Consider the following 55,544-nt stretch of genomic DNA (forward strand, 5'->3'; position numbering starts at 1 on the left):
CCTGGACCGATCGCTCGAAGCCGGGATCAACTTCATCGACACCGCCGAGATGTACGCCGTGCCTGCCACCGCAGCCACTTGCGGCTTCACCGAAACCTACATTGGCAACTGGTTTGCCAAAAATCCAAGTGCCCGCCAGAAACTGGTCTTGGCCACCAAGGTCGCCGGCCCCTCGCGTGGCATGCCTTGGATCCGCGAAGGCTCGGGCATGACCGGTCAGGACATCCTGAACGCCTGCGACGCCAGCTTGCGCCGCCTGCAAACCGATGTGATTGACCTTTACCAAATCCACTGGCCCGAACGCCATGCCCCGGTGTTTGGCATGACCTATTTTGATCCGGCCAAGGACAAGTCGGTCACCTCGATCCACGAGCAGCTCGAAGCCTTGGCCAAATTGGTCCAAGCAGGCAAGGTGCGTTACATCGGCTTGTCCAACGAAACGCCCTACGGCGTGCACGAGTTCGTGCGCCAGGCCGAGCAGCATGGGCTGCCGCGAGTGGCCACGGTGCAAAACCCCTACTGCTTGGTCAGCCGCACCTACGACAACGGTTTGGACGAGACCTGCTACCGCCTGAATGTGTCGATGCTGGCGTATTCTCCGCTGGGTTTTGGCTTGCTGACGGGCAAATACGACAACGCTGACCTGACGGGGCCACTGGTGCCCGATGGTGGCCGCATCGCCCGTTATGACTCGATGCGCAAGCAACGCTGGGGACGCCCGGAGGCTTTGGTGGCGGCGCGCCGCTACAACCAGCTGGCCCGCGACAACGGCATGACCCCCACCCAGATGGCGCTGGCGTTCTGCTACCACCGCTGGAGCGTGGCCAGCACCATCATCGGCGTGACTTCGGTGGCGCAGCTCAACGATGACTTGGCGGCCTGGAGCACCCAGCTCACGCCTGAAGTGCTCAAGGCGATTGACGACATCCGTTGGGAACTGCGCGACCCCGCCTTGTGAACTGAGGCGATGGCCAAGAAAGACAAAGTCAGTGAAACCCCGGCCACGGCGCTCTTGCGCCAGCAGGGGGTGAGTTTCACCGAGCATCCCTATGAGTATCTGGAGCATGGCGGTGCCCAGCACAGTGCGCAGGTGCTGGGCATGGACCCTTTCAGCGTGGTCAAAACGCTGATCATGCAAGACCAAGACGCCAAGCCCTTGGTGGTGCTGATGCACGGCAACCGCAAAGTGTCGACCAAAAACCTGGCGCGCCAAATCGGTTTGAAGTCGGTCGAGCCCTGCGCCCCCGAGGTGGCCAACCGCCACAGCGGTTACCTGGTGGGGGGCACATCGCCCTTTGCCACGCGCAGGCAGATGCCGGTGTTCATCGAAGAAAGCATCCTGGCTTTGCCACGCATCTGCATCAATGGCGGCAGGCGCGGTTATCTGGTGGGCATGGACCCGCAGGTGTGTGTGCAACTGCTCGGTGCACAGCCCGTCAATTGCGCGCTGGCAGAATGACGCCTTACAAGAACAAGGGAGATGGGGATGGATGCGTTGATTCCGGTGGCCGTGGTGATGGCCAGTTATTTGTTGGGCTCGCTCAGTTTTGCGGTGATCGTGAGCCGCCTGATGGGCCTGAACGACCCACGCAGTTACGGCAGCAAAAACCCGGGGGCCACCAATGTGCTGCGCTCGGGCAGCAAAAAGGCGGCGATCCTGACGTTGCTGCTGGACGCCTTCAAAGGCTGGTTGCCGGTGGCGATGGTGCTGGCTTGGGGGCCTGAACTCGGTTTGGGCCCTGACATGGCGGCCTTGGCGGGCTTGGCCGCGTTTTTGGGTCACCTTTACCCGGTGTTTTTTGGGTTTGTGGGGGGCAAAGGTGTGGCCACAGCAGTGGGTGTGGTCATTGGCGTGCATGGCACGCTGGCACTGGCCACGGTGTTGAGCTTCGCCATCGTCTTGTATTTCAGCCGCTATGTGTCACTGGCCTCCATGGTGGCGGCGGTGTTTGCGCCCGTCTTTTACCTGTTTGGCGACGGTGTGGCCTGGCAGGCGACAGCGCCCGAAGTTTTGAGCTTGGCGGTCATGGCCTTGCTGTTGGTGTGGCGCCACCGTGAAAACATCCACCGCCTGTTGGCGGGCACCGAAACCAAACTCGGCCAGAAAAAAACATGAGCCCAAACCTTCAGAGGCTGCACGTGGCGGCCCGTTACAGCGAAGCGGCTGTTTTCAATGGCGTGGTGTACCTGGCGGGCATGGTGCCCGAGTGCGAGGCGACCGACATCCGCAGCCAAACTGCCGATGTGCTGCGCCAGATCGAGCTGCGCTTGGCCGAGGCGGGCAGCGACAAAACCCGCATTCTGCGAACCCAGATTTACCTCAAAGACATTGCCGACATCGCCGCCATGAACGAGGTGTGGGATGCCTGGGTCGTGGCAGGCAGTGCCCCGCCCCGCGCAACAGTGCAGGCCGCACTGGCCCATCCGGCCTATTTGATCGAGGTGGTGGTCACGGCGGCGGTCAAGTCCTGATGGATCTGGCTTTTTAAGGTCAAAAAATGGGCATCACTGGATGCCCATTTTTTTGTTCTGATCAGCCCAGAAACATCACATGCGCTCAAAAATCGCGGCGATGCCCTGACCGCCACCGATGCACATGGTCACCAGGGCATAGCGGCCCTTCACGCGTTGCAGTTCGTACAGGGCTTTGACGGTGATCAGTGCGCCGGTCGCGCCAATGGGGTGGCCCAGCGAAATGCCCGAGCCGTTGGGGTTGACCTTGGCCGGGTCCAGACCCAGCTCGCGCGTCACGGCGCAGGCTTGCGCCGCAAAGGCTTCGTTGGCCTCGATCACGTCCAGGTCGTTCACGGTGAGGCCGGTTTTCTTGAGCACGGCTTGTGTGGCCGAGATCGGGCCCACGCCCATGATCTTGGGGTCCAGACCGGTGTGGGCGTAACCCACCAGGCGGGCCATGGGCTTGGCACCTCGGGCCTTGGCGGCACCGGCTTCCATCAAGACCACGGCCGCAGCAGCGTCGTTGATGCCCGAGGCGTTGCCTGCGGTCACGGTGCCGTTTTCCTTGACGAACACGGGCTTGAGCTTGGCCATGTCTTCGAGCTTGCAGCCGGGGCGGAAATGCTCGTCGGTGGCGTAGGCCACGTCGCCTTTTTTGCTCTTGAGCATGACCGGCATGATCTGGTCTTTGAAGCGGCCCTCTGCCGTGGCGCGTTCAGCGCGGTTATGGCTTTCTAGAGCCAGGGCGTCCTGCATTTCGCGGGTGATGCCGTATTGGGCGGCCACGTTCTCGGCCGTCACGCCCATGTGGATGTTGTGGAAGGGGTCGTGCAGGGCGCCGATCATCATGTCGATCATTTTGGTGTCGCCCATGCGTGCGCCAAAGCGGGTGGCCAGGCTGGCGTAAGGCGCGCGGCTCATGTTTTCTGCACCACCGCCAATGGCGATGTCGCAGTCGCCCAGCAAGATGGACTGGCTGGCGTTCACGATGGCTTGCAGGCCTGAGCCGCACAGGCGGTTCACGTTGTAAGCGGGGGTTGCTTCGCCGCAGCCGCCGTTGATGGCGGCGACACGGGACAAATACATGTCTTTGGGCTCGGTGTTGACCACATGGCCAAACACCACGTGACCGACATCCTTGCCATCGGTGCCGGCGCGGGACAGGGCTTCGCGCACGACTTGCGCAGCCAGCTCGGTGGGGGCAATGTCCTTCAGGCTGCCGCCAAAGGTACCAATGGCGGTGCGCACACCGCTGACCACAACAACTTCACGGCTCATGGGAGGTCTCCAGATTGAAAAAATTGACACAGGGGGATGGGGTACAACGCCGATCAGTGTCCGGCGCAATGGCTACAGCGGCCTGACAAGGGTCGGGTGGGTGGGTGCAGGACTTTCAGCCCCGAACGTCGGCCACGGGTTCTCGTCCGAAGTCGGGTCGGGCCAAAAAGCGCAGCACCTGCTCGGCGGCTTGAGCGGGTGAGCTCAGCAGGCCTTGGGCTTTGAGATGTAAAAACTTCGACTGGTCAGGAAAGTCCTCGCCCGTCGCACCGCGCAGTTGCACCTGCATGTCGGTGTCGATCACGCCGGGCGCCAGCGAGCAGACCTTGGCACCGTTGGGGTGCAGGGCTTCGTCCAGCGCCAAGCAGCGGGTGAAGTGGTCCATGCCCGCTTTGGCCGCGCAGTAGCCCGCTTGCGAGGCCATGGGGTGGCGGCCCAGGCCCGATGAGATGTTGAGCACTTTGCGGGGCAGGGGCCAATTTTCTGTCGCCGCCAAAAATGTGGCACTCAAGGCCATGGGCGCTTCCAGGCCCACGCGCAGGGCCAGGGCCAGATCGGCAGGCTGTGACTGGCGCAGCGGGGCGATGGGCGGGATGACGCCCGCGTTGTTGATCAGGCTGGCGCTGGCGAAATCGGCCGCGTTCTGGCTTTGCAGCCATTGGCCAAGGCGAGCGCTGGCACCTGTGCCGTCGGCCAGGTCGAGCGTCCATTGGGTGAGCGGCACATCTGCCTTTTGGGCGGAAGAGGCCAAATCGGGGTTGGCGTGGCGCGAGATGCACAGCAGGGCGTTGCCTTTTTGCAGCAGTTGCTCGGCGATGGCCAGACCCATGCCGCGTGAGGCGCCGGTGAGGATGTAGAGGTGGTGTGGCATGCCCGAAATGCTAGCGGCATGCACCCGTCCTGTGGTTGCCGCACATGACAGGCTGGCTGGTTACCGAGCCATTCGTGCGCAGGGGTGGCCTCCCACAGGCAGAGAGATTGTTGTGTGACAGCGAGCCCCTGCTCGCGAATGCATGCAGGGGGGGCACCATGTGCCAATGGCTTGAACCGCTCAACCGCCTTGCGCGGCCCGGATCCGGTTGACCTGCAAGGGCGTGACTTCGCTGGCTTGATTGCCCCAGCGGGTGCGCAGGTGGGTCAGCACGGCCGCGATGTCTCGGTCTTGCAAGTCCAGCAACGCAGGCGGCATGCCAAAGGGGCGGGGGTGGCCTTGGGTGGCGGGACCGTAGCCGCCATACAGAACCAGTTGCACCAGGTTGGTGGGGTCGTTCAGCAGCACGGCGCGGTTGCCCGCCAGGGCGGGGTAGGCCACCTCGCCCGAGGCGGTTTTCATGCCCTCGCCTTGCTCGCCGTGGCACTGCAGGCATTGGCGCTCGTAAACGGTGCTCCCCAGAGTGGCCACTTGCAAGCTGATGCGGGCGGGTGGTGCCTTGGCAGGCGCTGGCTGGGGTGTGCTTTGGGCGCGTGACTGCAGGTACACGGCCATGGCCTGCAAGTCGGTTTCTTTCAGGTGCTGCAGGCTGTGCTGCACCACTTCGCCCATGGGGCCGCTGGTTTGGGCAGTCTCTGAGGCACCGTTGCGCAGCAGGCGCACGATTTCGGGCAGGGACGTGCTGGCCAGCCCGGTTTCGGCATCGCGGGTCAGATCGGGTGCGTACCAGTTGGCCACGGGCATCAAACCGCCCGACAAGTCGTTCACCGCACCGCTTGCCCCGAGCGCGTTGCGCGGGCTGTGGCAGGCGGCGCAGTGGCCCAGGCCTTGAACCAGGTAAGCACCCCGGTTCCATTCGGCGCTTTGGCTCTGATCGGCATGGAAAGGGCTGGGCTCAAAAAACAGGCTGCGCCACACGGCCAGCGCGGGCTGCGTGCCCAGAGGCCAGACCAGGCTGTGGGCCGGCTGGGCCTGCACCACCGGTGGCAGGGTCTTGAGCCAATACAAGATGGCATCGCTGTCCTGGCGCGTGATGACGCTGGTGTGGTTGTACGGGAAAGCCGGGGCCAGCAAGCGTCCGTTGGGAGAGCGGCCACGGTGCATGGCTTGCCAGAAGTCTTGCGCCGTCCATCGGCCCAGGCCCGTCTCGGGGTCGGGCGTGAGGTTGCTGCTGTACACGCCGCCAAAGGGGGTGTCGATGCGCCGACCACCCGCGAAAGGTGTGCCACCCCGTGTTGTGTGGCAGGCCATGCAATTGCCCGCCAGGGCCAGGTAGCGGCCTTGTTCGATCTGGGCTTCGGTGGCTGGGGCTGTGAGGGCGGTGTTGTCGGCTTGCGGCCTCAGCACATCGCCCCAGTTGTCCCACACCACGCCCACAGCCAGCACCAGCAGGCTGGCCAGTGTGACCCAGCCCAGACGTTTGACAGGGTGCATCTTGTGCAAAGCGTCTTTCATGGCCGGCCCCCTGCTTGGGCCGGAGCCGATGGGATGGCTGAAAGTTCGGGTGCACTGCCGCAGCGCAAGGCATCCGGCAAGGCTGGGCCCGTTGGGGGGCGATCAGCTGGCCGGGTGTCGGCAGGCAGCGGCTGGCGGGCCAGCCAGCTGGACACAGCGATCAGGTCCTGCGCGGGCATGCGCTTGACAATTTCGGCCATGCAATCGGGGGCGTGGGCGCGGCGCTGCGCGTTTTGCCAGGCGCCCAGCTGCGCGTTCAGGTAGTCCAGTGGCAAGCCCAGCAGCCCCGGCACGTTGGGCTGCACGCCCGTCAGGCGCACGCCATGGCACTGGGTGCAGGCGGGCAGGCCGCGTGCGGTGTCACCTTTGGTGACCAGCTGCTGGCCTTTTGCCAGGCGCTCGGGTGTGATGGCGTTGTTGGCCGTGGGGGCGGGGTAAGGCAATGTCAGGTTGGCAAAGTACTGCGCCATCTCCCCCAGGTAGACATCGGTCAAGGGGTCGACCAAGCGGGCCATGAGGTCGTAATGGCGGCGGCCTTGCGCAAAATTGCGCAGCTGGTTGTGCAGGTAACCTGCTGGTTTGCCTGCCAAGCGCGGGTAATAGCCGTCGGGACCGGCGCGGCCTTGCTCGCCATGGCAGGCGGTGCAGGCGCGGGTGCGTTCGGCCATGTCGTCGGCAAAACGTGTGGGGGCCGGGGTTTGGGCGCTCAAGGGGCCAGCACACAAGGCGGCTGCGAGCCAAAACAGGCCTTTGAACAGGCCTTCGACCCACCAGGCGCAAGGTTGGCGAAAACGCTCTGGTACGTTGTGATCCGGGGGCAAGAGTGGCCTGGATACGGCGATATTCTGACGGCTTGAAAACATCCTCATCCATTGAAGATAACCGATGCGGCGACAATGTCGGGTTTTGCGCCGAAAGCCCTGTGGCCCAAGTGCGTTGTTCATTTCCTCATCTGTTCAAGCCATGTCCGATATCCAAGTCCGATTTGCCACCCTCCAAGACGCCCCTGCCGTGGCTGCTTTGCATGTCAGCGCCTGCCGTGCTGCCTACGCAGGGCAGGTGCCCGATGCCCATTGGGACGCCACGCCCATGCCCAAACGCGTGTCTTTCTGGAAAGAGGCGATCGAATACGGTGAGCCGCAAGTCATGGTGGCGATGGCCGGCCGCGAGGTGGTGGGTTTTGTGGGCTTTGACCGCTCGCGTGACCCCAAAAGCAAAAACACCACGGGCGAAATCTGGGCCATTTATGCCGCACCCGACCGCATTGGCCAAGGCATTGGTCTGGCCTTGTGGGACGCTGCCCGAGAAGGCCTGCAAGACGAAGGCTGCACCGACGTCACGGTTTGGCTGCCCTTGCTGCACGAGCAAACCTTGCGCTTTCATGACCTGGCCGGCTTCAAGCGCGAGATGAATACTGCCCGCACCGTGCCTCTGGGCAGTGTCAAGGTCGAAGAAGTGCGCCTCAAGCGCAAGTTGGGCTGATGCCCCTCGCGCCTCTTGGGGCACGCATCCTGCTGGCCCCCATGGAGGGGCTGCTGGACCACACCCTGCGCGACATGCTCACGCGGGTCGGTGGGGTGGATTTGTGCGTGTCCGAATTCATCCGTGTGACCAACACGGTGCTGCCGCGCCGCGCTTTCATTCGGGTCGCCCCGGAGCTGCTCAACGGCAGTCGTACGGTGGCGGGTGTGCCCGTGCGGGTGCAGTTATTGGGGTCTGACCCCGATTATTTGGCGGCGAATGCAGCGGCTCTGGCCCAGTTGGCCCCCGCAGGCATTGATTTGAATTTTGGCTGCCCTGCCAAAACCGTGAACCAGCACCGAGGGGGTGCGGTCTTGCTGGACGAGCCTGAGCTGGTGGGGCAGATCGTGGCGGCGGTGCGCCGGGCGGTGCCCGCGCACATCCCGGTGTCGGCCAAGATGCGCTTGGGCTACAACGATGACAGCCGCGCCGAAGAGTGTGCCCTGGCCATCGAGGCTGCCGGGGCCAGTGATTTGGTCGTGCACGCCCGCACCAAGGCCCATGGTTACCGCCCGCCTGCCTATTGGGACCGCATCGCCGACCTGCGCCAACACGTGCGCATGCCTTTGGTGGCCAATGGCGAAATCTGGACTTTGGCGGATGCCTTGCGTTGCCGCGAGGTGACCGGGTGTGACCGGCTGATGATCGGGCGCGGCATGGTGGCCGATCCGGGGCTGGCTTTGGCGATTGCCCAGCATGACGCCATGGCCTCTGGCGCAGCCTCAAGCGCGGTGAACTGGGCACAGATTGTGGGTTTGATGCGGCTGTTCTGGCAGGGCATTGCACTGCGGGTGGCGCCGCGCCACCGCGCCGGTCGACTCAAGCAATGGCTCAATTATTTGCGGCGGGTGTACCCAGAGGCCCAAGAAGCCTTTGATCAGCTGCGTTTGCTGCACGACCCGGCCAAGATCGACCAGTGGCTGGCCGCTCAGACTGGCGGGTGAAGTCTCAGGTGAGTGGCCACTTCGGTACGCAGCTGTTCCAGCTGTGGGGCCAGTTGGCTGTAAGCCGCGCGGATGTCGGTCCAATCGCCATGCTTGCTCAGGCCTTCAACCCTCACCACCCACTCCACCAGGCTGTCCACGCAAAACACGGGGGTAAAGCCTTTGAGCTGGTGCAACAGGCGGTTGAAGCCGTGCATATCGTCTTTGTCCAGCATGGCCTGGATTTTGGGCAGGTCCTCGCCCAAGGTCTGGTGCAAGGTGTTCAAAAGCGACAAAACCCCATGGGCATCGCCAATGAACTCCATGGCCCGTTCGACAGACAAATAAACAGGGGCAGCAGCTTGGCTCATACAGACGAAAATGTATCCATTGTGGTTACAAATTGTAATGGCCCACGCATCAATTGATCAAACCGGCCAAGCCTGCTTCCGGCTCAAAGCGTTTGTTTTTGAACATCAGGCGGGTGGGGCCGGGAAAGGCCGATTGTTGTACCGAGTGCCGGGGGTCCCCGGGGTAGCAAATGGTGCGGATGCCGTCTTGTTCAAAAGGTTCGGGCTCGACCACGGGCGGCTGGCGGCTTTGGGCTTCGGCCAGCGCACTGTGGGTGTCCGGATGCCGGGACAACTGCACCAGACCCATGATTTGCGGCGGAGCCAGCTCGATCTGTCGGTCCCAATATTGGATCAATGCATCGCGTGGCTTGATCCACAGGGTTTCGGTGGTTTCGTGGTTGTCGTGTTCGGCGGTTTGGCCTTCGGGCACCCGGGCCATGAAAAATCGGGTGTCAAAGCGTTTGTGGGTCACCGAGGCCTGCCGGGGCGTGATCCAGCGGGTCCAGGGCACCAGCGCATCGGTGCACAGGCGCAGCGACAGGCTCTGAAACGCTTGCGACCACGTTTGACCATGGGCCAAAGCGCTTTGCAGCGCCTGCAGATCGGGCGTGTCCGAGTCGGTTTGGCCCAGCAAGATGCGGCATTCTTCAAACGCCTCTCGAATGGCCGCCACAAACAGGCCTGCGGCACGCACTGTGCTCAGCTCGGGCTCGGCCAGCCGCTGGTGCAAGGTGGCCGCATCCTGACTGAGTTTGGCCAGCAAAGCAGGGCTTTGATCGGCCAAGTCCAGTTTGCCCCCCGGGAACACATGGGCGCCGCCCAGCACGTTGGAGGCCTGATGCCGCTTGAGAAGCAGCACCTGCAGACCGTGTGCACTGTCGCGCAGCAAAACCACCGAAGCGGAGTCCAGCGGCGGGGTGGTGATGATGTCGTGGTTCAGTTCCATGGGCGAGGTGTCAATCGTGCAACACAGCCTCGAGGCTGCTTGTTTTAAAGTCGGTCAAAGTTTTTACAGAGCGGCCAGATTATCAGATGGTGCCGTCATCCCCTGTCACCCACTCAATCCCATTCAATCAAGGAAGAACTCATGAGCATCGATTTCAAAGGCCGCGTGGCCATCGTCACGGGCGCAGGTGGCGGTTTGGGCAAGCAACACGCGTTGGCGCTGGCCGCTCGGGGGGCCAAAGTGCTGGTCAATGACCTGGGCGGTGATGTGCACGGTGTGGGCGGCTCGGTGTCGGCTGCGCAGGCCGTGGTCGATGAAATCCGCGCCGCCGGTGGCCAAGCCATGGCCAACGGCGCATCGGTCACGGACTTCGAGTCCGTCAAAGCCATGGTCCAGCAGGCGGTGGACGCGTGGGGCCGTGTGGACATTCTGGTGAACAACGCGGGCATCCTGCGCGACAAGAGTTTTGCCAAGATGGAACTGGCCGATTTCAAGCTGGTGATGGACGTGCACGTCATGGGCGCGGTGCATTGCACCAAGGCCGTGTGGCCTCTCATGCAGGCCCAAAACTACGGACGCATCATCATGACCACCTCATCCAGCGGTCTTTATGGCAACTTCGGACAAGCCAATTACGGCGCGGCCAAGATGGCGCTGGCGGGCTTGATGCAAACCCTGTCGATCGAGGGCGAGAAAAACCACATCCGCGTGAACTGCTTGGCCCCCACGGCGGCCACCCGCATGACCGAAGGCCTGATGCCTGAGGCGGTGCTGCAAGCCCTGGACCCCAGCGCCGTGGTGCCCGCCATGCTGGTCATGGCCAGCGAGGGGGCCCCCAACCGCACCATCATTTGTGCAGGTGCGGGCAGTTTTGAGGTGTCTCACATCACCCTGACCCAGGGCGTGCATCTGGGCACTGGCCCGGACACCGCCGAGCGTTTGGCTGCAGCCATGGCACAAATCGCCGACCGCCAGGGCGAGACAGTGCCGCGCTCAGGCTCAGAACAGGGGGCTTTGGAAGTGGGCAAGGCGATGAAGGCGCATGGCGCTTGAGGCGGTCTTCGGGCCCAGATTTTTGTGGGCAAAAAGACCAAGAATCGCCAGGGCTGGTGGCCGCATTCAATGCCTGCCAGATCGGTGAATACCCTCTTCATGGATGCCATTTGAAGTGTTCCAATGCCTATTTTGTTTTTTTATTGACATGAATTGAGGAGTCCGAACCTATGACCACCCGTCGCCAATGGATGCAAGGCGCTGCCGCCAGTATGTTGGGCCTGACCCATCTGCCCAACTTTGCGCAAACCCGCCTGGAAAATCTGCGCATCATTGTGGGTTTCCCTCCCGGTGGTACGACCGATGCATTTGCCCGCCGAATTGCCGAGAAGATGCGTGGCACCTACGCCAACAACGTCATCGTGGACAACAAACCCGGCGCCGGTGGACAGATCGGTGTCACCACCCTCAAGTCTGCGGCGGCCGATGGTGCCCACATCCTGTACTCGCCAGCCTCGATGCTGACGATTTACCCACACTCCTACACCCGCTTGAGTTATGCGCAATCGGATGTGACCCCCATCGGCATTGGACATTCCACAGACCACGCTTTCGTGGTGGGTCCAGCGGTTCCCGAGTCGGTCAAGAACATCAAGGACTTTGTCGAGTGGGCCAAGGCCAACCCAGGCAAAGCCAGCATCGGCAACCCCGCAGCGGGCTCCATGCCCCATTTGCTGGCCGGTCGCTTGGCCATGTTGGGCGGTTTCCAAATCACCAACGTCCCCTTCGCGGGCTCTGGCCCCGCGATTCCACAAGTCATGGGCGGGCAACTCGCGGGCATGTCCTCGCCCCTGGGCGATTGGGTACAACACCAAAAGGGCGGCAAGATCCGGATTCTGGCCACCTCGGGCCCCGATCGGGCCGTGTTCACCCCCGATGTGCCCACTTACCGCGAGCAAGGCTTTGGCGAATTGTTGGTGCGTGAATGGTTTGGTTTCTTCGCTCCCGCAGGCGTGAGCGAGGCGGTCAAGCAGAACCTGAATGCGGCGCTGCGCCAGGCCATGAACCAGCAAGACATCCGAGACTTTGTGAACCCGTTGGCCGCCAACCTCGAGGCCAGCAACACGGCTGAACACACGCGCCGTCTTGCCGAAGACTCCGACATGGCGCGGCGTTTGGTCACAGCACTGGGCTTCAAGGCCGATTCTTGATGACACGCTGGGCATAGGCACTGCGCAGCTCGGTGCTGCGCTTGCGATTGGCCTCGCGCCAGTCGCGCCTTGGGGCCATCTGCAGCATCTTGCAGATGCGCTCGATCCGCCAGGTGTCACGGTACAGTTCTGCGAAGCGGTTCAAGGCTTCAACCGACTGTCCTGCATTGCTGGGGCATGCCACACGCTGGCCAGCTTGAGGGTTTCATCGACTGTGCGCATAGCCTTGAAAGGGTGAAACTTCCTCCACGCCAGGGGGCGTTCATTTGCTTAAATGAAGGTGCATCAAAAATGAAAATCAGCCATCTCATCGCGGCGTCGTTCTTGTTTTGTCATTCGTCCATGCATGCGCAAGATTTGACTTATCAACAACTGATCACGCGAGATGGCGTCAAGCAAGGCTTTGCTTTTCAACAAGCCGCAGACCCTGTCGCATCTGCCGTTCTTTTTCAGGGAGGTGATGGCCGAATTGGGGCTTTTGGATCGGAACGTAAGGGGTGGGTGAGGAACGATGCGGCCTTCCTTTCCGGGGGGGCAGGCCGTTTCGCAGACACTGGGATTTCCGCTGCAGCTTTCGATACACCCAGTGATCGGAGAAATCTGAACAGTGGCTTCCGTTCAACGGCTGAGCATGCCCAAGATGCCGCGGCGGTGATGGATTTTTTGAGAAAAAAGGCACCCGGAAAGCCCGTTTGTCTCATTGGAACCAGTAACGGTTCACTTTCAGCAACATCTGCCGCTGCTTTGATCAATGACCAAGGTCCCGACTGTATCGTTCTGACGTCATCGGTAACGGTCAAGCCCAAGTCCGCCGTGGTCGCAAGATTCGCCCATGTTTTCACGGATGCGGATCTGTCGAAAATCAAGGTGCCTGTCCTCATCGTTCATCACAAAAACGATTTGTGCGAACACACGCCATATGCCCCCATGCTGGCGCATACGAAGTCATTTCCCAACTCGCCCAAAGTGGACCTCATCACCATTGAAGGCGGCCAAGACCATTCAGACAACTGTAACCGTGGTCATCATCAATTTTGGGGTATTGAGCGAGAGGTCACAGTACAAATTGCGGATTGGATCAAGTCCTTGGGCAAGTGAGGCTGTGCTGCATCAAGCCGCCTGCTGGTGGCGTCAGCATTCCCGTTTCCATCCGTTCAATCGGATCGATGGGCAGCGTGGGATAGATCGCCCGGGATACACCACCTTGTGTTTTACGCCGAAGAATCTATTGACTTGGCGGTCCTGAGGCCCTAGTGTGATGTTTTGACACTTTTGCCAATTTGTATGGATATAAAACAAGCCAGCATCCAGGACACCCCCCCGCCATTGAGGCGTACAGACAAAGCGTTTATTTTTTTCTTGATTTGCATAACCTGCTTGGTGGCGCTTATGGGCTACACGACCTACCAAAGGGGAAGGATTGAGGAAGCGTCCAAGCGAAATGGCGAAGCTTGGCTCAAATGGCTCAGTGAATCCGCCAAGAACCGGCTCGAACCTGGGTTCCTGCCGGCCACTTGTGCCGCGCAGTCGCCACCTGCCAAGCAAAATTGGGCAGATTGTTTCGAAAGTCTTGCCACCCCCGAAGGCCCGTTGGGCAAGCTGATCAATCCATTTTCGGGCGGCCGTTTGCAGCGCGTTGTGCAATGCGATCCGCAAGACAGGACATTGGCTGGCTCACTGGTGTTTGAAAAATACACGCCCACCCCACCTGACTCGGCGGTCCCAACCTTGTTGTCCGCTTTGGCTGACAGCGACAACATCGGCGAAAAGATTCAAATCCGACTGTCTGTTTGCGCGAAGAGTACCCATGTGATTCGCATTGGTGAGTTGGAATTTTGAAAGCACTGTGTATGGAAATCAAAGAGCCGAGCACCACCAAAACGCCCATGACAACAAGTTCCATTCCAAGTGATTTGCCTTTGCGCAGGTGGTTGTATCTGTGGCTGTTGTCTCCGAATCAAAAGGGCAATTACCACAAGGTAATTGACCATTGGATCAGCGTCTTGATCGTGGTTAACTTGATTGCATTGGTGGCCGAACACATTCCGGCCATCCACACACAGTTCAGCACATGGTTTCATGCCTTTGATGTTTTCTCGGTGGGCATCTTCACCATCGAATACCTGATGCGCCTTTACTTGGCGCCTGAAGATGAGGAGTTCAAAGCTGCGCACCGGCCCAGAGTGCGCTATGCACTCAGCCCGTTTGCGTTGATTGACCTGATCGCCGTGCTGCCGTTTTATTTACAGGCCTTTATTCCGCTGGATCTGCGCGCCCTCAGGCTGCTTCGGCTGCTGCGAATCCTCAAGCTGTTCAGGGTTCTGGTGCCCGCATTTCATGAGTTTAAGAAAGCCAATCAGGGCCGGACCTTCCGACAAAAAGTGAACGCCCTGGTGTTCCCCAGTTCTTTTGGCGGTGAACTCCATCATATTTTTGACAATTTCATTGTTTTTTGGGTGGTCGTTTCCGTCATCGCTGTGATTTTTGAATCGGTACACAGCATCCAGTACCTGCTGAATCTGGAGTTCATCATTCTGGATGCCATCGCAGTCGGCATCTTCACATTGGAATATTGCTTGCGTCTCTACAGCTGCGTTGAAAATCCCGGCATGCAACATGCGCTGGGCGGCCGTATCAAGCAAGCCAAATCCACCAGTTCCATCATCGACTTCCTGGCCATCTTGCCGTTCTTTTTGGAATTTTTCCTGCACCATTTGCTGGACCTGAGGTTCTTGCGGGTTTTCCGTTTGCTGCGTTTGCTCAAGCTCACCCGTTACACCGGTGCGACCACCACCCTCACCCGCGTGATCTCCCGTGAATGGCCGGTGCTCGCCGCGTCAGCATTCATCATGCTGCTGCTGGTGATCATGACCGCCAGCCTGGGTTATTTGTTCGAACACGATGCCCAACCCGATAAGTTCGAAAACATTCCCCAATCGATTTATTGGGCAGTGATCACACTCGCCTCTGTCGGGTACGGTGATATTTCGCCCGTCACACCCATGGGCCGCTTGATGACCATCATCCTGGCCTTGCTCGGTATTGGCATCTTTGCCATTCCAGCGGCCTTGCTGTCATCGGCCTTTACCGACCAACTCCGGATCGAACGTGAGACGCTGAAAAATGAGCTCTATGAAATGCTTTCAGACGGAATATTGGACGAAGGCGAGACAGAGAAAATCATGACCGAGGCCAAGCGCTTGCACTTGAGCGAAGAAGAGGTGAACCGCTTGATCGTGAAAGCCCGACGAGAAAGGGAGCTGAAGGAAGATGTCTCTGTATTGCCTTTACACAAGATAGCGGCCACCTCCGAACACGCCATTGAGCATTTCAAAATGCTGATTTCCCAGATCAGGCAGCTTGGCGTCATGACCGATGCTGTCAGGTTTGAATCCGTGGCACAACAAAAGAAACGGCTGACGCCAGATGAATTGGCGTTGTGGCGACAGATCCAAGGGGATGAAGCCATCAAGCCTTGAGGGTGTTAGGCAAGAAAGCTGCTTGAGTCCCGGAAGACCATGAGGCACAGCGCCTCCAGCGGTCGGGACTGTCAGCCTTGCTGCCATGCGATCTCATCTTGCAAGTCGCGCCGACATCCAATTTCTGTAAATTTGGCGTTTGGATTGCCAATAACTCCAAATTCATTCAGACTCTTCCACCTAGGGTTTTCATAGGAAGCGGCGTTCCACGTCGCTTGATTTCTCGGGCCGAACTGGCCGACCTGATCGCGAGCATTTGAATGAGCAAACAACACAAAATTGTCATCGTGGGTGGTGGCGCTGGCGGTCTGGAACTTGCGACCCGATTGGGTCATGGCTATGGCCGACGAAAGCGCGCGCTCATCACGCTGGTCGACAAAAACCGCACCCATATCTGGAAACCCAAGTTGCATGAGATCGCTTCGGGCAGCATGGATCTGGGTGACCACGAAGTGGATTACATGGCTCAGGCCCATTGGAACCACTTCACCTTTCGAATTGGTGAGCTCAAGGGACTTGACCGCTCCAACAAAACCATAGAGCTCGCGCCCTATGTGGATGAGCAGGGCCGAGATGTGACGCCCACCCAACACATCCACTACGACACGCTCGTGATTTGCATTGGCAGTTTGAGCAATGACTTCGGCACCCAGGGCGTCAAAGAGCACGCGTTGAAGCTGGAAACGCAGCATGACGCCAAGTCGTTTCATTCCAGGATGGTCAATGCCTGTATCCGCGCGCACAACCAGGCCGGGGTCATCCACAAACGCCAATTGCATGTGGCCATCATCGGCGCGGGCGCAACGGGCGTGGAGTTGGCTGCGGAGTTGCATCGCACCACGCGCGAAGTGGTGGCTTTTGGCCTGGACCGCATTGATGTGGACAAAGACATCAAAGTCAGCTTGATTGAGGCCGCAGACCGTATTTTGCCGGCCTTGGTACCACGATTGTCGCAAGCCACCGAACAACTTCTCTCTCGCCTGGGCGTTCAGGTGCTCACCAGCTCCAAAGTGATGGAGGTCATGCCCACGGGCATTCGCTTGGCCGATGGCCGCGAGATCGAGTCCGAACTGGTGGTGTGGGCTGCAGGCGTGAAAGCACCTGATTTTTTGAAAGACTTTGGCGGGCTGGAAACCAACCGGATCAACCAGCTGGTGGTCCATGACACGCTTCAAACCACGCGCGACCCTGATATTTTTGCTCTGGGTGATTGTGCAGCTTGCCCCTGCTCGGATGCCGATGGCGGCCGGGCTGGCATTGTGCCGCCGCGTGCACAAGCAGCGCATCAGCAGGCCACCCATATGTGGCAGCAAATTCAACGCCGCCTGGCCAACCAGCCCCTCAAGCCTTACCGCTACAGAGACTTTGGCTCATTGGTGTCGCTGGGCAAGTTCAGCACGGTGGGCAACATGATGGGCGGCTTGATCGGCAAGAGTCTGATGATCGAGGGCTATTTTGCCAAGCTCATGTACCTGTCGTTGTACAAACTGCATGAGCTTGCCATTCACGGCATCCTCAAAACCACGCTCTATACCCTTTCGCGCATGATCACCAAACAAACCAATCCCACGGTGAAGTTGCATTGAGTTTCACCTCTTGCACCCACCCCATTCACCGCCATCGCATGCGCACACAGGTTGGATGCCAAGCGTTGCTGACGTGAAAACGACACGGTTACTGCTGTCGGTTGAGGGGCCGTCAAACCCAACCCTGCCGCCACACGCTGTCGTCTTGCAGTTCACGCCAAGTGATCACCTTGGTGGCTTTTGAAAAGACCGCCTCGATTTCCACCAACTCAATCGGATCGGTGGGTTGTTCTGGCTGGATCACCCGGCTGACCAAAAAGTGTTTTTGCTTGTCCACGGGCTTGACCGCAGTCCACTTGGTCAGCAGCAGTTTTTTGGGTTTCAGCGGGTTCCTGGTTTTTCAACCTTATGTTTTAGAACTCCATTTTTCTCGTCATCTCATGCCTGGGTAAACACTAATAAGAAAATGTGCTGAGCCCAATTTAATTTTCAACTTGTCAGCGTCAAATTTGAAACTGCACTTTGCGGTGAAGTGCGTTTCATTTACACAAGGAGTTGAAAGTGTCTCAAATCATTTCGCAAGCCGTTTTCAAACCCAACCCTAGCTCCAAACGCTGAAATACTGCACGGCCTTGGGCAAGATGGATCCCCATGTCGAATTGATCAAGGCTAGATGCATGTCCCGTTGGCACGTAATTGCTTCGTTCGGTCTAAAAGATTTAAAGCGGTTTTATACGACTTGATTTTTGCGTTGGCTAAAAATGGATTTCTCAAACCAGCTTGGTCAATTCGGGCTACAACCCTCAATGCTTGCTCGGCAACCAGTTTGCCATTGGCACAGATGGCTTTTTTGTTTTGCTCAGTCACTGGGCTAAGACATGGTTTGAGATAAATATCCAACTTGTTGTCTAGGTTCAATAGTTCAGTGTTTTGACTGATATGGTAGACAGGAATTGCTTGCAATGAGTCCGGCAATTGAGAGCAATTTTCGGTGGCCAAGGCAGGAAGGGTGATCGCCATGCCGGCTGCGAGTACAAGCATTGCGGCATTAATTTTCATATTTTGAACTCCAGTTTGTTATGCATGCTGATTTTGGCACGCATTGCTATCAAACCCAACCCTGCCGCCATATGCTGTCGTCCTGCAGATCGCGCCAGGTAATTACCTGCACAGCCTTGGAAAACACCGCTTCGATCTCCACCTGTTCAATCGGGTCGGTGGGCTGTTCTGGCTGGATCACCCGGCTGACCAAAAAGTGTTTTTGCTTGTCCACAGGTTTGACCGCCGTCCACTTGGTCAGCAGCAATTTTTTGGGGTTCAAGGGGTTCATGGGTGATGGCCCTTAAGGCTTGTTTTGCATTTCCCGCGTCACCGCATCGGCCAGCTCGATCACCGCCATGGCGTAGTAGCTGCTCCAGTTGTATCGGGTGATGGCGTAGAAATTTTCGGTGCCAGCCACATAGCTCGGGGCGTTGGGGCCGTTGCGCAGCTCGATCAGGGCCAGTGGTCCGGGGTGCGAAAGTGCCGCGCCTTCAAGTGCGGCACCTTTACCCACAAAGCTCGCCGCGCTGAAGGTGGGCAAGATGTCGGGGGCCATCAGGGTGTCCATATCGGTCTGGCCCGGTGTCAAGGTGACGGGGTAATGTGTGGGCATGCCGGGGCGCCACTGAAAGGCCTTGAAGTAATTGGCCACCGAGCCGATCGCGTCTGCCGCGCTGCCAAACAGGTCGATGCGGCCATCGCCATCAAAATCGACCGCCAATCTGGCCCAACTCGATGGCATGAATTGCGGCAGGCCCATGGCGCCTGCATAACTGCCCCGTATGGCCAGAGGGTCCGCGCCGCTGCGCGAGGTCAGCAGCAAAAACTGCTCGAACTCGGTCCGAAAAAAGACTTGGCGCTCTGCCGCTCTGGGGTGGGCTTTGGGGAAATGAAAGGCCAGCGTCCCCAGTGCGTCCACCACGCGGAAGTTGCCGGTGTTTTGGCCGTAGAGGGTCTCCACGCCGATGATGCCGACGATGATGGCGGCGGGCACGCCATAGTCACGCTCGGCCCGTTCCAGCGTGGCTTGGTGTTGACGCCAGAACCGCTGTCCGGCCTGAATGCGCACGGGTTCGATGAATCGGGCTCGGTAAGCGCCCCAGTCTTTGGCCGCTGGGCTGGCGGGTGGCAGCACCAGTTTTTCCACCAATGGCAGGCGCCGGACTTGGGCCAGGGTTTTGTCAAGCCATACCGGGTCGAGTTGCAGCCGCGTGGCCGCCTCCTGTGCCCAGAGTGTCAGCTCGGGGTTTTGATTCAGGGGGCTGCCCGAAGCCGCTGCAGCTTTGGGTGCACGCTGGTGTCGAGCGGACGCTGCTTTGTTTTTCTTTTTGTGTTTTTGGGCTTTGTGCTGGGCGTGCTGATCAGCAGGGGCCTTGGCCCCCTGCGCTTGGGCTGAGCCATGCCAGGCCATTGACAGCATGAGCCAAATCAGACCAGTCAAAACCGCCTGAAAGCGATGCTGCGGATGCGTGTACGAGGGGAGTGGGTGATCAATCATGCTGCGCCCAGTTTAATGGAGCCATCGCTGCCGATCCGATGAGGCGTCGGTTTGGCGTGATAAGCTGAATCACACAGATTTGCAGGCATCAATCAACCCAACAGCACCCCACAGTTGCTGGTATGTAGGAAGACAAGGCGTATGGGCGCGACAGGTTATTTCACACATCCCACCTGCTGGAAACACGAAATGGGCGCGGGGCACCCCGAGTGCCCGGAGCGGCTCGGGGCGATTGAAGACCGGTTGCTGATCAGTGGGGTCGATATGGCTTTGCAGCGCAGGCAGTCAACGCCTGCGTCCTTGTCTGACATCGAGCTGGCCCATGGGCGCATGCATGTGGCGGCTTTGCGTGGCCTGGGTGACGCTTTGCGTGAGGACATGGCCGCGGGTGGCCCGACCCACACCTCACTGGACCCTGACACCATGATCAATGCCCACACTTGGGATGCGGCATTGCTGTCGGCAGGTGCGGCCATCGACGCCACCGATGCGGTGCTGGCGGGCGAGCTGGAAAATGCCTTTTGTGCCGTGCGGCCCCCCGGTCATCACGCTTGCCGCGACAAGGCGATGGGCTTTTGTTTTTTCAACAACGTGGCCATTGCTGCCAAGTACGCGCTGGAGCGCCATGGTCTCAAAAGGGTGGCCATCGTGGACTTCGACGTCCATCACGGCAATGGCACCGAGGACATCGTGGCGGGTGACGAGCGCATCTTGATGGTGAGCTTTTTCCAGCACCCTTTTTACCCGGAAGGCGGCTCCACTTCCCATGCGGCCAACCTGGTCAACTTGCCGGTGCCGGCCTATACCAAAGGCATGGACATCCGGGAGTTGGTGGACATGATGTGGCTGCCGCGACTGGAAGCACACAAGCCCGAGCTGATTTTCATCAGTGCAGGTTTTGACGCCCACCGCGAAGATGACATGGGTCAGATGGGCCTGGTGGAGCAGGACTACGCTTGGATGACTCAGCGCATCAAAGAGGTGGCTTGGCGCCATGCCCAAGGCCGCATCGTCAGCTGTCTGGAGGGGGGCTACAACTTGAGTGCGCTGGGGCGCAGTGTGGAAGCGCATTTGCGCGTGCTGGCCGACGTGTGAAAACAGCTGGGGGTGAGGGTTTGGCACAATCGAAGCCATGACCGATTCCAACACCCCCGATACCCCCGATTTGCTGCTGCATGAGCGCGATGCGCGTGGTGTGCACCGCCTGACGCTGAACAGCCCCGCCAGCTTCAATGCCTTGAGCGAGGCGATGTTGACCGCGCTTCAGCAAGCGCTCAATGCCGTGGCGCAAGACGAGCAAGCCCGTGTGGTGGTGCTGGGCGCGGCGGGCAAGGCCTTTTGCGCCGGCCACAACCTCAAGGAAATGCGCGCCCAGCCGGAGCTGGCTTATTACCAGCAACTGTTTGCACAGTGCAGCCGCATGATGCTGACGATACAAAAGCTGCCAGTGCCTGTGATCGCCCGCGTGCAAGGCCTGGCGACGGCAGCGGGTTGCCAGCTGGTGGCGCAGTGTGACCTGGCCGTGGCCATAGACAGTGCCACTTTCGGGGTGAATGGCATCGATGTGGGCTTGTTTTGCGCCACGCCCAGTGTTCCGCTGGTGCGCAACATGCACGCCAAGCAGGCCATGGAGATGCTGTTGACGGGCGGGTTTATTTCGGCCGCAGAGGCCCAAAGCCGAGGGCTGGTGAACCGTGTGTGTGCGGCCGCCGAGTTGGACGCACAGGCCGATGCATTGGTGAACGCCATCTTGGCCAAGCCGCGTGAGGCCGTGCGGGTGGGCAAGGCCTTGTTTTACCAACAACGCGAGATGGGCATCGAGTCCGCTTACCAACTGGCCGGGCAGACCATGGCTTGCAACATGGTTCATGAGGTGGCGCAAGAGGGTGTGCAGGCTTTCATTGAGAAAAGGGCACCCTCATGGCGGGCATGAGCCACATGGCAGTGATCGATCCGATGGGCTTGTTGCTGGCTTTGGCGCGCCCCGAGTCTTTGATGGCCTTGGGTGCCTTTGCCGCTTGTTTGGTGTTGGCCTGGCTGATGACCTGGGGCGTTCGCCGCGTGTTTCATGGTCAAGACATGGCCATTTTGCTGGGTCGAAAACTGGTCGATGGGGTGCTGTTTCCGGTTTTGCTTTTGGGGCTGACTTTTGTGGCCCGCACCTTGCTGACCCAGGAGCAGCCCGTTCCATTGTTTGCTGTGTTGCTGCCGGTGTGCATTTCGTTGGCGGTGATCCGCTTGGGCGTGAAAGTGCTGCAGGTGGCGTTTTCCCATGCGCCCTTTGTGCGGGTGCTCGAGCGCACGATTTCTTGGCTGGCCTGGGGTGCGGTGGTGCTGTGGGTCACGGGCATTTTGCCCTTGGTGCTCAATGAGCTGGACCAGATCAACTGGAAAATCGGTGGCAGCGTGCTGTCGGTGCGCACCCTGATCGAGGGAGCGCTCACGGCCGGGGCTGTGCTGATTGTGGCGCTGTGGGTGTCAGCGGCCATCGAGGCACGTTTGCTCAAATCGGCCACGGGTGGCGACTTGTCGCTGCGCAAGGTCATCAGCAACACGGTGCGGGCCTTGCTCATGTTTGTGGGCTTGCTGCTGGCGCTGTCTTCGGTGGGCATTGACCTGACGGCCTTGTCGGTGCTGGGTGGCGCGGTGGGCGTTGGCATTGGTTTTGGCTTGCAAAAGCTGGCCTCCAACTATGTCAGCGGCTTTGTGATCCTGGCCGAGCGCAGCATGCGCATCGGGGACATGGTGCTGGTGGATGGTTTTGAAGGCCGGATCGTCGACATCAAGGCGCGGTACACCGTGATCCGGGCCTTGAATGGCCGCGAATCCATCGTACCCAACGAGTTTTTGATCATCAACCGGGTGGAAAACTTCACCCTGATGGACCCCAAGCTGTCCCAGACCACCCTTGTTTCGGTGGCTTATGACAGCGATGTCGACTTGGTGCGGCGGCTCTTGATTGAAGCCTGCGAGAGCCAAGAGCGGGTGCTCAAAGACCCCGCCCCCAATGCCTTTTTGAGCCAATTTGGCGCTGACGGCCTAGAGTTCACCGTGAGTTACTGGATCGGTGACCCGGAAAACGGACAGCTGGCCTTGCGCTCGACCATCAACATGCTGATTTTGGCCGCCCTGCGCGAGCACAAGATCGAGATCCCGTACCCGCAGCGGGTCATGCACATGGTCAGTCCATCATCGATGGCAGCCACAGACTGATGGCCGGAAAGGCCAGCAATATGCCCAGGGTGATGACCAGCACCAGCACCATGGGCCAGACGCCTCGGAAGATCGTGCCCAGACCCACATGGGGCAGCAAGGTGTTGAGCACAAACAGGTTCATGCCCACGGGTGGCGAGATCAGGCCGATCTGAATCACCATCACGATCAGCACGCCAAACCAGACGGGGTCAAAACCCAGTTGCACCACGATGGGAAAGAACAGTGGGATGGTCAGCAAGACCATGGTGAGTTCTTCCATCACAGTGCCCAGCAGCACATAAATGAGCATCATGGCGGCCACGATCATGATCGGTGACAGGCCGAGCCCCGTGATCCAGTCCTTCAGTTCAAACGGCAAACTGGTGTAGTTGACAAAATTGGCAAAAATCGTGGCGGCGATCAGCAAGGTGAACAGCATGGCCGTGGTGCGGGCCGACTCCACCAGTACCTGAGCCAGAACTTTCCAGGTCAATGCTTTGCGCGCCAAGGCAAAGAGAAATGCGCCCGTGGCCCCCATGCCCGCGCCTTCGGTGGCGGTGAAAAATCCACCATAGATACCGCCCAGCACCAGCACGACCAAGAGCAGCACGCCCCAGATGCCGCGCACGGCTTTGAGCCGCTCGTGCCAACTGAATTTTTCGCCCGCGGGCGCATGTTCCGGATCGTGCCAGGTCATCAGCACCACCGCCAGCATCATCAGGCAGGCGGTCAATATCCCGGGCAGCACACCGGCCGCAAACAGTTTGCCGATGTGCGTTTCCGTGATGATGCCGTAAATGACGAGGATGGTAGAGGGCGGGATCATGATGCCCAAGGTGCCGCCTGCGGCGATCACACCCGTAGACATGGCATCGCTGTAACCCAGTTTTTGCATCGAAGGGTATGCCACTTTGCTCATGGTGGCGGCAGTGGCAATCGATGAGCCACAAATCGCCCCAAAACCCGCGCATGCAGCAATGGTGGCATGCGCCAGCCCACCTTTGCGGTGACCGATGAAGGTGTAGGCAGCGTGGAACAATTCATGCGCCAGACCCGCCCGGGCCACAAAATTGCCCATCAAGATGAACAGGGGAATCACCGACAAGGTGTAGGCAAAGCCCGTCTCATGAACGACCTGAGCCGTACTGGCCATGGCGGGCAGCCAGCCGCGTGTCAGGCCAATGCCCACGATGCCGACCAGGCCCATGGAAAAAGCCAAGGGCATGCGCAAAAGGGCCATCACAAAGATGGCCAAAAATCCCAACAAGGCTTCGGTCACAGCGTGCCTCCTTCGGACGCGGTTTCGTCGCCGGACCAGAATGCTTTGACCAGATGCACCAAGGCCGTCAGGCCGCACAGCACCCCCATGCCTTGGATGAAGGGCGCTTTGGTGATCTTCAGTTGGGCGGTGGTTTCGCCAGTGACCGCGAATTCGCCCCCTGTTTGCCACATCAAATACGCCAGTCCGAAAAGCAAAGCGGCGCAAGCCAGGTGAACCAGACCTTGTTGAATTTTTCTGATCCAGTGCGGAAGCACCGCGTCCAGCGAGTCAAAGACCACATGCTCGCCTTTGAGGGACACCAAGGGCAGGGCCCCAAAAATGACCACCACCATCAGCAGCTCGGTCAACTCCAAAGAACCGGTGATGGAGTGCGAGAGCATTTTGCGCCCCGAGACATCCAGAAAAGTCAGCACCATGATGGCGAACAAGGCCAGGCCTGACAGCGTTCCGCAGAAGAGTTCGAGAATTTTTTTCAACTTGTCACCCATAAAAAAACGGTATTTGCTGTTGGGCAAATACCGCTGGTTCTCTCCACGCCCCAGGTGGTTCACCCGAGGCGTGTCAGATCACTTTTGCTTTTGCAGCTTGGCAATTTCAGCACGGAATTCTGACAAAGCACCCGAGGGGTCTTTCAGACCTTTGGCTTTCGCCGCTTGGGCCCAGTCCCGCTCCAGTTTGTTGACGCGAACGGTGACGCCGCTGACGAAGCTGTTGTCGGCCTTGATCACTTTCACGCCATTTTTTTGCATGTTGGTCAAAGCCTGATCGTCGACGCGGTCCCAGGCTTTGCCAAAGCGTCGTGCAACGGCTTCGCCAGACAATTCGTCCACCACCTTTTTGTCGTCGGCCGAGAGGCTGTTGTACTTGGCCGGGTTCATCATGAAGACGAAGCTGGTGTTGTAGAGGCCGCCCGGAAACTGGGTGGCGTGCTTGATGATCTTGTCGATCTTGAAGGAGTCTGTGGACTCGGCCGGGAACAAGGTGCCGTCCATCACGCCGCTGGACAACAGTTCAAAAGATTCAGGGGCGGGTTTGAGGGTGACGTTCATGTCCAGTGTTTTGGAGATCTCGTTGACCATGCCGCCGCCCACTCGGAACTTCAAACCTGAAAGGTCTTCCACACGGGTGATGGGTTTTTTGGTGTTGAACACGATGCCTGGGCCGTGGGTGAAGAAACCCAGGACCTTGACACCTTGGTGTTCGGCCGTGAATTCGGGGTATTTGCTGGCAATGCGGTGGAACGCCACGGACAGGGGTTCAGCACGGTCGCCCAAAAATGGGAACTCGGCCATTTGGGACAACACAAAACGTCCGGGTGTATAGCCGTGAACCGTGAAGGACACATCGACCAGACCGTTTCTGACCGCGTCAAAAGTGCCCGGTGCAGGGGTGACAGCGCGGGGCAAGATGTTGCAGCGCACGCGGTTGGATGTTTTGGCCGCCAGGTCGTCGCACCATTCTTTTTGCGACATCGACAAGCCGTGTGTGGGTGGAACCCAGCTGGAGACCGTCAAGACGGTTTGTGCTTGAGCCAAGCCGCTGAAGCTGGTCAAGGCTGCAGCCGCCAAGGAAATCAAAGTTTTTTTCATCCAATTGCCCCATTGATTTGGTTACAAAACATAATCGTAATATTGAACGATCTTCAAGAAAATCAATGTTAACCCTGATTGGCCTACCGATTGGTCGGTGAATTCCCGGGGGTAGGATAGGCAGGTGTTCCATATGGTTTTCAAAAAACCGGTCTAAAATTCGAACGATCGTGCTTTTTTCTACAGTGTGAGGCGCCTGTTTGGCGGTTTTGATGCACAATTGACGTTTACGTAACGTCAACGACATCATGGCGTTTCAAGGTGCTTGGGTTTAGATATCAATGGAGAAGCTTTCATGAAAATTCTCGTTCCCGTCAAGCGGGTGGTGGACTACAACGTCAAGGTCCGTGTGAAGTCCGATGGTTCGGGCGTGGACATTGCCAACGTCAAGATGAGCATGAACCCCTTTGACGAAATTGCCGTCGAAGAAGCGGTTCGCTTGAAAGAAAAAGGTTTCGCCACCGAAGTCATCGCCGTCTCTTGCGGTGTGGCCCAGTGCCAGGAAACCTTGCGCACCGCCATGGCCATCGGTGCCGACCGCGGCATTTTGGTCGAAACCCCCGCCGACTTGGACCTGCAGCCTTTGGCTGTGGCCAAGCTGCTCAAGGCTTTGGTGGACAAAGAACAACCCGGTCTGATCATCTTGGGCAAGCAAGCCATTGACGACGACTGCAACCAGACGGGTCAGATGCTGGCTGCTTTGGCCGATCTGCCCCAAGCCACCTTCGCCTCCAAGGTCGAGATCGTGGACGGCAAAGCCCATGTCACCCGCGAGATCGATGGCGGCTTGGAAGTGTTGAGCATCAGCCTGCCTGCGGTGGTGACCACCGACCTGCGCCTGAACGAGCCGCGCTACGTGACGCTGCCCAACATCATGAAGGCCAAGAAAAAGCAGCTCGACACCTTCAAGCCCGAAGACCTGGGTGTCGATGTGGCCCCCCGCATCAAGACCCTGAAAGTGGCCGAGCCCGCCAAGCGCAGTGCAGGCATCAAGGTGCCCGATGTGGCCACCTTGGTTGATAAATTGAAAAACGTTGCAAAGGTAATCTGACCATGACCGCACTCGTTATTGCCGAACACGACAACGCCTCCATCAAGGGCGCCACCTTGAACACCGTCACGGCCGCTGCCGCGTGCGGTGGTGATGTGCATGTGCTGGTCGCGGGCCACAACGCCGCTGCCGCTGCGCAAGCCGCCTCCACAATTGCCGGTGTGACCAAAGTGATCCACGCCGACAGCGACGCGCTGGCGCATGGCTTGGCCGAAAACGTCGCAGCACAAGTGCTCGCCATTGCGGCCCATTACAGCCACATCTTGTTCCCCGCCACTGCGGCGGGCAAAAACGTGGCCCCCCGTGTGGCCGCCAAACTGGATGTGGGTCAAATCAGCGATGTGACGCAGGTCATCTCGGCCGACACCTTCGAGCGCCCCATCTACGCGGGCAACGCCATGGCCACTGTGCAAAGCCTGGATGCCACCAAAGTGATCACCGTGCGCACCACCGGCTTTGACGCCGCCGCTGCCATAGGCGGCAGCGCAGCGGTGGAAAGTGCCACAGCGCAAGCGGACAGCGGCAAGAGCAGCTTCAAGGGCAGCGAAATCGCCAAGAACGACCGTCCTGAGCTGACCGCCGCCAAGATCATCGTCTCCGGTGGCCGCGCTTTGGGCAGCTCGGAGAAGTTCAACGAAGTGATGACGCCCTTGGCCGACAAGTTGGGTGCTGCGATTGGTGCGAGCCGCGCAGCGGTCGATGCCGGATACGCCGCCAACGACCTGCAAGTAGGCCAGACCGGCAAGATCGTCGCGCCTCAGTTGTATGTCGCCTGCGGCATCTCGGGTGCAATCCAGCACTTGGCGGGCATGAAGGATTCCAAGGTGATCGTGGCGATCAACAAGGACCCCGAAGCCCCGATCTTCAGCGTGGCGGACTTTGGTCTCGAAGCCGATTTGTTTGCCGCCGTGCCTGAATTGACCAACGCACTGTGATGATTTGAAGACTGCAAAAAAGGCCTCCGTGAGAGGTCTTTTTTGTACCCGACCCCCGACCGACAGGAGACATTCATGAGCTACATCGCCCCCCTCAAGGACATGCTTTTCAACATCGAGCACCTGGCTTGCATCGACCAGATCGCGCAGATTCCCGGTTTTGAAGACGCCGGACTGGAAACTGCTCAGGCGGTGCTCGAGGAGTGCGCCAAGCTCAACCAGGATGTGATCTCGCCCCTGAACTGGGAAGGCGACAAAAACCCGTCCTTTCACAACGGCAGCGGCGTGACCACCACGCCCGGCTTCAAAGAGGCTTATCAGCAGTACGCCGAAGGCGGCTGGCAAGGCCTGCAGCACCCCGCTGACTTTGGCGGTCAAGGCCTGCCCAAAACCATTGGCGCAGCTTGCGGCGAAATGCTCAACTCGGCCAACATGGCCTTTGCGTTGTGCCCCTTGCTCACCGATGGCGCGATTGAAGCTTTGCTGACCGCAGGTTCGGACGAGCTCAAAGCCACCTATTTGGAAAAGTTGATTTCCGGCCAATGGACCGGCACCATGAACCTGACCGAGCCCCAAGCTGGATCAGACTTGGCCGCCGTGCGCACCCGCGCCGAGCCCCAGCCGGATGGCACTTACAAAATCTTTGGCACCAAGATCTACATCACCTACGGTGAGCACGACATGGCCGAGAACATCGTGCACCTGGTGTTGGCACGTGTGGTGGGCGCACCCGAAGGCGTCAAGGGCATCAGTTTGTTTGTGGTGCCCAAGTTTCTTGTCAAGGCCGATGGCGCCTTGGGCGATCGCAACGACGTGCATTGCGTGAGCATCGAACACAAGATGGGCATCAAGGCCAGTCCCACCGCGGTCTTGCAGTTCGGTGACAACGGCGGCGGCGTGGGTTATCTGGTCGGACAAGAAAACCGTGGCCTCGAATACATGTTCATCATGATGAACGCCGCCCGCTATGCCGTGGGCGTTCAGGGCATCGCGATTGCCGAGCGCTCTTACCAGCGTGCTGTGCAATACGCCCGTGACCGCGTGCAAAGCCGTCCGGTCGATGGCAGCTTGCCCGCTGCAGGTCCCATCATCCACCACCCCGATGTGCGCCGCATGCTGATGACCATGCGCGCCTACACCGAAGGCTGCCGCGCCATGGCTGCTACAGCCGCTGCGGCCTACGATGCCTCGCACCACCATCCCGATGCCGAGGTGCGCAAGCAAAATGCCGCTTTCTACGAATTCATGGTGCCGCTGGTCAAGGGCTACAGCACCGAGATGAGCCTGGAAGTCACCAGCTTGGGCGTGCAAGTGCACGGGGGCATGGGCTTCATCGAGGAAACGGGTGCGGCGCAGTACTACCGCGACGCCAAAATTTTGACGATTTACGAAGGCACCACCGCCATCCAGGCCAACGACTTAGTAGGCCGCAAAACTGCCCGCGACGGCGGCCAAACCGCCAAAGCCTTGGCCGCGCAAGTGGCACAGACTGAAAGCGAACTGGCAGAATCCGGCAACACCGACGCGCAGGCCGTGGCCAAGCGGCTCAAAGCCGCTCGCGAAGCTTTTGTGGACGTGGTCGAGTTTGTGGCAGGCAACACCAAGGCCCATCCCAACGATGTGTTTGCTGGCAGCGTGCCCTACCTCATGCTGGCGGGTAACTTGATGGCGGGCTGGCAAATGGGCCGCGCCTTGCTGGTGGCCCTGACACCGCAGGCGCAAGCCCAAGACGCGGCCTTCATGGCCGCCAAGGTCACGACCGCGCGGTTTTACGCCGACCACATCCTGTCCAAGGCCCCCGGCATCCGCGATAGCATCGTGGAAGGCGCAGGCAGCGTGACTGCGATGGCACTCGACGCGTTCTGAAATTGATACCCACAATCATTTTGAGGAGACAACATGTCTAAATTGCCCCCCGTTCTGGCGAACCTGCCCTTTCCAGCGATTGCCTCACCCCTGTTCATCATCAGCAACCCCAAGTTGGTGATTGAGCAGTGCAAGGCTGGCATCGTCGGCTCCATGCCCGCCTTGAACGCCCGCCCTGCAGAGCAACTCGAAGAGTGGTTGATTGAAATCACCGAAACCCTGGCCGCCTACAACAAGGCCCATCCGGACAAACCGGCCGCGCCGTTTGCCATCAACCAGATCGTGCACAAGAGCAACGACCGTCTGGAGCACGACATGGCCATGTGCGTGAAATACAAGGTGCCGATCATCATCACTTCGCTGGGTGCACGCGAAGAGATCAACGCCGCCGCGCACAGCTATGGTGGCGTGGTGCTGCACGACATCATCAACAGCAAGCATGCGCACAAGGCGATTGAAAAAGGTGCAGATGGCCTGATCGCCGTGGCCGCGGGAGCCGGGGGCCACGCCGGTGTCAAAAGCCCATTTGCCTTGATCCAGGAAATTCGCCAGTGGTTCGATGGTCCGGTGGCCTTGTCGGGCTCGATCGCCACGGGTGATGCGATTTTGGCGGCCCAAGCCATGGGCGCGGACTTCGCCTACATTGGCTCGGCTTTCATCGCCACGCACGAAGCACGTGCGGCCCAAGAGTACAAGCAAGCCATCGTGGACAGCAACTCCGACGACATCGTCTTGAGCAATTTGTTCACGGGTGTGCATGGCAACTACCTGGCCCCGTCCATCCGCGCGGCGGGACTGGACCCCGAGAACCTGCCCGAGTCCGATCCCAGCAAGATGAACTTTGGTGGGGATGCCAAAAAAGCTTGGAAAGACATCTGGGGCTGCGGCCAAGGCATTGGCGTGATCCAGTCCGTGCAAAGCACGGCCGATCTGGTGGCCCAGTTCAAAGCCCAGTACCAAGCGGCGCGCACCCGCCTGGCCCTCTGATGGCACCTGGCTGAGACGCCCTTGTCCACCACCGCACAGCGCCCTTCGGGGCGTTCTTTTTTGATCGATGCGATCAAGGCCGCAGGGTGTTTGTTGATCGTGTTGCACCACATGGCCTTTTATGGACCCATGTCGGACGTGGTGGCCGCTGCTTGGCCTGCTGTCGTGGGTTGGCTGTACGACCATGGCCGATTGGCGGTGCAGTTTTTCTTGGTGTGTGCAGGATTTCTCACGGCAGACAGTTTGGCGCGTTATGAGTCTTTGGCGCTGTCCGAGGCCCTGAGGCTGGCTTGGCAGCGTTATTTGCGTCTGGCCATTCCTTTGCTGGCCGCACTCAGTTTCACCGTGTTGGTCAGTGAGTGGCTGCGGCCCGGCTTTGAGCATGCCAGCCTCTCTGCCCCTCCCGATTGGGGTCAGGCTTTGGCGCACATCGTGCTGCTGCAGCACGTGTTGGACTTGGAGGCCTTGTCGGCAGGCATTTGGTATGTCGCCATTGACTTGCAGTTGTATGTGATGGCCTTGCTCAGCCTGACGGTGGTGAAAGTCTTTGGCCATGCAAAGTCGCGCCATGCGGCACAAGCTTGGCGTTGGGGCATGTGGTTGGGCTTGACCAGTGCATCCTTGTGGTGGTGGAACTTGCGCCCCGATTTGGACGACCATGGGGTGTATTTTTTTGGCGCTTATGGCCTCGGATTGCTGGCTTGGGAAGCCCGGCGGCGCGAAAGCCTGGCCTACAGCCCGAGCCAGCGGTGGCGTGTGTGGGCGTTGCTGCTGGTGTTGGGCGGGGTGGCCTGGTGGCTGGAGCCACGCTGGCGCATGGCGGTGGCTTGTGCCATCTCGGGCTTGCTGATCGCTGTGCCCGCCCGCTGGTTCAAGGGTGAGGCCGTGCGTTTCCCATGGGCGCGGCAAATGGTGGCGTGGTTGTCCAAGGTGTCTTACTCGGTGTTTCTCATCCATTTTGGCGTGAGCCTGGCCGTGAATGCAGGGGTCACCGCGCTGTGGCCCGAGCGCTTGTGGGCCAACGCGCTGGGCATGTTGGGCGCCTTGCTGCTGTCCCTGCTTTTTGGGGCGCTGCTGTATCGGCTGGTGGAGCGCCACGCACCGTCTTTTTGGCGGTGGTGGCTTTGGGTCGGGGTTTTCAAGGCCAGTGTGGCGCTGGCCCTCTTCATCAACCCGGTCGCCTGATGATGGCGAACTTCACATCAAGCCTTTGAAGCTTTGACTTTCTCGGTGATGTAGGCCAAGGCCTCTTCGACCTGGTCGATCAGGATCAGGCACAAATCGCCGGGTGACAGGCGCGCGAGGGCTGTGTCGATGGCGTTGAACTCGCCCTGGATGTCCTGGACGTGCAGGGTGCGCGCAGCGCCTTGCAGGCCTTCGCGCAGCAGGGCAATCACTTCGCCGTCTTCCCGGCCACGCTGGCAGGCGTCCTGGTAGAGCAAAACTTCATCAAAGGCCTGGCCCAGAATTTTGGTCTGGTCGCGGATGTCCTGATCGCGCCGGTCACCGGCACCACTGATGACCACCATGCGTTTTTGGGCAGGCATGTTGTCCACGGCTTGCACCAGAGCCTGGATGGCATCCGGGTTGTGGCCGTAATCGGCAATCAGGGTGGCGCCACGGTAATCAAACACATTGAAGCGGCCGGGCACGCCCTGGATGTCGCTGATGAAGGTGGCCACGCCCTGGGCGATGGCGTCCCATGGCACGCCAACAGCCCAGGCCGCGCCGATGGAGGCCATGACGTTTTCGGTCTGAAAGCCGATTTGGCCTTGACGGGTGATGGGCACTTGGGACAGCGGAATGCGGAACACCTGCTTGCCTTTTTGGGCCACGATGTGGCCGTCTTCGGTGAACACCACACGTTTGCCTTGGGCGCGGTGAGTGGCCAGCACGGGCTGGTTGCCATCGAGTGCGAAAAAGGTCACATCGCCTGGGCAATGGGGTGCCATGAAGGCCACAGCCGGATCTGCGGCATTGAGCACGGCCATGCCGTTTTGTGCCACGTTGAGCACGATCACCCGTTTGAGGACCGACAGGTCTTCCAGCGTCGTGATGTAGTTCAGGCCAAGGTGGTCGCCACCGCCCAGATTGGTCACGATGGCCACATTGCAACGGTCAAAAGCCAGGCCTTCGCGCAGCAGACCGCCACGGGCGGTTTCGAACACGGCGGCATCCACATCGGGGTGCATCAGCACATTGCGGGCGCTGCGTGGGCCGCTGCAGTCGCCCGAGTCGGTCTGGCGTCCATTGACGTAAACACCATCGGTGTTGGTCATGCCCACCCGCAGACCCTGTGCCTTGAGCAAATGTGCCGTCAGGCGAACGGTGGTGGTTTTGCCATTGGTGCCCGTGACGGCAATGACCGGAATGCGTCCGGTAGCGCCGTTGGGGAACATCTGGTCGATCACGGCATTGCCCACGTCACGGCCTTTGCCGTAGGACGGGCTGATGTGCATGCGCAAACCCGGGGCGGCGTTGACTTCCACGATGCCGCCGTTTTGCTCTTCCAGGGGACGCAGCACGGATTCACAGACCACGTCCACACCGCAAATATCGAGGCCCACCATCTGGGCTGCTTCCACGACCCGGGAGGCCACTTCGGGGTGCACGTCGTCGGTCACATCCGTGGCACTGCCGCCAGTGGACAGGTTGGCGTTGTTGCGCAAAATCACGCGGCGGCCTTTTTCGGGCACCGATTCGGGCTCCAGATCTTGGGCATGCAAACGACCGATGGCGATGTCGTCAAACCGGATTTTGGTCAAAGAGGTGGCGTGACCCGTACCACGGCGCGGATCGGCATTCACCAGGTCCACCAGTTGGCGCACCGTGTGTTTGCCGTCACCGACCACCAAAGGCGGCTCGCGGCGTGCCGCAGCGATGAGCTTGTTGCCCACGACCAGCAAACGGTAATCGCTGCCCGGTAAAAACTTCTCGACCATGACCGTGCCATAACGCTCGGCCGTGACATAAGCGTTGTCGAAAGCCGTGCGCTCGGTGATGTTGACCGTGACGCCTTTGCCCTGGTTGCCGTCTTGGGGTTTGACCACCACCGGCAAACCGATTTCCAGTGCGATGGCCCAGGCTTCGTCGGGGGACTCCGCAGGGCGACCCAAGGGGACGGGGACACCTGCTGCGTGCAGCAGTTTTTTGGTCAGATCTTTGTCTTGGGCAATCGATTCGGCGATCGCACTGGTGGAGTCGATCTCTGCTGCCTGGATGCGTCGCTGCTGCGAGCCCCAGCCAAACTGCACCAAACTGCCATCGGTCAGGCGTCGATATGGAATTCCGCGAGCCACCGCCGCGTCCACGATCGCGCCTGTGGAGGGCCCCAAGCGAACGTCTTCGTCCAGTTCGTGCAGCTGAGCCAGCGCGTTTTCAAGGTCAAAACCGTGCGAAGCCATGGCTGCATTGCACAGCTGCTCTGCCAGCTCAAGCGCCAGGCGCCCCACCGACTCTTCAGAGTACTGCACCACGACTTGGTAGACGCCCGCTTCTTCGGTGGCTGTGGTGCGGCTGAAGGTCACAGGGCAGCCGGCGTGGGCTTGCAAGGCCAGCGTGACTTTTTCGAGTGCATGCGCCATGGAGGGGGCTTGGCCCGGGCGGGTGCCTTCGATGGGGCCGACTTCGGGAAAGATACGGCGCAGGCGCTGTTCGATGGGGTGATTGGCCGCCAGGCTGCGTTCAGCCTCGGGGCAGGTCACGATGGCTTCCATGGCCGTGTGACGGCTCCACAAATTGGGGCCGCGCAGTGCGCGAATTCTTGACACTTCCATGAACCAGGATTCCTGTGATGCGGTAAGGCCGAAGGGCTCGTCGGGTGTTAGTGGGAGGTCTGCTGACCAAAGCTTTTGACGCCAGCACGGATCAGATCCGTGCTGATGTCCAGAGCCCAGGCGACGCTGGCGGCGATCAGCATATCGGTGGTGCTCAGTTTGCCGTCTTGCAGAAGATGCGCCACGGCGGGGCGTTTGGCAGACAGCACGAACGACTCGCGCTGACCTTCGCACAGGACCAGTTGCCCGTCCCGCCAGAATGCCACGCGTCCGCCTTCGGCCCGGTGCAAGGCCAGTGTCGGGTTGTTTTCGTCGTCGGCATAAAAGATCACGCTGCCGTCACAGTAACTGGCGAGCTGGGCGACTTGCGCATCGCCCGCATTGAGGACGGCAGTGCCATGGGGCAGCACCACATCGATTTGTGTGCGCAAGTAAGTCGGCATTTTTTCGTCGCCACCCGGGTACAGATCATCCAGACCTTGCGCCTTGGGCATGCTTGTCACCACGCCGACCTGGCAACGGTCATAAGGCAAGCCTTCGGCCAGCAGGTGGCGGACATCGCTCTCAAACACGGCCGATTGGACCGAGCGGTTGATCAAAAGACGTTGGGCGTTGTCCCAATCCATGCCGCCTTGGCTTTGCAGCTGGCGCTGGTTCATGAACAGGCCATCTGCACAGGCCAGGCCGGTGTAAAGACCTTTGAGGTGCAGCAGCCAAGCCACCAATTTGGCCGGGCGCGTGGTGTCGCCGTCGCCCATCAGGCCCACCACCGGTATGCGGCCAGTGTCTGCGGACTTGAACAAATGGTTGGCAATCGCTTGGCCTACGGGTCGGGGTTGTCCTAGGGCAGGCTTGAGGTGCATCAGCAAACCGGGGCCGGCATTGACTTCGACAACGGCGCCCCCTTGAGCAGCCAAGGGCTGGGAGATGTTTTGAGCCACCAGATCGACGCCGGCGATGTCCAGGCCTACCACCCGTGCGGCCAAGACCGCTTGCGCAGCCACTTCGGGGTGGACTTCATCGGTCACGTCGAGTGCCATATTGCCCGTGCGCATGATCAACACGGCGCGGCCTTTTTCAGGCACGCTGTCGGCCGTCAGGCCCTGGCGTTTGAGTTCCAGCACCGAGGTGGTGTGCTCATCGAGCCGAATGGTGTCGAGCGGAAAGTCTTCTTCTTCGCCACGTCGGGGGTCGGAGTTGATCTGCAACTCGATCAGCTCGGCCACGGTGTGCACGCCATCGCCCACCACACTGGCGGTTTCGCCTTTGTTGGCGGCGGCCACTTGGTCGCCGACCACCAGCAGGCGGTGTTCTTCACCACGGATGAAACTTTCAACAATGACTTCGCTGCCCTCTGCCAAGGCGATGGCGTAAGCGGCTTCGATGTCTTCCTGTTTGGACAGTTCCAGAGAAACGCCGCGTGCATGGTTGCCGTCGGTGGGCTTAACGCACACGGGCAGGCCAATGTCTTGTGCGGCCGCCCAGGCGGCAGCGGGGCTGTCCACGATTTGACCGGATGGCACAGGCACGCCACACATGCTGAGCAGTTGCTTGGTCAGGTCCTTGTCCTTGGAGATGCCTTCAGCAATGGCGCTGGTGCGGTCGGTTTCGGCGGTCCAGATCCGGCGCTGCTGTGCGCCGTGGCCCAGTTGCACCAGGTTGCCGTCGTTCAAGCGGATGGCGGGAATGCCCCTTTCCCCTGCGGCGTCCACGATGCTGGCCGTGCTGGGGCCGATGCACAGGCTGTCGACCATCTGCTTGAGGCGGTTGATTTCGGCTGGCACGTCGAAGGGGCGGTCTTCAATGGCGGCCAAAATCAGGTCGCGGGCGGATTCGAGTGCGCTGCGGCTGACGGCGTCATGGCGAGTGCGGATGACCACTTTGTAGACACCCCGAGGACCGGCTTCGCGGGCTTTGCCAAAGCCGGTTTGCATGCCGGCCTGGGTTTGCAGTTCCAGTGCCACGTGTTCGAGCACGTGACCGGCCCAGGTGCCTTGCGCCAGCCGTTGTAAAAAGCCGCCACGTTCACCCACGCTGCAGCGGTGCTCGATGAGACCCGGCAACCAGGCGGTCAATCGTTCGTTGAAGCCTGGCAAGGTGTTGGAGGGTGCGTCTTCCAGGTCGCCGATGTCGATCAGCGCCTCCATGACAGGACGGTAGGTCCAGATGTTGGGCCCGCGCAAATGCGTCATGCGCAGAAATTGGATGTTTTTGGCGTTCATGCGTGAAGAGGGCGGCTATACAATGACCGGCCCATCATGGCGCTGGTGGATTGCTCTGAATTTTTGGAAATACATGGGCAGTTCGGTTGCCGTCGTGGGTGACATCCATGGTTGTTTTTTGTCTCGTCGGCCGCCTGGGCCGTTCGAGTCGCTTCCGGTTCATCCTTCAATGACATCAACTTCTTCTTTGGCCACTGCATCCCGACAGGTTCTGCCTGACGCTTGGCAGGTTGAAGTCCATTCTTGTTTGCAACCTGATGAAAACGCAACAGCCTGGCTGGAGGTTGACCTTGACAGCAGCTTGCGATTTGCCAAAAGTGCCATCATTTTGACCGATCGGCGGGTCTTATCCCGGGCCGTTGGCGAAAAAAACTGGTCCAGCTGGACTTTGCAGTCGGGTTTGGCGCTGAAACTCACAGACCATGCGGGTGTGGGTTGCCTGACCCTGAGCAGTGTTGCAGGCCAGTTGGCGGTGTGGCGCTTCACCTTGGGCTTGCAGGCTGCTGTGGCCCGCTGGGTCGCACAGTTCGAAAGCCAATTGTCCCAATGGGGCAGCGCTGAACAGGGTCGCCCTTTGCAAAGTGTGCTGTCGGGTTCGGTCTGCCCGGTCTGTCAGACGGTCATGAGCGAAGAGGACGAAGACTGCCCCAGCTGCGGCCGTGAGGATCTGGCCCCGCCGTCGACCTGGACGCTGTTCAAGCTGTGGCGTTTTGCCCGCCCCTACCAGCGCTCGCTTTTGGCAGGATTTTTACTCACCTTGGCCGCCACCGCCGCCACCTTGGTGCCACCTTACCTGACCATGCCTTTGATGGATGACATCCTCATCCCTTACCAAAATGGCCAGGCCATCGATCCTGGCCTGGTAGCGCTATATTTGCTGGGTTTGCTCGGTTCGGCGCTGTTGGCCTGGGGCCTGGGATGGGCCAAGACCTACATCCTGGCCTTGGTGTCCGAGCGCATCGGCTCCGATTTGCGCACCACCACCTATGAGCATTTGCTCAAGCTCTCGCTGGAGTATTTTGGTGGGCGCCGCACGGGCGATTTGATCGCCCGCATCGGCAGCGAGACCGACCGCATCAACGTCTTTTTGTCACTGCACCTGCTGGACTTTGCCACCGACGTGCTGATGATTTTGATGACGGCTGTCATCTTGTTTTACATCAACCCCACCTTGGCGCTGGTGACCTTGTTGCCGCTGCCCTTCATTGGCTGGTTGATCCATGTGGTGCGTGAAAGACTCCGCACCGGTTTTGAAAAGATCGACCGCGTTTGGGCCGAGGTGACCAATGTGCTGACCGACACCATTCCCGGCATCCGGGTGGTGAAAGCCTTTGCGCAGGAAGACCGCGAAGCCCAGCGTTTCAAGGACGCCAACGCGCACAACCTGCAGGTCAACGACCGGCTCAACCGCGTCTGGTCACTGTTCTCGCCCACTGTGACGCTGATGACCGAAATCGGCTTGCTGGTGGTCTGGGGTTTTGGCATTTGGCTGGTGTCGGACGACCAGATCACGGTCGGTGTGTTGACCGCATTTTTGGCCTACATCGGACGCTTTTACAGTCGACTGGATGCCATGAGCCGGATCGTCTCGAACACCCAAAAAGCAGCAGCGGGGGCCAAGCGGATTTTTGACATCCTGGACCATGTCTCCAGCGTGCCCGAGCCAGTGCACCCTGTGGCTTTGCCGCCCCAAGTGCAAGGCCACATCACGGTGCGTGATGCGGGCTTTCGCTATGGCAACCGCGCGGTGATTCGCCAACTCAACCTCGATATCCAACCCGGCCAGATGATCGGTCTGGTCGGCCACAGCGGCTCAGGCAAGAGCACGCTGGTCAACCTGATTTGCCGCTTTTATGACCTGAGCGATGGCGTCATCGAGCTCGATGGCACTGACATCCGCCAGCTCAAGGTGGCCGACTACCGCCGCCAGATTGGTCTGGTGCTGCAAGAGCCGTTTTTGTTCTTCGGCACCATCGCCGACAACATTGCCTACGGCAAGCCCGAAGCCACCCGTGAAGAGATCGTGGCTGCCGCCCGTGCGGCCCACGCGCACGAGTTCATTTTGCGCATGCCCCAGGGCTACGACTCGCTGGTGGGCGAGCGCGGGCAAGGCTTGTCGGGGGGCGAGCGCCAGCGCATTTCGATCGCCCGTGCCTTGCTCATCAATCCGCGCATTCTGATCCTGGACGAAGCCACCTCGGCGGTGGACACCGAGACCGAAAAAGAGATTCAAAAAGCGCTGGACAACCTGGTGCGTGGCCGCACCACCATCGCCATCGCGCACCGCCTTTCCACTCTGCGCAAAGCCGACCGTCTGGTGGTCATGGACAAAGGGGTGGTGGTCGAAGAGGGCACACACGACGTGCTCATTGAGGCCCAAGGCGCTTATTGGCGCTTGTACGAAGCGCAGCAGCGCCAGGCCAAGGCCGAGGCGGTCTTGGGTGGCAGCGACGACGACAAGAAGGTGAGCGCATGAAGCCCTTTGATTTGCAACGCGACGCCTTTGGACGCTGGGTGCTGCACATGCCCGATGGCACACGCCATGCCCCTGTGACGGCCTTGCGGGCCTACCCGGTGTCTGCACCGGACGATGGGGTGGCGCTGATGGATGCCGAGGGACATGAAATTTTATGGATCGATGCCCTGAGCCAGCTGCCGCCAGACCTGCGCTCCCAGGTCATTCAGGCCCTGAACGAGCGGGAGTTTTTGCCCGAAATTCTTCAGCTGACCGATGTCAGCAGTTTTGCCACGCCCAGCACCTGGTCGGTGCTCACCGACCGGGGCAGCACGCAGTTCTTGCTCAAGGGGGAGGAAGACATCCGGCGTTTGACGGGCACGGTGCTGCTGATCAACGATGCCAATGGGGTGCAGTTCATGATCCGCGACCTGGCCGCGATGGACAAGCACTCTCGCAAATTGCTGGACCGTTTTCTATGAGCCGCCTCAAAGTGGCCAGACCGAGCCCTGCTCGGGCACAAGCGCTCGCCATTTGATCTCGTGCTCGATGCGCTGGCGCAGCATGTCCGACGCCTCGCGCTCGCCGTGCACCACATACACCTGTGCGGGTGCGCTGGGCATTTTGTGCAGCCAACTCAGCAGTTGGTTGGCGTCGGCATGGGCCGAAGCCGATTCGATTTGCGCCACCTCGGCGCGCACCGCCACATCCTGAGCGTGAATGCGGATGGTGCTGCGGCCACTGGCCAGCGCTGCACCCCGTGTGCCTGGGGCTTGGTAACCGGTCAGGATGATCATGTTGCGGTGGTCTCCCGCGTATTGCGCCAGGTGTTGCAAGACGCGTCCGCCGGTGGCCATGCCGCTGGCGGCCAAAATCACCATCGGACCATGTCGCCGCACCAATGATTTGGACTGCTCGGGTGTCTCCAGCATGGTGGCCACATGGTCCATTTTGTGCACTTCCTGCACGTTCAGGCGGTGTTCCCCGGGGTGTCGCTCAAACAAAGCGGTGGTGTGGATGGCCATCGGGCTGTCCAAAAAAATCGGCAAACCTTTGGGTATTTCGCCCGCGGCCTTGAGCTGCGCGATGGTGTGGAGCACGGCCTGTGCCCGCCCCACGGCAAAGACCGGCACCACGGCCACACCGCCGCGAGCGGCCAGTTTTTTCAGCAGCGGTCCCAGCTCCTCGAACAGCTTTTCCTTGGGGTGCTGGCGGTCACCATAGGTCGACTCGATCAGCACCGTATCGGCCTGTGGCGGGGGCTCGGGCGGGTTCATCAACGGGTCGTCAGGTCGGCCCAAATCGCCAGAAAACAGAATGCGCCGACCGCCCACATCCAGCAGCAAACTGGCCGCGCCCAGGATGTGCCCAGCGGGCTGAAAGCGGGCCTTCCAGCCGCGAATTGGCTCGAACCATTGGCCTTGATGCTCCGCGTGCAATTGCTTGAGGCAATGGATGGCCTCTTGCTTGGTGTACAGCGGCAGAGCCGGAGCATGCTTGGAAAAACCGTGTCGGTTGGCAAAAAACGCGTCTTCCTCCTGGATGTGCCCGCTGTCGGGCAGCAAGATGCTGGCCAGATCGCAAGTGGCCGAGGTGGCATGCACCTGGCCCCGAAAACCGTTTTTCACCAGCAAGGGCAAATACCCGCTGTGGTCCAGGTGTGCATGCGTCAGCACCACCGCATCGATGTTCGCCGGGTTGGCGGGCAAAGGACTCCAGTTGCGCAGGCGCAGTTGTTTGTAGCCCTGAAACAGCCCGCAATCGACCAGCAGCCGCTTTTGGTTGTGCTCGATCAGGTACTTGGAGCCGGTGACGGTGTCGGCCCCGCCGAGGAAAGTGATGGTGGCGCTCATTCGATGAATGCTGCGCCGGAAACTAAGACGACAGATTGATCAGGGTCAAACACCCACCAAAGTGCGAGAGGGGCTGCGGCGGGTGACGATTTTTTGCGTACCCGCCATGAGGAACCCGCCGCAGCCCCTCTCGCACTGCCCAGCGAGCCCGTTCAGATTCAAGCTCCGAAGAAACCTTTGAGCTTGTCGGTCCAGGTTTCTCCACTGGGCTGGTGTTTGCCACCGCCCTTGGACAGAGACTCCTCAAACTCCTTGAGCAGTTTCTTTTGGTGCTCGGTCAGCTTGACCGGCGTTTCCACGGTGATGTGGCAATACAGATCGCCCGGGTAGCTGCCGCGCACGCCCTTGATGCCCTTGCCGCGCAGGCGGAACTGCTTGCCGGTTTGGGTGCCCTCAGGAATGTCGATGGCCGCTTTACCTCCCAAAGTGGGCACTTCGATCTCTCCGCCCAAGGCCGCTTTGGAAAAGCTGATGGGTACGGCGCAGTGCAGGTCATCGCCATCGCGTTCAAAAATCGAGTGCTTCTTCAGGCGAATTTCGATGAACAGATCGCCCGGTGGTCCGCCGTTGGTGCCCGGCTCACCGTTGCCTGCACTGCGAATGCGCATGCCATCGTCGATACCGGCAGGGATTTTGACTTCCAGCGTCTTTTGCTTTTTGAGCTTGCCTTGCCCTTGGCAGGTGCCGCAAGGCTCGGGGATGATCTTGCCCGTGCCACGGCAGGTGGGGCAGGTTTGTTGGACACTGAAAAAGCCCTGGCGCATCTGCACTTGGCCTTGGCCGTGGCAAGTGCCACAAGCCTTGACGCTGGTCCCAGGTTTGGCCCCCGAGCCGCTGCAGGTGTCGCAGGCGTCCCAGCTGGGGATGCGCAGTTGCGAGTCCTTGCCGTTGGCCGCTTCTTCGAGCGTGATTTCCATCGCATAACTCAGGTCTGCGCCCCGGAAAACCTGGCGTCCACCGCCGCGTCCGCCCCGGCCCTGGCCCCCAAAAATGTCGCCGAAGATGTCGCCAAAAGCGTCTCCAAAACCGCCAAAGCCCTCGGCTCCACCGCGCATATTGGGGTCGACCCCGGCGTGGCCGTGCTGGTCATAAGCCGCTCGTTTTTGCGCGTCCGACAGCATTTCGTAGGCTTCTTTGACCTCTTTGAATTTGCCTTCGGCTTCTTTGGCCTTGGCGTCTTCTCCCTGGTTGCGGTCAGGGTGGTACTTCATCGCCAATTTGCGATAAGCCTTTTTGATGTCATCGTCCGAGGCGTTTTTGGCAACGCCCAGCACTTCGTAAAAATCTCGTTTTGTCGCCATGGGGCAAATCCAACCGTTAGAACAAGAACGCCGCGAAGGCGATTCAGTCACCTGAATCAGCTTGCGCGGCGGGACTGCGGCCAGGCCGCAGAGGGTGGGGTGTTAGCCCTTTTTGACTTCCTTGACTTCAGCGTCCACCACATTGTCGTCTTGCGGCTTGGCCTCTGCGCCGGCAGCCGCTGCACCCGCAGCGGCTTGCTGGGCTTGCATGTCGGCATAGACCTTTTCGCCCAGCTTCTGGCTGGCGTTCATCAGGGCTTCGGTTTTGGCTTCGATGGCGTCTTTGTCTTCGCCCTTGAGCACCTCTTCCAGGGCCTTGGTGGCCGCCTCGATGGCTTCTTTTTCTGAAGCTTCGATCTTGTCGCCGTGCTCGGTCAGGCTCTTTTTCACGCTGTGCACAGCGGCTTCGCCGGCGTTGCGAGCTTGCACGAGTTCGATCTTTTTCTTGTCTTCCACCGCGTTCAGCTCGGCATCTTTCACCATTTGCTGGATCTCGGCTTCGGACAGACCGGAGTTGGCCTTGATGGTGATTTTGTTTTCCTTGCCGGTGCCTTTGTCCTTGGCGCCCACGTGCAAGATGCCGTTGGCGTCGATATCAAAAGACACTTCGATCTGGGGCGTGCCGCGTGCGGCAGGTGGGATGCCTTCGAGGTTGAATTCGCCCAGCGCCTTGTTGCCGCTGGCGATTTCGCGCTCGCCCTGGAACACCTTGATCGTCACGGCCGGCTGGTTGTCTTCGGCGGTCGAGAAAGTTTGTGCAAACTTGGTCGGGATCGTGGTGTTCTTGGTGATCATCTTGGTCATCACGCCGCCCATGGTCTCAATGCCCAGGGACAGAGGCGTCACGTCGAGCAGCAGCACGTCGGTGCGGTCGCCCGACAAGACCTGGCCTTGAATCGCAGCGCCCACAGCCACGGCTTCGTCAGGGTTCACGTCTTTGCGGGGCTCTTTGCCGAAGAACTCCTTGACCTTTTCCTGCACCTTGGGCATGCGGGACATGCCGCCGACCAAGATGATGTCGTCGATCTCACCCACCGACACGCCTGCGTCCTTGATGGCCATGCGGCAAGGGGCGATGGTGCGCTCGATCAGCTCTTCCACCAGTTGCTCCAGCTTGGCGCGGGTGAGCTTGATGTTCAGGTGCTTGGGGCCGGTGGCATCGGCCGTGATGTAGGGCAGGTTGACGTCGGTAGCGGCCGAGCTGGACAGCTCGATCTTGGCTTTTTCGGCGGCTTCTTTCAGGCGCTGCAGGGCCAACACGTCTTTGGCCAGATCGACGCCGGATTCTTTCTTGAACTCGGTGATGATGTGGTCGATGATGCGTTGGTCAAAGTCTTCGCCGCCCAGGAAGGTGTCGCCGTTGGTGGACAGCACTTCGAACTGCTTTTCACCGTCGACGTCGGCGATTTCGATGATGGACACGTCAAAAGTGCCGCCACCCAAGTCGTACACCGCGATCTTGCGGTCGCCTTTTTCTTGTTTGTCCAGGCCAAAGGCCAGGGCGGCTGCGGTGGGTTCGTTGATGATGCGCTTGACGTCCAGGCCAGCGATGCGGCCCGCGTCCTTGGTGGCTTGGCGTTGCGCATCGTTGAAGTAAGCAGGCACCGTGATCACGGCTTCGGTCACTTCTTCGCCGAGGTAGTCTTCGGCGGTTTTCTTCATCTTGCGCAGGATTTCGGCGCTGATCTGGGGCGGCGCCAATTTGTTGCCGCGCACTTCCACCCAGGCGTCGCCGTTGTCGGCTTTGGCGATGGTGTAAGGCATCAGGTCGATGTCTTTTTGGACTTCTTTTTCGGCGAACTTGCGGCCGATCAGGCGCTTGACCGCGTACAGGGTGTTCTTGGGGTTGGTGACCGCTTGGCGCTTGGCCGACGCACCGACCAAGATCTCGCCGTCTTCTTGGTAGGCAATGATGGACGGGGTGGTGCGAGCGCCTTCGGCGTTCTCGATCACTTTGGTCGTGTTGCCTTCCATGATGGCCACGCACGAATTGGTGGTGCCCAGGTCAATACCGATGATTCTTCCCATTTTGATGCTCCGAAATTGGTAAAAAGTGCAGATGGTTTGCAAGTGGGGCGGGGGATATGCTTTTCAAGTCCCCACACGCCACAAAAGGTTTTGGCTTATTTGGGCGCGGTGACCGTGACCAAAGCTGGGCGCAACACCCGGTCGGCGATTTGGTAGCCCTTTTGCAGCACCATGACCACGGTGTTGGGCTCCTGGTCGGCTGGGACCACGCTGATGGCTTGGTGGTGGTGCGGATCGAACTTGGTGCCGGCTGGGGGGGCGATTTCGGCCACTTTGTTGCGCTCCAAGGCGCTTTTGAGCTGACGCAGGGTGGCCTCGGAGCCTTCGCGGATCTGCTCAATCGTCACGTTGGGGATGGCCAGTCCGGCCTCCAGGCTGTCGAGCACCGGCAGCAGGCTGTCGGCAAAACCCTCCACCGCAAATTTACGGGCCTTGGCGATTTCGTCATCGGCGCGGCGGCGGGCATTTTGCACATCGGCTTGGGCACGCAGGTACTGGTCGGCCAGGTCGGCGTTTTGCGCCTTCAGGTTGGCCAACTCGGCCTGGGCATCGGCCAGAGGGTCGGTCGCGGTCATGGCGGCAGCGGCAGCGGCAGCCAATGCTTCGTCACTCTGGGGCTTGGGGTCTTGGTTGGGTGTGGCTTCTGACATGAACAATGTCCGCAAAAAAATGAATACCCCATTTAAATAGGGGCGTTGTTTCAGGCTTCAAGGGGGCTTTGCGGGTCTCCAGTTCCGCAGGGGGCACGAAAAACCCGCCCAAAGGCGGGTCGGTCGGTAAACCCGCCGAAAGTCGGGTTGTGCCGCGGTCGCGGCGGCTTGGGCTCAATCGAGCGCCAGCAGTTCCACGTCGAACTTCAAGGTGGCGTTGGGCGGGATCACGCCGCCAGCGCCACGGGCACCGTAGCCCAGCTCGGCTGGGATGATCAGGGTGCGTTGACCGCCCACCTTCATGCCGGCCACGCCCTCATCCCAGCCCTTGATGACCATGCCTGCGCCCAGACCGAACACAAAAGGGTCGCGGCGATCGCGGCTTGAATCGAACTTGGCGCCTTGCTGGCCGTCCTTGAAGAGCCAGCCGGTGTAGTGCACGGTGACGTCTTGACCTGCTGTGGCGACTTCGCCTTCGCCGACAACGGTGTCTTCGTATTGCAGGCCGGAGGGGGTGGTGTTCATGGGGAGATTCCTGTCAGAAATGACCCGGTGCCTCTGGCGGGCTGCCGGGATGTGGAAAACCCAAAATTATGCCAGCCCCGCCAATCTTCAGCTCGCCCGATGGCGTTGGGCCAGATCGCGCATCAGCGCGCCCACGCCATAGGTCCAGGCTGGTGCCTGGTCCGAGGTGGTGACCCGGTTGACCAAGGTGCCCAGTTGCGGGGTGGAAATGCTGACCACGTCGCCCACCACATGGGTGAAGCCCTGGCCGGGGCCGTGGCGGTCCTGCGTGGGCGCAAACATGGTGCCCAAAAACAGCATCATGCCGTCCGGGTACTGGTGGTATTTGCCCATGGCCTGACCCGCCAGGTCCAGCGGGTCACGGCTGATTTGGCTCAAGGCGCTGCTGCCTTGCATCACAAAACCTTCGGTACCTTGTACTTTCAGGCTCAGCTCACATTGACGCACATCGTCGATGCCGAAGTGCTCGTCAAACAGGCGAATGAAGGGGCCGATGGCACAACTGGCATTGTTGTCCTTGGCTTTGCCCAGCAGCAGGGCGCTGCGCCCTTCGAAGTCGCGCAGGTTCACATCGTTGCCCAAGGTGGCCCCCACCACCTCGCCGCGCGAGTTGGCGGCCAACACGATTTCGGGTTCGGGGTTGTTCCACTGGCTGCCCGGATGGATGCCCACTTGTGCGCCAGGACCCACGGCGCTCATGGCTTGTGCCTTGGTGAAAATTTCAGCGTCCGGCCCGATGCCCACTTCCAGGTATTGCGACCACATGCCCTGGTCCAGCAGCACTTGCTTGAGCTGGGCCGACTCGGGGGAGCCGGGCACCACGCTGCGCAGGTTGTCGCCGATGACCGCCACCACCGCCTGGCGAACAGCTTCGGCGCGGCTGGCATCGCCACGCGCCTGTTCTTCGATCACGCGCTCGAGCATGCTGGCCACAAAAGTCACGCCTGCGGCCTTGATGGCTTGCAGGTCGCAGGGTGCCAAAAACCAGGGTTTGGCCGGGTCACGCGCCGCTTCGTCGCTGTTGGCCAGCACGGCGGCCGTGCTGCCTAGGGGGCTGGCCTGACCGGTGCTGATGCTTTGCCTGACCCGGTCTGCCACCTGGTCTAGTTCAAGCAATTCGCTGCAGGTGAGGGCCAGGCTGGACAAGTCCAGCACCTTGTCTGGCGTGACCGCGACCAAAACCGGTCCCGTGTTCGGCTGCCAGATGCGACCGATCAAGAGGGCGTTGTCACAAAGAAGGGGCAGTGCAGAGGTGTTCATGTTTGAAGTGTCCAAATCAATGCTTTTTATCTTGCCAGAAGTTCAGGCGGGGCGGCTGTCGCGAACAGGCCTGCCGATTTCCTGGGTGGGGGCGAGCCATGGTTGAGCAACTTGTGCGTTGGCGCACGTTCATCGGCGTCGATGGACCTTAAAGTGGTCTGTTTCGATGAAAAGGATCTTCCAGATGAACACCATGAGTGCACTCCAATCCGCGGGCACCTTGACCTGTGCCTTGGCCATCTTTCTCACCGGATGTGCAACGTCGACCCCTGAACAAAGGGGGGCAGGCACAGGTGCTGTGATCGGTGCTGTGGCTGGCCAAATTTTGGGCCGGGACACCAAGTCCACCGCCATTGGGGCGGGCTTGGGTGCTTTGGGCGGCTATGTCTGGTCCAAAAGCATGGAGGACAAGAAGCGCGCCATGGAGCAAGCCACCGCCGGAACCGGCACGGTGGTGACCCAGACCGCAGACAACCAGCTCAAGCTCAGCATTCCCAGCGACATCTCGTTTGATTCAGGCCGCTCCGACATTCGGGCCAATTTGCGCCCCATCCTGGACCAGTTTGCACAAGGCTTGAGCCAACAGGCCAGCATGGAGGTGCGGATCGTGGGGCATACCGACAGCATGGGCAGCGATGCCGTCAACAACCCTTTGTCGGTGAACCGGGCCCAAAGTGCCCGCGATTATCTGGTGTCACGCGGAGTGAACAGCAGCCGAATCAGCATCGATGGTCGCGGTTCTCGAGAGCCGATCGCTGACAACAGCACCGAAGCGGGTCGCGCCCGCAACAGGCGCATTGACATTTTCCTGGCCGAGCGAGCCACAGCACGTTGAGATGGGTTGTGTGGGGCTGATGCCCAGGACAGAGCTCACCGCCGAAGGGATTTTTCTCACAAGCGACTGGTTCGGGTGGCCATCTTCGCCCAGCGACTTGGGCATTGACCTCAGAGGTAGATTTTTTGCAGCAATGCCAGCAGCGTTTGGCGCTGCGCCGGTGTGAGCTTGGCTGTTTTTTCAATTTCGAGCTCTGTGGCGGTTTGCTCGGCTTGCACCATCAAGGCCTGCCCTTTGTCGCTGGCGTGCAGTCCCACGGCGCGACCGTCATGGGGGTGGGGTTTGCGCTCGATCAGGCCGCGTGACTCCAGCGACTGGATCAAACCCACCAGATTGGGGGGCAAGAGGTTGAGCGTGGCGCACAGCTGTCGCGAGGTCACGCCCGGGTTGTGGCAGATGGTGGACATGACCGAAAAATCCACCGGCTTCAAGCCGTAAGGGGCCAGGCGCTCCAAAAACAGCTCGATGATGCTCAACGCGGCTCGGCGCGCGTTGTAGCCCATCAGGGTTTGCAAGTAAGCCGTGTCCACCGTGTCCACCGCGTGCGCGAAGGACTGGGCGGGCGACACACGCGCCCGTCGCGCCTTGGCAGGCAGGGGCTGACTTGCTGCGCCGGGCAGGGATGAGCCCGGCTCGGTGGTCTCTGGCCTTTGGCCTTTGAGCGGTGCTTTGTGGGAAGGGTTGCGGGGCATGGCGGCGCGAAAAAGAAGGCGCGGTTGAACAGGCCGGATTATGCCGCCACGCACTGCTGCACGATGATGAAGCTGCGCATCTGGAACTCGGGCAGCACCCAATTGCGCAGGGCTTGGGCGGGTGATCTCCAGCGTGTCTCTGCGTTGGGGGTGGTCTCGTCCAGGCCAGCCTCGATGCGCAGCCAGGCCCAATCCATCAGCACCAGCGCCACGGCGCGCAAATAGTCGTCGGCCACGCGGTAAGCGAGCGCCGCGTCTTTGGGCGCAGCCTGCACGATTTGCTGGGTGATGGCGCGCAGGGTCTGGATGCGGGCCTGCGCAGGCGTGCTGGCTTTGGCCGTCTTGGGCAAGTCCGCTGCGATGGCATCGAGCAGGGCGTTCATGCCCGCGCCGCCATCGGCCAGCACCTTGCGCACCAACAGGTCAATGGCCTGGATTTCGTTGGTGCCCTCGTAGATCATGGCCACGCGGGCATCGCGCACGATTTGCTCGATGCCCCATTCGCGCACATAGCCGTGTCCGCCAAACACCTGCAGGCAGTCGCTGCCGCCGTGGAAGGCCTGGTGTGTGAACACCGATTTCATGACCGGGGTGACCAATGCGCACCAACGTTGGGCAGCGGCTTGGGTCTCGGCGTCGGGACTGTGTTTGATCAGGTCGAGTTCCAGCGCGGTGCGGTAGGCCAAAACGCGACCGGCATCGACCCAGGCACGCTGTGTGTCGAGGATGCGGCGCATCGCGGGGTGTTCGGCAATCAGGTCGGCTTCAGCAGCACTTCTGCCTTTCCCTGGCGCACGCATCTGGCGGCGTTCCTGTGCGTAGGCGTCGGCCTTTTGCCAGGCCGCGTCGAGCAGGCCAATGCCTTGCAAGGCCACGTGCAGGCGGGCGGCGTTCATCATTACGAACATCGCGTTCAGGCCTTTGCCGGGCTCGCCCACTATTGAAGAGACCGCTTCGTCAAAGCGCATGACGCAGGTGGGGCTGCCATGCAGGCCCATTTTTTCTTCGATGCGGTCGCAATGCACCCGACTGCGCGAGCCATCGGGATAGAACTTGGGCACCAAAAAGAGCGACAGGCCTTTGGGGCCAGGGGGGGCATCGGGCAGGCGCGCCAGCACCAGGTGCACGATGTTGTCGGTGAGGTCGTGCTCGCCGCCCGAGATGAAAATCTTGGTGCCGCTGACCTCATATTGACCATCGGGCAATGGCACAGCTTTGGTCCGTGCCAGGCCCAGATCCGAGCCGGCATGCGGCTCGGTCAGGCACATGGTGGCCAGCCATTCTCCAGTCGCCACCTTCTCTAAATAGCGTGCTTTGAGTTCTTCACTGGCGTGGTGTTTGATGCACTCGTAAGCGCCGTGCAGCAGGCCGGGCGCCATGGTCCAGCCATGGTTGGCGCCCGAGAGCATTTCGTAGAGCATGGCTTCAAGCACAGTCGGCAGGCCTTGGCCACCGTCTTCGGTGCTGGCCGCCAACGCGGGCCATCCCGCTTGCCAGAAGGCTTGGTAGGCGTCTTTGAAGCCCGGCGGCATGGTGACCGCGCCGGCTTGCCATTGCGCGCCGATTTCGTCGCCATCGCGGTTGAGCGGGGCCACAACCTCCCCCACGAACTTGCCTGCTTCATCGAGCACTTGCTGCATGAGTTGCGGGTCCACCTCTGCAAATGCGGGCAGGGCTTGCAGCTGGGCTGGCGCGTTCAACACGCGGGACATAACGAACTGCATGTCGTCGGTGCGGGGTTGGTAGGCGTTCATGGTCGATTTCAAAAACAAAGATTCAGGGTCAAGGGGCCGGTTTATTGGCAGGTGAAACTGTCGGCATTTTCCAGTGAACCATGGCCCTTGTATTTGGCGACTGTGGGGTAGGCACACAGAGGGCGAGTGCGTTGTGCGCTCCAGTTTGCGGGCAACTCGGCGTTCACACCTCCGGCATTACCGGCTCCACGCACTTGCGCGGTGATGCGGTCAGGGGCAATGCCTTGCTCCACCCAAGCCACCAAAGGCGTGAGGACGTCAAACTGGTCTGTCGCTGGGCCTGCGCTGCAATGGTTCATTCCGGGAATGGGGAAGTGGCGCACAAAATTGGCGCTGTTGGGCACTTCTTTCGCCACACGATCCACCCAAGCACGGGTGTCGGTTTCTGAAAAAACCGGGTCACTGACACCGTGGTAAAGCAAGACCTTGGCGCCTCGTTGTTGAACCTGTTTCATATTGGTGGGTTTTGCGTGATGCAAGGGTGTGATGGTTTCATCTGCGCTTTCACTGAACCCAGGCGGTTTGGCAAAAATACCGGCATACAAGTTGTCGTAGTCCGAATCAAAAGCCTTGACGTCACGTTTGGGGCTGGTGAACACATGGCTCAAGGCGCCTGGGTCCAGGGCTTGCGAAAACACAAATTTCCAAGTGGCCCAGTTGGCGCCAGACACCCCCGGGTCGTATGGAAATGGGCTGTACAAAGGAGCGCCAGTCGTGGTTTGACCCCCTTTGAAGACTTGGGCGATGACATTTTTTTGCATCACACTCAAGCATTTGCCGTCACGCCCTGCGGTGCAATTGGGGATGTCCTTTTGCACGTCAAACGCTTTTTGGCAAGCCGACACATCTTGAACAATACCGTCGCTTGCGCCATCGATGGCATCGCATTTGGCCAAAACTGCACGGGCCAAGACCTGTCGGTCTTCGGCGTTGAAGCCAACGCCGATGTCAGGGAATTTCAAATTGGGATTAAAGGGGTGGTTCACCGTGGGGCCCGCGGGTGCCAAGCTGTTCCACAAGGAAGAGCCCCATAGTTGGGCCAAAGCGGCATTGGGCAAACGGTAGCCGGGTGCACCGGCCAAGTAGCCGTCAAACTGCTGTGCATAGCGCGAAGCGGCCACCAAAGTGTGCCGGCCGCCGTTGGAGCAACCCGCGATGTAGGAGCGGTCCGGCAATTTGCCATACGCCGTTTTGATCAGTTCCTTGGCCATGGGCGTGAGTTTGCCCACGGCGGTGTACCCATAGTCTTGTCGTGCCTGGGGCTCAGAGCCAAAGTAAGGGTTTTGTCTGGGGTTGTGTCCTGCGTCTGAGCTGATCACGGCGAAACCTTGCGCGAGTGCGCCCGTCAAAGGTCCGCCACCCAAGGCTCCCAGCGCGGGCTGAACGATGCCATCCAAGCCGCCGTTGGCTTGGTAGAAAAAGCGGCCGTTCCATTCTTTGGGCAGGCGCATTTCAAAACCAATCGCATAAGGCTGCCCATCGGCACCTTGACGCTCCTGCATCTTGCCCTTGATCAAACAGTGGCTGCCTGTTTGGTAAGCCGTGACAGCAGTGGGTTGTGGGCCGGTACGCACCACCCCAGCCTGAACCAACTCGGTCGACTCAATGCGTGTCGCTGCATATTTGAACTGGTCACGCAGTTCATCGCATTGCAACAAAGAACCGCTTCGTGCGGGTGCCAAACTGGCGGGTGCTTGGGTCGTCAAACCGTCGGCGCAGCCTGTCAGCCACAATAAACTTCCCAAAGCTATGAGTCGGATCGCCATGTCAGCCCCTCTAATTTGGTGAATGACAGTGCGTCGTGGTTGCACTGTCTGAAGAATCGAAAATCACAAGGCCAGTTTGGACCTCTGGCAGTCAGTGTTGGATGTCACAGAGAACAACTCGATGGCCATGGTGTCGCTTGTAGCGCATGGGCCATCGAGGTGCTTCTGCAGGGTTGGCTGTGAGTTCAGGAATCCACGCTGAAACCGATGCGCTTGATCAGCGGGCCCCAACGCTCGAGTTCCACTTGCGAGCTCTTGAGCTGGTCTGCTGTGGAGCCGCCGAATGGAATCAGGCCGACAACGGTCAAAGCGTCTTGCACGCCTTTGTCTTTCAAAGCCGCATTGATGGCGGTATTGGCCGCCTGGATCACGTTGGCAGGGGTCTTGGCGGGGGCGTAAAAGCCGAACCATTCTTCCACGGTCAATTCTGGGAAGCCTTGCTCGGCAAAGGTGGCCACGTCAGGCACAAACGGCGAGCGGGTTTTGCCCGAGGTGGCCAAGATGCGCATCTTGCCCGCCTTGTGGTTGGCGATGAAGTCGCCATGCGGTGTGAACATGCAAGCGATCTGGCCACCGACCACGTCGGTCACGCCGGGCACCGAACCACGGTAAGGCACGTGCTTGAACTCGAAGTTCTGGTTCAGGCCCAACAGCGCACCGATGAAGTGCGGCGTGGAGCCCGCTGCGGGTGAGCCGTAGCTGGCTTGCGCGGGGTTGGCTTTGGCCCAGGCGATGAAGTCTTTCACGTTCTTGACGCTGGCAGGCACCAAGGGGCCCACCGCAAAGCCGTGGTGAATCATGGACGCTGTGCCCACGGGCGTGAAGTCCTCAAATGGCTTGTATTGCAGGTTCTTGAAGATGTGGGGGTAAAGCGAAATCGCCGAGAACGGTGTCATGGCCAAGACCGAGCCGTCGGCCGGAGCGCTTTTGAGCAGGTTCAAGGCAATCTGACCGCCAGCGCCTGGGCGGCTGTCGATGATGCCGGCGTTTTTGCTGTAAGGCGTGCCGCCAAATTTTTCGGCCACACGGCGGGCGCAGATGTCGCCCGAGCTGCCGGGTGGGAAGCCGTAAAGCACTTTGACCTGCTCAATCGGCAAACCGCTTTGTGCCCAGGCTTGCTGGAAAACGGTGCTGCCCAAAATGGCTGCACCGATGGTGGATTGAACGAATTCACGACGGTTGGTCATGCTTGTCTCCTCTAGGGGGTGGTTAAAAAACGGTTAGCTGCACAAGGCCTTGATGTCTTCGGGCACCGGGATCGCTTTGATGCGGTCCGGGTCATCGGGGTGCTTGATGCAAAAAGCACGCACTTCGGTGCCTTCGCACAGCACGGTGTCGCCCCGCATGACCACATGTTTGTGCACAATGACTTTTTCACGCCACTCTTGCACACTGGTGTGCACCTGAATGGTTTCGCCGTAGGTGGCTGGACGGATGAACTTGGTGTTGATTTCCAACAGCGGGGTGCCGATGATGCCGCGCGTCTTGACCAGCTCGCGCCAGGGCGGGACGCCGCACTTCACAAAAAAATTCAAGGACGAAGCGTCCATCCATTTGGAGAAGTTGGGGAAAAAGACGATGCCTGCGGGGTCGCAGTCACCGAACATCACTTGCACTTCGTAAACAACGGTTTTGCTCATGTTCGGCTTTCAGCGCGGCGCCATGCGCAAGGCACCGTCCAAACGGATGACTTCGCCGTTCAGGTGGTCGTTGCTCACGATGTGGCAGGCCAGCTCGGCAAATTCGCTGGGTTTGCCCAAACGCGCGGGGAAGGGGATGCTGGCCGCCAGCGATTGCTGCACAGGCTCAGGCAGTCCCTTGAGCAAGGGGGTCGCGAAAAGGCCAGGGGCGATGGTGCACACGCGGATGCCGTGTTGTGCCAAGTCGCGCGCCATGGGCAGTGTCATGCCCGCCACCCCGGCTTTGGAGGCGCTGTAGGCCTGTTGACCGACTTGGCCGTCAAACGCCGCCACAGAAGCGGTGAAGACCATCACGCCGCGGGCGTTGTCCTCCATGGGATCGAGCTTGGCGCAGGCGGCTGCGAACAGACGGGCCGCGTTGTAGGTGCCGATCAGGTTGACGTTGATCACCTTGGCAAAGTCTTCCAGCGGCGCGGCATTGCCGTCCTTGCCGACCACGCGTTTGGCTGTGCCGATGCCGGCAATTTGCATCAGGATGCGGGCGGGGCCATGGGCGGCGGCAGCGGTTTCGATGGCTTGGGCCATGCTGTCCGGGTCCGACACGTTGCAGTGCACTGCAACGCCGCCAATCTCTTTGGCCACGCGCTCCGCGTTCTCCAGATTGAGGTCGAGCACCGCAACCTTGGCGCCCAGGCGGGCGAGTTCACGGGCGGTGGCTTCGCCCAATCCAGAGCCACCACCGGTGACCAGAGCTGCTTGTCCTTGGATGTTCATGTCGAGACCTTTCAGTTGTGGCGCGGACCGTCAGGTCCGTTGCTGGGGGAGATGGGGTCAGGGCTTGAGCCACTGACCCCACCGTTCAATTCATTGACCTTCGGGGTTTTCGATCAACAGCGCAATGCCCTGACCGCCCCCCACGCAGGCGCTGGAGATGCCGTAGCGCAAGCCACTGCGTTTCAATTCGCGGACCAGCGTGATCGTCAGGCGAACGCCGGTGGCTGCCAGCGGGTGGCCCAAAGCGATGGCGCCGCCATTGACGTTGAGTTTGGCCAGATCCAGCCCGAGTTCGCGGCCCACGGCCAGGGTTTGTGCGCCTTGGGCCTCGTTGATCTCGAAACGGCCAATTTGGTCGAGCGTCAGGCCGGTGCGTTCCAGCAGCAATCGAATCGCCGGGGCCGGTCCGATGCCCATGATTTCGGGGGGCACGCCCACAGCCGCTGCAGCCACCACGCGGGCCAGAGGCTTTTTGCCCTGCGCTTTGGCATAAGCCCCTGACGTCACCACGCAAGCGGCCGCGGCATCGACCAGGGCCGAGCTGTTGCCACCGGTTTGCACACCGCCTTCGTACACGGGCCGGAGTTTGCCCAGAACTTCTGCGGGTGAGATGCGGGGGTGTGTGTCGGTGGCCACTTCGGTGACCTTGCCCTGCAGCTTGATGCCACGGGGTTTGTAGCCTTCGAGCTCGAATGTCTCCGTGACCACGGGCACGATCTCGCCCGCGTGGAAGCCCGCTTCTTGCGCGGCCACGGCCTTGGCAAACGAGTCTGAGGCGAACTGGTCCACCTCTTCACGGGTGATGTTGTATTTTTTGGCCAGGTTCTCGGCGGTTTGGATCATGTTGATGCCAGCGGCTGGGTCTTTCAGCGCTTCCCACATGTAATCCTTGAAGCCCACAGGCGCGCCCAGCTTGAAACCGGTGCGGTGGTCAAAGGCGGCGATCGGGTTGCGCGTCATGCTTTCAGTTCCCACCACCAGCGCAGCCTCACACACGCCCGCTTCGATCTGCTCACCGGCCTGGCGAAACAGCTCAAAACCGGTGCCGCAAATGCGCTGGGCCATGATGGCGGGCACTTCTTGCGGCACACCGGCATACAAGCCGATGTGGCGGGGCAGGAAGAATTGGTCAAAGTCGCCAGGGGCCATGTTGCCGGTGATGACCGAGCCGATCGCGGTGGGGGCGATGCCCGCGCGCTTCAAAGCCTCGCGGGCGGCCTTGATGCCCAAGTCTGTGGGCGAGATGTGGCCCAGTGCGCCACAGTAGTCGACCATGGGCGTGCGCACGCCTTCGTGCATCCAGACATCGGCAAATGCGTTGAAAAATCCTGGGGAGGCCATGTTCTTGTCTCGGTCGGTCGGACATCCATGTCCGAGGTCGTTGAAGGGGTTGGTCGATGCGTGCGCTCAGGCCGTCGGTTTCAGGCTTGGGGTTTCACGATGAAGTGGAGCGTGTCGTCATGCAGGGCCGCCACCGTGTCGGCACGGTGGGTGAGCAC

The 55,544-nt window shown here is 60.2% G+C and carries 54 protein-coding genes (2 of these 54 only partly in view); 23 read left to right on the top strand and 31 right to left on the bottom strand.

Going from position 1 to position 55,544, the window contains the following annotated elements; all coding sequences use genetic code 11:
- The 4 genes in view from LHAB_RS08750 to LHAB_RS08765 are tightly spaced (at most 27 nt apart) and all read left to right on the top strand, a layout consistent with a single transcriptional unit that may run on beyond the window.
- Positions 1 to 958, top strand: partial view of an aldo/keto reductase gene (locus LHAB_RS08750; protein WP_090045455.1) — the 3' portion only. Its footprint begins 104 nt before the window's first position; 958 of the gene's 1,062 nt are visible here — the last part of the coding sequence; its start codon lies off the left edge, out of view; its stop codon occupies positions 956 to 958.
- A gap of 9 nt (positions 959 to 967) precedes the next feature.
- Entirely contained in the window at positions 968 to 1,459 is a 492-nt protein-coding gene (locus LHAB_RS08755) for an aminoacyl-tRNA deacylase (RefSeq protein WP_090045457.1), read from the top strand.
- 27 nt (positions 1,460 to 1,486) lie between these two features.
- On the top strand, positions 1,487 to 2,116 hold the full coding sequence (gene plsY / locus LHAB_RS08760; protein WP_090045459.1) for a glycerol-3-phosphate 1-O-acyltransferase PlsY: 630 nt from the start codon (positions 1,487 to 1,489) through the stop codon (positions 2,114 to 2,116).
- Positions 2,113 to 2,472 carry a RidA family protein gene (locus tag LHAB_RS08765; protein ID WP_090045461.1) on the top strand — a complete coding sequence of 120 codons (360 nt, stop codon included), beginning with the start codon at positions 2,113 to 2,115 and terminating at the stop codon, positions 2,470 to 2,472. The genes plsY and LHAB_RS08765 overlap by 4 nt, the downstream gene beginning before the upstream one ends.
- 75 nt (positions 2,473 to 2,547) lie before the next feature.
- Here the strand turns inward: LHAB_RS08765 and bktB are convergent, their stop codons facing one another.
- The 4 genes from bktB to LHAB_RS08785 all read right to left on the bottom strand — a co-directional run bounded on the left by bktB (position 2,548) and on the right by LHAB_RS08785 (position 6,939).
- A complete protein-coding gene (bktB, locus tag LHAB_RS08770; RefSeq protein WP_090045463.1) occupies positions 2,548 to 3,732 on the bottom strand; it encodes a beta-ketothiolase BktB in 1,185 nt (394 codons plus the stop codon).
- Positions 3,733 to 3,847: 115 nt separating this feature from the next.
- A complete protein-coding gene (locus LHAB_RS08775) occupies positions 3,848 to 4,603 on the bottom strand; it encodes an SDR family NAD(P)-dependent oxidoreductase (RefSeq protein ID WP_090045465.1) in 756 nt (251 codons plus the stop codon).
- 180 nt (positions 4,604 to 4,783) lie between these two features.
- Positions 4,784 to 6,118: a c-type cytochrome gene (locus LHAB_RS08780; RefSeq protein WP_228763388.1), complete on the bottom strand. Its 1,335-nt coding sequence runs from the start codon at positions 6,116 to 6,118 to the stop codon at positions 4,784 to 4,786.
- Positions 6,115 to 6,939 (bottom strand): c-type cytochrome, encoded by an 825-nt coding sequence (locus LHAB_RS08785; RefSeq protein ID WP_369814109.1) that lies wholly within the window; start codon positions 6,937 to 6,939, stop codon positions 6,115 to 6,117. The genes LHAB_RS08780 and LHAB_RS08785 overlap by 4 nt, the downstream gene beginning before the upstream one ends.
- 142 nt (positions 6,940 to 7,081) lie before the next feature.
- Here LHAB_RS08785 and LHAB_RS08790 point away from each other — a divergent pair, with 142 nt between their 5' ends.
- Positions 7,082 to 7,600: a GNAT family N-acetyltransferase gene (locus LHAB_RS08790; RefSeq protein WP_090045468.1), complete on the top strand. Its 519-nt coding sequence runs from the start codon at positions 7,082 to 7,084 to the stop codon at positions 7,598 to 7,600.
- On the top strand, positions 7,600 to 8,583 hold the full coding sequence (locus LHAB_RS08795; RefSeq protein WP_090045470.1) for a tRNA dihydrouridine synthase: 984 nt from the start codon (positions 7,600 to 7,602) through the stop codon (positions 8,581 to 8,583). The genes LHAB_RS08790 and LHAB_RS08795 overlap by 1 nt, the downstream gene beginning before the upstream one ends.
- On the opposite strand, the gene LHAB_RS08800 is transcribed toward LHAB_RS08795, so the two are convergent.
- Together LHAB_RS08800 and LHAB_RS08805 are read right to left on the bottom strand one after the other, a co-directional pair.
- Positions 8,568 to 8,933, bottom strand: coding sequence for an Hpt domain-containing protein (locus LHAB_RS08800; RefSeq protein ID WP_228763389.1), 366 nt, complete (start codon positions 8,931 to 8,933; stop codon positions 8,568 to 8,570). The two genes, LHAB_RS08795 and LHAB_RS08800, sit on opposite strands and share 16 nt — an antisense overlap.
- A 49-nt stretch (positions 8,934 to 8,982) precedes the next feature.
- Positions 8,983 to 9,861, bottom strand: a complete 879-nt coding sequence (locus LHAB_RS08805; protein WP_090045472.1) for an NUDIX hydrolase — start codon at positions 9,859 to 9,861, stop codon at positions 8,983 to 8,985.
- Between the two features lie 141 nt (positions 9,862 to 10,002).
- Here LHAB_RS08805 and LHAB_RS08810 point away from each other — a divergent pair, with 141 nt between their 5' ends.
- Positions 10,003 to 10,914, top strand: coding sequence for an SDR family NAD(P)-dependent oxidoreductase (locus LHAB_RS08810; protein ID WP_090045474.1), 912 nt, complete (start codon positions 10,003 to 10,005; stop codon positions 10,912 to 10,914).
- Positions 10,915 to 11,084: 170 nt separating this feature from the next.
- Entirely contained in the window at positions 11,085 to 12,065 is a 981-nt protein-coding gene (locus tag LHAB_RS08815) for a tripartite tricarboxylate transporter substrate-binding protein (protein ID WP_090045476.1), read from the top strand.
- Here the strand turns inward: LHAB_RS08815 and LHAB_RS14660 are convergent.
- Positions 12,049 to 12,210 (bottom strand): hypothetical protein, encoded by a 162-nt coding sequence (locus LHAB_RS14660; protein WP_194943138.1) that lies wholly within the window; start codon positions 12,208 to 12,210, stop codon positions 12,049 to 12,051. The genes LHAB_RS08815 and LHAB_RS14660 overlap by 17 nt on opposite strands.
- 32 nt (positions 12,211 to 12,242) lie before the next feature.
- Between LHAB_RS14660 and LHAB_RS08820 the strand changes: the two genes are divergently transcribed.
- From LHAB_RS08820 to LHAB_RS08830, 3 genes are all read left to right on the top strand, one after another.
- Positions 12,243 to 13,163, top strand: a complete 921-nt coding sequence (locus LHAB_RS08820) for an alpha/beta hydrolase (protein WP_090045478.1) — start codon at positions 12,243 to 12,245, stop codon at positions 13,161 to 13,163.
- A gap of 291 nt (positions 13,164 to 13,454) precedes the next feature.
- Positions 13,455 to 13,904, top strand: coding sequence for a hypothetical protein (locus LHAB_RS08825; protein ID WP_090045480.1), 450 nt, complete (start codon positions 13,455 to 13,457; stop codon positions 13,902 to 13,904).
- Positions 13,905 to 13,915: 11 nt separating this feature from the next.
- The gene (locus LHAB_RS08830; protein WP_090045482.1) at positions 13,916 to 15,544 is read left to right on the top strand and encodes an ion transporter; all 1,629 of its coding nucleotides are present in this window, start codon (positions 13,916 to 13,918) and stop codon (positions 15,542 to 15,544) included.
- Positions 15,545 to 15,615: 71 nt separating this feature from the next.
- Here LHAB_RS08830 and LHAB_RS14765 read toward each other — a convergent pair whose 3' ends face one another.
- On the bottom strand, positions 15,616 to 15,957 hold the full coding sequence (locus LHAB_RS14765) for a hypothetical protein (protein ID WP_228763480.1): 342 nt from the start codon (positions 15,955 to 15,957) through the stop codon (positions 15,616 to 15,618).
- Here LHAB_RS14765 and LHAB_RS08835 point away from each other — a divergent pair.
- Positions 15,871 to 17,130 (top strand): NAD(P)/FAD-dependent oxidoreductase, encoded by a 1,260-nt coding sequence (locus tag LHAB_RS08835; RefSeq protein ID WP_228763459.1) that lies wholly within the window; start codon positions 15,871 to 15,873, stop codon positions 17,128 to 17,130. The genes LHAB_RS14765 and LHAB_RS08835 overlap by 87 nt on opposite strands.
- A gap of 112 nt (positions 17,131 to 17,242) precedes the next feature.
- Here LHAB_RS08835 and LHAB_RS08840 read toward each other — a convergent pair whose 3' ends face one another.
- The 4 genes from LHAB_RS08840 to mltB form a co-directional block, all read right to left on the bottom strand.
- On the bottom strand, positions 17,243 to 17,455 hold the full coding sequence (locus LHAB_RS08840) for a TIGR02450 family Trp-rich protein (RefSeq protein WP_090045486.1): 213 nt from the start codon (positions 17,453 to 17,455) through the stop codon (positions 17,243 to 17,245).
- A 284-nt stretch (positions 17,456 to 17,739) separates the two neighbouring features.
- Positions 17,740 to 18,129: a hypothetical protein gene (locus LHAB_RS08845; RefSeq protein WP_090045488.1), complete on the bottom strand. Its 390-nt coding sequence runs from the start codon at positions 18,127 to 18,129 to the stop codon at positions 17,740 to 17,742.
- Between the two features lie 49 nt (positions 18,130 to 18,178).
- Positions 18,179 to 18,400, bottom strand: a complete 222-nt coding sequence (locus LHAB_RS08850; protein ID WP_090045490.1) for a TIGR02450 family Trp-rich protein — start codon at positions 18,398 to 18,400, stop codon at positions 18,179 to 18,181.
- A 12-nt stretch (positions 18,401 to 18,412) separates the two neighbouring features.
- Positions 18,413 to 19,531, bottom strand: a complete 1,119-nt coding sequence (gene mltB, locus LHAB_RS08855) for a lytic murein transglycosylase B (protein ID WP_228763391.1) — start codon at positions 19,529 to 19,531, stop codon at positions 18,413 to 18,415.
- Between the two features lie 219 nt (positions 19,532 to 19,750).
- Here mltB and LHAB_RS08860 point away from each other — a divergent pair, with 219 nt between their 5' ends.
- The 3 genes from LHAB_RS08860 to LHAB_RS08870 are packed head-to-tail and all read left to right on the top strand — an operon-like array spanning position 19,751 to position 22,822.
- Entirely contained in the window at positions 19,751 to 20,704 is a 954-nt protein-coding gene (locus LHAB_RS08860) for a histone deacetylase family protein (protein ID WP_090045493.1), read from the top strand.
- 37 nt (positions 20,705 to 20,741) lie between these two features.
- On the top strand, positions 20,742 to 21,542 hold the full coding sequence (locus tag LHAB_RS08865) for an enoyl-CoA hydratase (RefSeq protein ID WP_090045495.1): 801 nt from the start codon (positions 20,742 to 20,744) through the stop codon (positions 21,540 to 21,542).
- Positions 21,530 to 22,822, top strand: coding sequence for a mechanosensitive ion channel family protein (locus LHAB_RS08870; RefSeq protein WP_090045497.1), 1,293 nt, complete (start codon positions 21,530 to 21,532; stop codon positions 22,820 to 22,822). The genes LHAB_RS08865 and LHAB_RS08870 overlap by 13 nt, the downstream gene beginning before the upstream one ends.
- Here LHAB_RS08870 and LHAB_RS08875 read toward each other — a convergent pair.
- The 3 genes from LHAB_RS08875 to LHAB_RS08885 form a co-directional block, all read right to left on the bottom strand.
- The gene (locus LHAB_RS08875) at positions 22,791 to 24,083 is read right to left on the bottom strand and encodes a TRAP transporter large permease (protein ID WP_090045499.1); all 1,293 of its coding nucleotides are present in this window, start codon (positions 24,081 to 24,083) and stop codon (positions 22,791 to 22,793) included. The genes LHAB_RS08870 and LHAB_RS08875 overlap by 32 nt on opposite strands.
- A complete protein-coding gene (locus LHAB_RS08880; protein ID WP_228763392.1) occupies positions 24,080 to 24,562 on the bottom strand; it encodes a TRAP transporter small permease in 483 nt (160 codons plus the stop codon). Before LHAB_RS08880 ends, LHAB_RS08875 begins: the two co-directional genes overlap by 4 nt.
- Positions 24,563 to 24,652: 90 nt before the next feature.
- Positions 24,653 to 25,675 carry a TRAP transporter substrate-binding protein gene (locus LHAB_RS08885; protein ID WP_090045503.1) on the bottom strand — a complete coding sequence of 341 codons (1,023 nt, stop codon included), beginning with the start codon at positions 25,673 to 25,675 and terminating at the stop codon, positions 24,653 to 24,655.
- A gap of 295 nt (positions 25,676 to 25,970) precedes the next feature.
- Between LHAB_RS08885 and LHAB_RS08890 the strand changes: the two genes are divergently transcribed.
- From LHAB_RS08890 to LHAB_RS08910, 5 genes are all read left to right on the top strand, one after another.
- Positions 25,971 to 26,726, top strand: a complete 756-nt coding sequence (locus LHAB_RS08890) for an electron transfer flavoprotein subunit beta/FixA family protein (protein WP_090045505.1) — start codon at positions 25,971 to 25,973, stop codon at positions 26,724 to 26,726.
- Positions 26,727 to 26,728: 2 nt separating this feature from the next.
- Complete coding sequence (locus LHAB_RS08895; RefSeq protein WP_090045507.1) at positions 26,729 to 27,661, top strand: electron transfer flavoprotein subunit alpha/FixB family protein; 933 nt, start codon at positions 26,729 to 26,731, stop codon at positions 27,659 to 27,661.
- A gap of 75 nt (positions 27,662 to 27,736) precedes the next feature.
- Complete coding sequence (locus LHAB_RS08900) at positions 27,737 to 29,527, top strand: acyl-CoA dehydrogenase (RefSeq protein WP_090045509.1); 1,791 nt, start codon at positions 27,737 to 27,739, stop codon at positions 29,525 to 29,527.
- 33 nt (positions 29,528 to 29,560) lie between these two features.
- Entirely contained in the window at positions 29,561 to 30,514 is a 954-nt protein-coding gene (locus tag LHAB_RS08905) for an NAD(P)H-dependent flavin oxidoreductase (RefSeq protein ID WP_090045511.1), read from the top strand.
- Positions 30,515 to 30,535: 21 nt separating this feature from the next.
- The gene (locus tag LHAB_RS08910) at positions 30,536 to 31,699 is read left to right on the top strand and encodes an acyltransferase family protein (RefSeq protein ID WP_228763393.1); all 1,164 of its coding nucleotides are present in this window, start codon (positions 30,536 to 30,538) and stop codon (positions 31,697 to 31,699) included.
- Positions 31,700 to 31,716: 17 nt separating this feature from the next.
- Here the strand turns inward: LHAB_RS08910 and cphA (LHAB_RS08915) are convergent, their stop codons facing one another.
- Positions 31,717 to 34,290: a cyanophycin synthetase gene (gene cphA, locus LHAB_RS08915; protein WP_090045512.1), complete on the bottom strand. Its 2,574-nt coding sequence runs from the start codon at positions 34,288 to 34,290 to the stop codon at positions 31,717 to 31,719.
- Positions 34,291 to 34,337: 47 nt separating this feature from the next.
- Positions 34,338 to 36,512 carry a cyanophycin synthetase gene (gene cphA / locus LHAB_RS08920; protein ID WP_090045513.1) on the bottom strand — a complete coding sequence of 725 codons (2,175 nt, stop codon included), beginning with the start codon at positions 36,510 to 36,512 and terminating at the stop codon, positions 34,338 to 34,340.
- Positions 36,513 to 36,681: 169 nt separating this feature from the next.
- Here cphA (LHAB_RS08920) and LHAB_RS08925 point away from each other — a divergent pair, with 169 nt between their 5' ends.
- Positions 36,682 to 38,988 (top strand): cyanophycin metabolism-associated ABC transporter, encoded by a 2,307-nt coding sequence (locus tag LHAB_RS08925; protein WP_090045515.1) that lies wholly within the window; start codon positions 36,682 to 36,684, stop codon positions 38,986 to 38,988.
- Positions 38,985 to 39,449: a cyanophycin metabolism-associated DUF1854 family protein gene (locus LHAB_RS08930; protein WP_090045517.1), complete on the top strand. Its 465-nt coding sequence runs from the start codon at positions 38,985 to 38,987 to the stop codon at positions 39,447 to 39,449. Before LHAB_RS08925 ends, LHAB_RS08930 begins: the two co-directional genes overlap by 4 nt.
- Positions 39,450 to 39,455: 6 nt before the next feature.
- On the opposite strand, the gene LHAB_RS08935 is transcribed toward LHAB_RS08930, so the two are convergent.
- The 6 genes from LHAB_RS08935 to LHAB_RS08960 form a co-directional block, all read right to left on the bottom strand.
- On the bottom strand, positions 39,456 to 40,820 hold the full coding sequence (locus LHAB_RS08935) for an MBL fold metallo-hydrolase RNA specificity domain-containing protein (protein WP_090045518.1): 1,365 nt from the start codon (positions 40,818 to 40,820) through the stop codon (positions 39,456 to 39,458).
- A 158-nt stretch (positions 40,821 to 40,978) separates the two neighbouring features.
- Positions 40,979 to 42,121, bottom strand: a complete 1,143-nt coding sequence (gene dnaJ, locus LHAB_RS08940; RefSeq protein WP_090045519.1) for a molecular chaperone DnaJ — start codon at positions 42,119 to 42,121, stop codon at positions 40,979 to 40,981.
- Between the two features lie 102 nt (positions 42,122 to 42,223).
- Positions 42,224 to 44,149, bottom strand: coding sequence for a molecular chaperone DnaK (dnaK, locus tag LHAB_RS08945; protein ID WP_090047836.1), 1,926 nt, complete (start codon positions 44,147 to 44,149; stop codon positions 42,224 to 42,226).
- A 95-nt stretch (positions 44,150 to 44,244) separates the two neighbouring features.
- A complete protein-coding gene (gene grpE / locus LHAB_RS08950; RefSeq protein WP_090045521.1) occupies positions 44,245 to 44,799 on the bottom strand; it encodes a nucleotide exchange factor GrpE in 555 nt (184 codons plus the stop codon).
- Between the two features lie 174 nt (positions 44,800 to 44,973).
- Positions 44,974 to 45,324 (bottom strand): FKBP-type peptidyl-prolyl cis-trans isomerase, encoded by a 351-nt coding sequence (locus LHAB_RS08955; protein ID WP_090045523.1) that lies wholly within the window; start codon positions 45,322 to 45,324, stop codon positions 44,974 to 44,976.
- Between the two features lie 87 nt (positions 45,325 to 45,411).
- Positions 45,412 to 46,584 carry a fumarylacetoacetate hydrolase family protein gene (locus tag LHAB_RS08960; protein WP_090045525.1) on the bottom strand — a complete coding sequence of 391 codons (1,173 nt, stop codon included), beginning with the start codon at positions 46,582 to 46,584 and terminating at the stop codon, positions 45,412 to 45,414.
- 184 nt (positions 46,585 to 46,768) lie between these two features.
- On the opposite strand from LHAB_RS08960, the gene LHAB_RS08965 reads away from it, so the two are divergent.
- On the top strand, positions 46,769 to 47,419 hold the full coding sequence (locus LHAB_RS08965) for a YiaD family glycine zipper/OmpA-like lipoprotein (protein WP_090045527.1): 651 nt from the start codon (positions 46,769 to 46,771) through the stop codon (positions 47,417 to 47,419).
- Between the two features lie 110 nt (positions 47,420 to 47,529).
- Here LHAB_RS08965 and LHAB_RS08970 read toward each other — a convergent pair whose 3' ends face one another.
- The 8 genes from LHAB_RS08970 to LHAB_RS09005 all read right to left on the bottom strand — a co-directional run.
- Positions 47,530 to 48,111, bottom strand: a complete 582-nt coding sequence (locus LHAB_RS08970; protein ID WP_369814110.1) for a MarR family winged helix-turn-helix transcriptional regulator — start codon at positions 48,109 to 48,111, stop codon at positions 47,530 to 47,532.
- A 38-nt stretch (positions 48,112 to 48,149) separates the two neighbouring features.
- Positions 48,150 to 49,865 (bottom strand): acyl-CoA dehydrogenase family protein, encoded by a 1,716-nt coding sequence (locus tag LHAB_RS08975; protein ID WP_090045528.1) that lies wholly within the window; start codon positions 49,863 to 49,865, stop codon positions 48,150 to 48,152.
- 41 nt (positions 49,866 to 49,906) lie between these two features.
- Positions 49,907 to 51,631: a tannase/feruloyl esterase family alpha/beta hydrolase gene (locus tag LHAB_RS08980; RefSeq protein ID WP_090045530.1), complete on the bottom strand. Its 1,725-nt coding sequence runs from the start codon at positions 51,629 to 51,631 to the stop codon at positions 49,907 to 49,909.
- Between the two features lie 185 nt (positions 51,632 to 51,816).
- On the bottom strand, positions 51,817 to 52,818 hold the full coding sequence (locus LHAB_RS08985) for a Bug family tripartite tricarboxylate transporter substrate binding protein (RefSeq protein ID WP_090045532.1): 1,002 nt from the start codon (positions 52,816 to 52,818) through the stop codon (positions 51,817 to 51,819).
- A gap of 33 nt (positions 52,819 to 52,851) precedes the next feature.
- A complete protein-coding gene (locus LHAB_RS08990) occupies positions 52,852 to 53,271 on the bottom strand; it encodes an acyl-CoA thioesterase (protein WP_090045533.1) in 420 nt (139 codons plus the stop codon).
- A 9-nt stretch (positions 53,272 to 53,280) separates the two neighbouring features.
- Positions 53,281 to 54,045, bottom strand: coding sequence for an SDR family NAD(P)-dependent oxidoreductase (locus tag LHAB_RS08995; RefSeq protein ID WP_090045535.1), 765 nt, complete (start codon positions 54,043 to 54,045; stop codon positions 53,281 to 53,283).
- Positions 54,046 to 54,135: 90 nt separating this feature from the next.
- Positions 54,136 to 55,386, bottom strand: a complete 1,251-nt coding sequence (locus tag LHAB_RS09000; RefSeq protein ID WP_090045537.1) for a thiolase family protein — start codon at positions 55,384 to 55,386, stop codon at positions 54,136 to 54,138.
- An 80-nt stretch (positions 55,387 to 55,466) separates the two neighbouring features.
- Positions 55,467 to 55,544, bottom strand: partial view of a feruloyl-CoA synthase gene (locus LHAB_RS09005; RefSeq protein WP_090045539.1) — the 3' end only. It continues 1,776 nt past the right edge of the window; only the last 78 of its 1,854 coding nucleotides appear in the window; its start codon lies off the right edge, out of view; its stop codon occupies positions 55,467 to 55,469.

This window comes from Limnohabitans sp. 2KL-27 (assembly GCF_001269345.1).
GTDB lineage: Bacteria > Pseudomonadota > Gammaproteobacteria > Burkholderiales > Burkholderiaceae_C > Limnohabitans_A.

What these genes read in the sequence shown, in the direction of transcription:
- LHAB_RS14765 (WP_228763480.1), bottom strand. Translation starts at nt 15,957, where the DNA reads ATGCAACTTGGGTTTCCAGATATGGGTGCGGTTTTTGTCGACCAGCGT.
- LHAB_RS08955 (WP_090045523.1), bottom strand. Translation starts at nt 45,324, where the DNA reads ATGAACACCACCCCCTCCGGCCTGCAATACGAAGACACCGTTGTCGGC.
- cphA (WP_090045513.1), bottom strand. Translation starts at nt 36,512, where the DNA reads ATGAACGCCAAAAACATCCAATTTCTGCGCATGACGCATTTGCGCGGG.
- grpE (WP_090045521.1), bottom strand. Translation starts at nt 44,799, where the DNA reads ATGTCAGAAGCCACACCCAACCAAGACCCCAAGCCCCAGAGTGACGAA.
- mltB (WP_228763391.1), bottom strand. Translation starts at nt 19,531, where the DNA reads ATGCTGTCAATGGCCTGGCATGGCTCAGCCCAAGCGCAGGGGGCCAAG.
- LHAB_RS08905 (WP_090045511.1), top strand. Translation starts at nt 29,561, where the DNA reads ATGTCTAAATTGCCCCCCGTTCTGGCGAACCTGCCCTTTCCAGCGATT.
- cphA (WP_090045512.1), bottom strand. Translation starts at nt 34,290, where the DNA reads ATGGAAGTGTCAAGAATTCGCGCACTGCGCGGCCCCAATTTGTGGAGC.
- dnaK (WP_090047836.1), bottom strand. Translation starts at nt 44,149, where the DNA reads ATGGGAAGAATCATCGGTATTGACCTGGGCACCACCAATTCGTGCGTG.
- LHAB_RS08870 (WP_090045497.1), top strand. Translation starts at nt 21,530, where the DNA reads ATGGCGGGCATGAGCCACATGGCAGTGATCGATCCGATGGGCTTGTTG.
- LHAB_RS08830 (WP_090045482.1), top strand. Translation starts at nt 13,916, where the DNA reads ATGGAAATCAAAGAGCCGAGCACCACCAAAACGCCCATGACAACAAGT.
- LHAB_RS08980 (WP_090045530.1), bottom strand. Translation starts at nt 51,631, where the DNA reads ATGGCGATCCGACTCATAGCTTTGGGAAGTTTATTGTGGCTGACAGGC.
- dnaJ (WP_090045519.1), bottom strand. Translation starts at nt 42,121, where the DNA reads ATGGCGACAAAACGAGATTTTTACGAAGTGCTGGGCGTTGCCAAAAAC.
- LHAB_RS08765 (WP_090045461.1), top strand. Translation starts at nt 2,113, where the DNA reads ATGAGCCCAAACCTTCAGAGGCTGCACGTGGCGGCCCGTTACAGCGAA.
- LHAB_RS08850 (WP_090045490.1), bottom strand. Translation starts at nt 18,400, where the DNA reads ATGAACCCCTTGAACCCCAAAAAATTGCTGCTGACCAAGTGGACGGCG.
- LHAB_RS08790 (WP_090045468.1), top strand. Translation starts at nt 7,082, where the DNA reads ATGTCCGATATCCAAGTCCGATTTGCCACCCTCCAAGACGCCCCTGCC.
- plsY (WP_090045459.1), top strand. Translation starts at nt 1,487, where the DNA reads ATGGATGCGTTGATTCCGGTGGCCGTGGTGATGGCCAGTTATTTGTTG.
- LHAB_RS08825 (WP_090045480.1), top strand. Translation starts at nt 13,455, where the DNA reads ATGGGCTACACGACCTACCAAAGGGGAAGGATTGAGGAAGCGTCCAAG.
- LHAB_RS08900 (WP_090045509.1), top strand. Translation starts at nt 27,737, where the DNA reads ATGAGCTACATCGCCCCCCTCAAGGACATGCTTTTCAACATCGAGCAC.
- LHAB_RS08820 (WP_090045478.1), top strand. Translation starts at nt 12,243, where the DNA reads ATGCCACACGCTGGCCAGCTTGAGGGTTTCATCGACTGTGCGCATAGC.
- LHAB_RS09000 (WP_090045537.1), bottom strand. Translation starts at nt 55,386, where the DNA reads ATGGCCTCCCCAGGATTTTTCAACGCATTTGCCGATGTCTGGATGCAC.
- LHAB_RS08795 (WP_090045470.1), top strand. Translation starts at nt 7,600, where the DNA reads ATGCCCCTCGCGCCTCTTGGGGCACGCATCCTGCTGGCCCCCATGGAG.
- LHAB_RS08925 (WP_090045515.1), top strand. Translation starts at nt 36,682, where the DNA reads ATGACATCAACTTCTTCTTTGGCCACTGCATCCCGACAGGTTCTGCCT.
- LHAB_RS08815 (WP_090045476.1), top strand. Translation starts at nt 11,085, where the DNA reads ATGACCACCCGTCGCCAATGGATGCAAGGCGCTGCCGCCAGTATGTTG.
- LHAB_RS08845 (WP_090045488.1), bottom strand. Translation starts at nt 18,129, where the DNA reads ATGAAAATTAATGCCGCAATGCTTGTACTCGCAGCCGGCATGGCGATC.
- LHAB_RS08895 (WP_090045507.1), top strand. Translation starts at nt 26,729, where the DNA reads ATGACCGCACTCGTTATTGCCGAACACGACAACGCCTCCATCAAGGGC.
- LHAB_RS08890 (WP_090045505.1), top strand. Translation starts at nt 25,971, where the DNA reads ATGAAAATTCTCGTTCCCGTCAAGCGGGTGGTGGACTACAACGTCAAG.
- LHAB_RS08805 (WP_090045472.1), bottom strand. Translation starts at nt 9,861, where the DNA reads ATGGAACTGAACCACGACATCATCACCACCCCGCCGCTGGACTCCGCT.
- LHAB_RS08965 (WP_090045527.1), top strand. Translation starts at nt 46,769, where the DNA reads ATGAACACCATGAGTGCACTCCAATCCGCGGGCACCTTGACCTGTGCC.
- bktB (WP_090045463.1), bottom strand. Translation starts at nt 3,732, where the DNA reads ATGAGCCGTGAAGTTGTTGTGGTCAGCGGTGTGCGCACCGCCATTGGT.
- LHAB_RS08970 (WP_369814110.1), bottom strand. Translation starts at nt 48,111, where the DNA reads ATGCCCCGCAACCCTTCCCACAAAGCACCGCTCAAAGGCCAAAGGCCA.
- LHAB_RS08755 (WP_090045457.1), top strand. Translation starts at nt 968, where the DNA reads ATGGCCAAGAAAGACAAAGTCAGTGAAACCCCGGCCACGGCGCTCTTG.
- LHAB_RS08990 (WP_090045533.1), bottom strand. Translation starts at nt 53,271, where the DNA reads ATGAGCAAAACCGTTGTTTACGAAGTGCAAGTGATGTTCGGTGACTGC.
- LHAB_RS08885 (WP_090045503.1), bottom strand. Translation starts at nt 25,675, where the DNA reads ATGAAAAAAACTTTGATTTCCTTGGCGGCTGCAGCCTTGACCAGCTTC.
- LHAB_RS08985 (WP_090045532.1), bottom strand. Translation starts at nt 52,818, where the DNA reads ATGACCAACCGTCGTGAATTCGTTCAATCCACCATCGGTGCAGCCATT.
- LHAB_RS08975 (WP_090045528.1), bottom strand. Translation starts at nt 49,865, where the DNA reads ATGAACGCCTACCAACCCCGCACCGACGACATGCAGTTCGTTATGTCC.
- LHAB_RS08810 (WP_090045474.1), top strand. Translation starts at nt 10,003, where the DNA reads ATGAGCATCGATTTCAAAGGCCGCGTGGCCATCGTCACGGGCGCAGGT.
- LHAB_RS08930 (WP_090045517.1), top strand. Translation starts at nt 38,985, where the DNA reads ATGAAGCCCTTTGATTTGCAACGCGACGCCTTTGGACGCTGGGTGCTG.
- LHAB_RS08860 (WP_090045493.1), top strand. Translation starts at nt 19,751, where the DNA reads ATGGGCGCGACAGGTTATTTCACACATCCCACCTGCTGGAAACACGAA.
- LHAB_RS08780 (WP_228763388.1), bottom strand. Translation starts at nt 6,118, where the DNA reads ATGAAAGACGCTTTGCACAAGATGCACCCTGTCAAACGTCTGGGCTGG.
- LHAB_RS08775 (WP_090045465.1), bottom strand. Translation starts at nt 4,603, where the DNA reads ATGCCACACCACCTCTACATCCTCACCGGCGCCTCACGCGGCATGGGT.
- LHAB_RS08865 (WP_090045495.1), top strand. Translation starts at nt 20,742, where the DNA reads ATGACCGATTCCAACACCCCCGATACCCCCGATTTGCTGCTGCATGAG.
- LHAB_RS08800 (WP_228763389.1), bottom strand. Translation starts at nt 8,933, where the DNA reads ATGAGCCAAGCTGCTGCCCCTGTTTATTTGTCTGTCGAACGGGCCATG.
- LHAB_RS08935 (WP_090045518.1), bottom strand. Translation starts at nt 40,820, where the DNA reads ATGAGCGCCACCATCACTTTCCTCGGCGGGGCCGACACCGTCACCGGC.
- LHAB_RS08995 (WP_090045535.1), bottom strand. Translation starts at nt 54,045, where the DNA reads ATGAACATCCAAGGACAAGCAGCTCTGGTCACCGGTGGTGGCTCTGGA.
- LHAB_RS08960 (WP_090045525.1), bottom strand. Translation starts at nt 46,584, where the DNA reads ATGAACACCTCTGCACTGCCCCTTCTTTGTGACAACGCCCTCTTGATC.